Origin of the sequence: Butyrivibrio sp. LB2008 (genome assembly GCF_000621565.1) — a bacterium.
Lineage (GTDB): Bacteria > Bacillota > Clostridia > Lachnospirales > Lachnospiraceae > Butyrivibrio.
In genome coordinates, this window is sequence record NZ_KK211307.1 from 241,757 (window position 1) to 299,427 (window position 57,671).

46 protein-coding genes and 1 tRNA gene (2 of these 47 running past the window's edge) are annotated in these 57,671 nt (G+C 40.6%); 45 read left to right on the forward strand and 2 right to left on the reverse strand.

Going from position 1 to position 57,671, the window contains the following annotated elements:
- The 21 genes from T356_RS0115830 to T356_RS0115930 form a co-directional block, all read left to right on the forward strand.
- Positions 1 to 2,379, forward strand: partial view of a YfhO family protein gene (locus tag T356_RS0115830; protein WP_026515334.1) — the 3' portion only. 99 nt of this gene lie to the left of the window's left edge; the window shows 2,379 of its 2,478 coding nt (coding positions 100-2,478); the start codon falls outside the window, past its left edge; the stop codon is at positions 2,377 to 2,379.
- A gap of 90 nt (positions 2,380 to 2,469) precedes the next feature.
- A complete protein-coding gene (gene leuC / locus T356_RS0115835; RefSeq protein ID WP_026515335.1) occupies positions 2,470 to 3,741 on the forward strand; it encodes a 3-isopropylmalate dehydratase large subunit in 1,272 nt (423 codons plus the stop codon).
- Between the two features lie 12 nt (positions 3,742 to 3,753).
- Complete coding sequence (gene leuD / locus T356_RS0115840) at positions 3,754 to 4,251, forward strand: 3-isopropylmalate dehydratase small subunit (protein ID WP_026515336.1); 498 nt, start codon at positions 3,754 to 3,756, stop codon at positions 4,249 to 4,251.
- A complete protein-coding gene (locus T356_RS0115845) occupies positions 4,252 to 5,238 on the forward strand; it encodes a glycosyltransferase family 2 protein (RefSeq protein WP_026515337.1) in 987 nt (328 codons plus the stop codon). It abuts the gene before it with no gap.
- A 47-nt stretch (positions 5,239 to 5,285) separates the two neighbouring features.
- Positions 5,286 to 6,107, forward strand: a complete 822-nt coding sequence (locus T356_RS0115850; RefSeq protein WP_026515338.1) for an Mrp/NBP35 family ATP-binding protein — start codon at positions 5,286 to 5,288, stop codon at positions 6,105 to 6,107.
- Between the two features lie 25 nt (positions 6,108 to 6,132).
- Positions 6,133 to 7,527 (forward strand): AI-2E family transporter, encoded by a 1,395-nt coding sequence (locus T356_RS19820; RefSeq protein ID WP_051563497.1) that lies wholly within the window; start codon positions 6,133 to 6,135, stop codon positions 7,525 to 7,527.
- A gap of 99 nt (positions 7,528 to 7,626) precedes the next feature.
- Positions 7,627 to 8,658 carry a branched-chain amino acid aminotransferase gene (locus T356_RS0115860; RefSeq protein ID WP_026515339.1) on the forward strand — a complete coding sequence of 344 codons (1,032 nt, stop codon included), beginning with the start codon at positions 7,627 to 7,629 and terminating at the stop codon, positions 8,656 to 8,658.
- Positions 8,659 to 8,788: 130 nt separating this feature from the next.
- Entirely contained in the window at positions 8,789 to 9,757 is a 969-nt protein-coding gene (locus tag T356_RS0115865; RefSeq protein ID WP_026515340.1) for a hypothetical protein, read from the forward strand.
- Between the two features lie 26 nt (positions 9,758 to 9,783).
- A complete protein-coding gene (gene rlmH, locus T356_RS0115870; RefSeq protein ID WP_051563498.1) occupies positions 9,784 to 10,266 on the forward strand; it encodes a 23S rRNA (pseudouridine(1915)-N(3))-methyltransferase RlmH in 483 nt (160 codons plus the stop codon).
- Positions 10,263 to 11,312: a PhoH family protein gene (locus T356_RS0115875; protein ID WP_026515342.1), complete on the forward strand. Its 1,050-nt coding sequence runs from the start codon at positions 10,263 to 10,265 to the stop codon at positions 11,310 to 11,312. Before rlmH ends, T356_RS0115875 begins: the two co-directional genes overlap by 4 nt.
- Positions 11,299 to 12,510, forward strand: a complete 1,212-nt coding sequence (locus T356_RS0115880; RefSeq protein WP_026515343.1) for a hypothetical protein — start codon at positions 11,299 to 11,301, stop codon at positions 12,508 to 12,510. The genes T356_RS0115875 and T356_RS0115880 overlap by 14 nt, the downstream gene beginning before the upstream one ends.
- Positions 12,494 to 12,997 (forward strand): rRNA maturation RNase YbeY, encoded by a 504-nt coding sequence (gene ybeY, locus T356_RS0115885; RefSeq protein WP_026515344.1) that lies wholly within the window; start codon positions 12,494 to 12,496, stop codon positions 12,995 to 12,997. The genes T356_RS0115880 and ybeY overlap by 17 nt, the downstream gene beginning before the upstream one ends.
- Before the next feature lie 24 nt (positions 12,998 to 13,021).
- On the forward strand, positions 13,022 to 14,653 hold the full coding sequence (locus tag T356_RS0115890; RefSeq protein ID WP_026515345.1) for a hypothetical protein: 1,632 nt from the start codon (positions 13,022 to 13,024) through the stop codon (positions 14,651 to 14,653).
- Between the two features lie 11 nt (positions 14,654 to 14,664).
- Positions 14,665 to 15,903, forward strand: a complete 1,239-nt coding sequence (locus T356_RS0115895; protein WP_026515346.1) for an aminoacetone oxidase family FAD-binding enzyme — start codon at positions 14,665 to 14,667, stop codon at positions 15,901 to 15,903.
- 34 nt (positions 15,904 to 15,937) lie between these two features.
- Positions 15,938 to 17,650: an NAD(P)/FAD-dependent oxidoreductase gene (locus T356_RS0115900; protein WP_026515347.1), complete on the forward strand. Its 1,713-nt coding sequence runs from the start codon at positions 15,938 to 15,940 to the stop codon at positions 17,648 to 17,650.
- 23 nt (positions 17,651 to 17,673) lie between these two features.
- The gene (locus T356_RS0115905; protein WP_035781373.1) at positions 17,674 to 18,276 is read left to right on the forward strand and encodes a 5-formyltetrahydrofolate cyclo-ligase; all 603 of its coding nucleotides are present in this window, start codon (positions 17,674 to 17,676) and stop codon (positions 18,274 to 18,276) included.
- Between the two features lie 18 nt (positions 18,277 to 18,294).
- Entirely contained in the window at positions 18,295 to 19,536 is a 1,242-nt protein-coding gene (locus tag T356_RS0115910; RefSeq protein ID WP_026515349.1) for a glutamate-5-semialdehyde dehydrogenase, read from the forward strand.
- Positions 19,536 to 21,185 (forward strand): class II aldolase/adducin family protein, encoded by a 1,650-nt coding sequence (locus tag T356_RS0115915; RefSeq protein ID WP_026515350.1) that lies wholly within the window; start codon positions 19,536 to 19,538, stop codon positions 21,183 to 21,185. Before T356_RS0115910 ends, T356_RS0115915 begins: the two co-directional genes overlap by 1 nt.
- 8 nt (positions 21,186 to 21,193) lie before the next feature.
- Entirely contained in the window at positions 21,194 to 22,246 is a 1,053-nt protein-coding gene (locus T356_RS0115920) for a S66 family peptidase (protein ID WP_035781375.1), read from the forward strand.
- A 55-nt stretch (positions 22,247 to 22,301) separates the two neighbouring features.
- Entirely contained in the window at positions 22,302 to 23,036 is a 735-nt protein-coding gene (locus T356_RS0115925; protein WP_026515352.1) for a hypothetical protein, read from the forward strand.
- Between the two features lie 64 nt (positions 23,037 to 23,100).
- On the forward strand, positions 23,101 to 24,165 hold the full coding sequence (locus T356_RS0115930; protein ID WP_026515353.1) for a lactonase family protein: 1,065 nt from the start codon (positions 23,101 to 23,103) through the stop codon (positions 24,163 to 24,165).
- 342 nt (positions 24,166 to 24,507) lie between these two features.
- Here T356_RS0115930 and aroC read toward each other — a convergent pair whose 3' ends face one another.
- Positions 24,508 to 25,608: a chorismate synthase gene (gene aroC, locus T356_RS0115935; RefSeq protein WP_026515354.1), complete on the reverse strand. Its 1,101-nt coding sequence runs from the start codon at positions 25,606 to 25,608 to the stop codon at positions 24,508 to 24,510.
- 184 nt (positions 25,609 to 25,792) lie between these two features.
- On the opposite strand from aroC, the gene T356_RS20630 reads away from it, so the two are divergent.
- From T356_RS20630 to T356_RS0116050, 20 genes are all read left to right on the forward strand, one after another.
- Positions 25,793 to 26,911 (forward strand): M15 family metallopeptidase, encoded by a 1,119-nt coding sequence (locus T356_RS20630; RefSeq protein ID WP_051563499.1) that lies wholly within the window; start codon positions 25,793 to 25,795, stop codon positions 26,909 to 26,911.
- Positions 26,912 to 26,920: 9 nt separating this feature from the next.
- Positions 26,921 to 28,102, forward strand: coding sequence for a tRNA guanosine(34) transglycosylase Tgt (gene tgt, locus T356_RS0115945; RefSeq protein WP_026515355.1), 1,182 nt, complete (start codon positions 26,921 to 26,923; stop codon positions 28,100 to 28,102).
- Between the two features lie 101 nt (positions 28,103 to 28,203).
- Positions 28,204 to 28,578 (forward strand): preprotein translocase subunit YajC, encoded by a 375-nt coding sequence (gene yajC, locus T356_RS0115950; protein ID WP_035781377.1) that lies wholly within the window; start codon positions 28,204 to 28,206, stop codon positions 28,576 to 28,578.
- A 122-nt stretch (positions 28,579 to 28,700) separates the two neighbouring features.
- Positions 28,701 to 29,804: a 3-isopropylmalate dehydrogenase gene (leuB, locus tag T356_RS0115955; protein ID WP_026515357.1), complete on the forward strand. Its 1,104-nt coding sequence runs from the start codon at positions 28,701 to 28,703 to the stop codon at positions 29,802 to 29,804.
- Positions 29,782 to 31,479, forward strand: coding sequence for a glycosyltransferase family 39 protein (locus T356_RS0115960; protein WP_026515358.1), 1,698 nt, complete (start codon positions 29,782 to 29,784; stop codon positions 31,477 to 31,479). Before leuB ends, T356_RS0115960 begins: the two co-directional genes overlap by 23 nt.
- Positions 31,480 to 31,499: 20 nt before the next feature.
- On the forward strand, positions 31,500 to 33,176 hold the full coding sequence (gene ilvD, locus T356_RS0115965) for a dihydroxy-acid dehydratase (protein ID WP_026515359.1): 1,677 nt from the start codon (positions 31,500 to 31,502) through the stop codon (positions 33,174 to 33,176).
- Between the two features lie 26 nt (positions 33,177 to 33,202).
- A complete protein-coding gene (gene ilvB / locus T356_RS0115970; protein WP_026515360.1) occupies positions 33,203 to 34,879 on the forward strand; it encodes a biosynthetic-type acetolactate synthase large subunit in 1,677 nt (558 codons plus the stop codon).
- Between the two features lie 30 nt (positions 34,880 to 34,909).
- On the forward strand, positions 34,910 to 36,511 hold the full coding sequence (locus T356_RS0115975; RefSeq protein ID WP_026515361.1) for a L,D-transpeptidase: 1,602 nt from the start codon (positions 34,910 to 34,912) through the stop codon (positions 36,509 to 36,511).
- 103 nt (positions 36,512 to 36,614) lie between these two features.
- Positions 36,615 to 38,147 carry a L,D-transpeptidase gene (locus T356_RS0115980; protein WP_026515362.1) on the forward strand — a complete coding sequence of 511 codons (1,533 nt, stop codon included), beginning with the start codon at positions 36,615 to 36,617 and terminating at the stop codon, positions 38,145 to 38,147.
- Positions 38,148 to 38,352: 205 nt separating this feature from the next.
- Positions 38,353 to 38,655 (forward strand): hypothetical protein, encoded by a 303-nt coding sequence (locus T356_RS0115985; RefSeq protein ID WP_026515363.1) that lies wholly within the window; start codon positions 38,353 to 38,355, stop codon positions 38,653 to 38,655.
- Positions 38,656 to 38,657: 2 nt separating this feature from the next.
- A complete protein-coding gene (locus T356_RS0115990) occupies positions 38,658 to 39,038 on the forward strand; it encodes a hypothetical protein (RefSeq protein ID WP_026515364.1) in 381 nt (126 codons plus the stop codon).
- An 11-nt stretch (positions 39,039 to 39,049) separates the two neighbouring features.
- Positions 39,050 to 40,723 (forward strand): hypothetical protein, encoded by a 1,674-nt coding sequence (locus T356_RS0115995; RefSeq protein ID WP_026515365.1) that lies wholly within the window; start codon positions 39,050 to 39,052, stop codon positions 40,721 to 40,723.
- A 2-nt stretch (positions 40,724 to 40,725) separates the two neighbouring features.
- The gene (locus T356_RS0116000) at positions 40,726 to 41,145 is read left to right on the forward strand and encodes a hypothetical protein (RefSeq protein WP_026515366.1); all 420 of its coding nucleotides are present in this window, start codon (positions 40,726 to 40,728) and stop codon (positions 41,143 to 41,145) included.
- A 315-nt stretch (positions 41,146 to 41,460) separates the two neighbouring features.
- Positions 41,461 to 42,579: a hypothetical protein gene (locus tag T356_RS0116005; RefSeq protein ID WP_026515367.1), complete on the forward strand. Its 1,119-nt coding sequence runs from the start codon at positions 41,461 to 41,463 to the stop codon at positions 42,577 to 42,579.
- 519 nt (positions 42,580 to 43,098) lie between these two features.
- On the forward strand, positions 43,099 to 44,181 hold the full coding sequence (serC, locus tag T356_RS0116015; RefSeq protein WP_026515368.1) for a 3-phosphoserine/phosphohydroxythreonine transaminase: 1,083 nt from the start codon (positions 43,099 to 43,101) through the stop codon (positions 44,179 to 44,181).
- Between the two features lies 1 nt (position 44,182).
- Positions 44,183 to 45,352 (forward strand): phosphoglycerate dehydrogenase, encoded by a 1,170-nt coding sequence (locus T356_RS0116020; RefSeq protein ID WP_026515369.1) that lies wholly within the window; start codon positions 44,183 to 44,185, stop codon positions 45,350 to 45,352.
- A gap of 2 nt (positions 45,353 to 45,354) precedes the next feature.
- Positions 45,355 to 46,596 (forward strand): DUF1015 domain-containing protein, encoded by a 1,242-nt coding sequence (locus tag T356_RS0116025; RefSeq protein ID WP_026515370.1) that lies wholly within the window; start codon positions 45,355 to 45,357, stop codon positions 46,594 to 46,596.
- Between the two features lie 152 nt (positions 46,597 to 46,748).
- Positions 46,749 to 49,205, forward strand: a complete 2,457-nt coding sequence (gene glgB / locus T356_RS19830; RefSeq protein ID WP_035781380.1) for a 1,4-alpha-glucan branching protein GlgB — start codon at positions 46,749 to 46,751, stop codon at positions 49,203 to 49,205.
- Between the two features lie 813 nt (positions 49,206 to 50,018).
- Positions 50,019 to 51,095 (forward strand): hypothetical protein, encoded by a 1,077-nt coding sequence (locus T356_RS21360; protein ID WP_197020931.1) that lies wholly within the window; start codon positions 50,019 to 50,021, stop codon positions 51,093 to 51,095.
- Positions 51,096 to 51,206: 111 nt separating this feature from the next.
- Positions 51,207 to 52,289 (forward strand): transglutaminase-like domain-containing protein, encoded by a 1,083-nt coding sequence (locus T356_RS0116050; protein WP_026515373.1) that lies wholly within the window; start codon positions 51,207 to 51,209, stop codon positions 52,287 to 52,289.
- 124 nt (positions 52,290 to 52,413) lie between these two features.
- Here T356_RS0116050 and T356_RS0116055 read toward each other — a convergent pair.
- Positions 52,414 to 52,486 (reverse strand) — tRNA-Thr (locus T356_RS0116055).
- A gap of 472 nt (positions 52,487 to 52,958) precedes the next feature.
- On the opposite strand from T356_RS0116055, the gene T356_RS0116060 reads away from it, so the two are divergent.
- The 4 genes from T356_RS0116060 to hemZ all read left to right on the forward strand — a co-directional run.
- Complete coding sequence (locus tag T356_RS0116060) at positions 52,959 to 53,483, forward strand: adenine phosphoribosyltransferase (RefSeq protein WP_026515374.1); 525 nt, start codon at positions 52,959 to 52,961, stop codon at positions 53,481 to 53,483.
- A gap of 5 nt (positions 53,484 to 53,488) precedes the next feature.
- The gene (locus T356_RS0116065; RefSeq protein ID WP_035781384.1) at positions 53,489 to 55,774 is read left to right on the forward strand and encodes a RelA/SpoT family protein; all 2,286 of its coding nucleotides are present in this window, start codon (positions 53,489 to 53,491) and stop codon (positions 55,772 to 55,774) included.
- Positions 55,774 to 56,427, forward strand: a complete 654-nt coding sequence (locus T356_RS0116070) for an MBL fold metallo-hydrolase (protein WP_035781387.1) — start codon at positions 55,774 to 55,776, stop codon at positions 56,425 to 56,427. The genes T356_RS0116065 and T356_RS0116070 overlap by 1 nt, the downstream gene beginning before the upstream one ends.
- A gap of 105 nt (positions 56,428 to 56,532) precedes the next feature.
- Positions 56,533 to 57,671, forward strand: the 5' portion of a protein-coding gene (hemZ, locus tag T356_RS0116075; protein WP_026515377.1) for a coproporphyrinogen dehydrogenase HemZ. 262 nt of this gene lie beyond the right edge of the window; 1,139 of the gene's 1,401 nt are visible here — the first part of the coding sequence; the start codon lies at positions 56,533 to 56,535; the stop codon falls past the right edge of the window.

The following is a 57,671-nucleotide window of genomic DNA, read 5'->3' on the forward strand; positions in this document are numbered from 1 at the left end:
GTTCTGGCTCTTTTGCCTATTTTTATTAAGAGAGGATTGCCATTTTTCTATTACGGCGATTATAACGTACAGCAGGTGCCGTTTTATATGCTCGCTCACAGAGCGGTGAGAAGCGGTGAGTTTTTCTGGAACTGGAATGCCGATCTTGGCGGAACTATGTTTGGAGATTTTGCTTTTTATCTCTGGGGAAGCCCGTTCTTTTGGCTGACTGTTCCTTTTCCTGAGAGTGCGATTCCTTATATGATGCCTTTTTTAATGGCACTTAAATATGCTGTTTCTGCGACTTGCGCATATGTATATATCAGAAAGTATGTACATAAGTACACATATGCAATGATCGGCGGATATCTTTATGCATTTTCTGGATTCAACGCTTGTAATATTGTATTTAACCACTTTACCGATGCTGTGGCATTTTTCCCGCTGTTCATGCTGCTCTTTGACAAGCTTATGAATGCGCCGGTGAAGGTAGACGGTAAATTCAAGTTTTCCGGAAAGCCATTTATTGCATTTGCGTTGATTACGGCATTTATGTCTGTCATAAACTATTACTTTTTCTTTGGTCAGGTTATCTTTTTGATCATATACTTTGTCATCAGATATGTCGATCTCGAGGATAAAGAACTTGTGGCAGTCAGATTTGGCAGAGCACTGGCAGGTGGACTTGTCGGAGTCCTTTTTGCGGGCTTCTTCCTGATGCAGGCATTTGTTGGAGTACAGGGAAATACCAGACTTAATAATTATATAAACGGCTATGATATGCTCGTTTATCCGAGTGAGAAGCTTATTTTCGATATTGTAAAGAGCCTTTCTATGCTTCCTGATATTATCGGAAAGGGAACTCTTTTTTATACCGGAACGGTTAAGAATGCTTCACTTGCGGCTTACCTTCCTTTGTTCGGTATATCCGGCGTTGTTGCATTCTATCTGCAGAACAGAAAGAAAAAGAGCTGGCAGAAGACACTTATTACCGTATGTGCGGTTATGGCATTTATTCCTGTTTTAAATGCTGCATTTTCGCTGTTCAACAGTGCTTATTATGCAAGATGGTTCTATATGCCCATCCTTATAATGTGTCTTATGACTGCAATGGCTGCGGAGCGCGGGAAGTCGATTCACATGAAGAAGGGCGCGGTTACTGCGGTTATCATGTTCCTGTTCTTTGTTGCGGTATATCTTTTGCCCTCAAAGAATGATAAGGGCGATATTGTATTCATGAACATGACTGAGAATGTACAGATTTTCTTAAGAGACCTTATGGGATCTGCAATCCTGTCATTCATGCTTTTGGTTACTGTATTTGCTATCCCTAAGAAGTTTAAGTTTGAGAAGAGTTTTGAGGAGAAGAAGGTTAAGTCAAATATCAGCTACAGAGACAGAATTGTTCTCGGAATTGTTATCGCAAGCTGTATTGTATCTACCTTTATTCCTGTTTACAACGGAAGCTCTATCATTAGTGATAAAGGAAAACAGAAGTGGCAGGATCAGATGCTGTTTACTAAAGTTAATGTAGATCAGACAAGTTTCTGCAGAGGCGAAGTTGACAGTACGTCTACCAATTATGATATGGCTTGGGGAATCCCTTCGGTTCACTGCTTCTTAAGTACGGTTCCTTCTGAGATCTTTGATTTCCTTGAGGGTACTGCAGGTATAACAAGAACGGTTGAGACCAATCTTCCAATTAATAGAGCCGGTATCCGTGCGATATTGTCTTCAAGATATTACATGGAGAATGCAATAATCAGCAGAAACAGAGTATTTAACGACGGTGACGGAACAGAAGGATATTCATTCCGTGACAATCAGAACGGATTCGATATTTTTGAGAATGCAAATTACATTCCTATGGGATTTGCATATGATTACTATATAACTGAAGATGAGTGGAAAGATCTTGAAGCTTCCGACTATGACTACGAGCTTGCGAGAGTAGTGATCATTTCAACGGAAGATGCAGTTAAATACGGCGATAAGCTTGATATGGAAGAGATAAAGGCTGAGGAGCTTTCATCCGGTAGTCTTACATACAGCGGATTTAAGGGAGAGTGTGCGAAGAGAAAGAAGAGCGCATGCACTTCATTTGTTACAGATACATATGGATTTAGTGCAAAGACAACCAATCTTGACGGCGGAAAGCTTGTATTCTTCTCGGTTCCCGCTACGGAAGGCTTTAGTTGTACGGTAGACGGTGAGCCTACAGAGATTGTTAAAGCTGATTACGGCCTTATGGCAATCCCTGTATCTGCAGGTGTTCACGATATCAGAGTTACATATGAGCCTGAAGGATTAAAGGCCGGACTTGCTATGTCTATTGTTGGAGCACTTATATTGGTTATTTATTCGATGTATACATTAAAAATAATCAAGAAAAACGATTAAAATTGTCATGTTCTTTATGGCGAGGTGTTGTGTTATATTTAGTAGTATATTTTTGATTATAATTAATAGATGATTGAAGGAGATTACAAAATGAGCGGAATGACTATGAGCCAGAAGATATTGGCAGCCCATGCAGGACTTCCCGAAGTGAAGGCAGGACAGCTTATCGAGGCTAATCTGGATCTTGTTCTCGGAAATGATATTACAAGTCCGGTTGCAATTAACGAGATGTCAAAATTTACAAAGGACGGTGTATTCGATAAAGACAAGATTGCTCTTGTTCCCGATCACTTTACTCCGAATAAAGATATTAAATCTGCAGAAAACTGCAAGTGCGTAAGAGAGTTTGCAAGAAAGAACAATATCACAAACTACTTTGAAGTAGGACAGATGGGAATCGAGCATGCACTTCTTCCCGAGCAGGGACTTACTGTTCCGGGAGACCTTATCATCGGTGCAGATTCACATACATGTACTTACGGAGCTCTCGGAGCTTTCTCAACAGGTATCGGTTCAACCGATATGGCTGCGGGAATGGCTACAGGTAAGGCTTGGTTCAAGGTTCCGAGCGCCATCAAGTTCAATATTATCGGAAAGCCTTCAAAGTGGGTTAGCGGTAAGGATGTTATCCTTCATATCATCGGTATGATCGGTGTTGACGGAGCTCTTTATAAGTCAATGGAATTTGTCGGCGAAGGTATCAAGAATCTTACAATGGATGACAGACTTACAATTGCAAATATGGCTATTGAAGCAGGCGGAAAGAACGGTATTTTCCCTGTTGATGATATTGCAAAAGAGTATCTCAAGGAACATGCTCCGAATAAGGAGTATACTGTTTATGAAGCAGATCCCGATGCTGAATATGATGAGGAATATACAATCGACTTAAGTACACTTAAGCCTACCGTTGCTTTCCCTCATCTTCCCGAGAATACACATACATTTGATGAGATCGAAGAAACTAAGATCGATCAGGTTGTTATCGGTTCATGCACAAACGGAAGAATTGACGACCTTAGAACTGCTGCAGAGATCATAAAGGGAAGAAAGGTTGCACCCGGCATCAGATGTATCATTATCCCTGCAACTCAGAAGATCTTTCTTAAGGCTATGGAAGAAGGACTTATCAAGAGCTTTGTTGAAGCAGGTGCTATCGTTTCAACACCTACCTGCGGACCTTGCCTTGGCGGATATATGGGCGTTCTTGCTTCCAAAGAGAGATGCGTTTCTACAACAAACAGAAACTTCGTAGGCAGGATGGGGGCGATAGATTCCGAGATTTATCTTGCTTCACCGGCTGTAGCCGCTGCAAGTGCAATTACAGGAAAAATTTCACAACCCGCTGAACTTGGATTATAAGGAGAATAGAAAATGAAGGCTGCAAAAGGTACAGTTTTTAAATATGGTGATAATGTAGATACAGACGTAATCATACCCGCTCGTTATCTTAACAGTACTACAGGTGATGAACTTGCCAAGCACTGTATGGAAGATATAGATAAAGATTTTACAAAGAATGTAAAATCAGGAGATATTATCGTTGCCGAAAAGAATTTTGGCTGCGGATCTTCAAGAGAACATGCGCCTCTTTCAATTAAATGCGCAGGCGTAAGCTGTGTAATAGCTAAGAGTTTTGCGAGAATCTTTTACAGAAACAGTATTAACATCGGACTACCCATTATTGAGTGCGAGGAAGCCGCAGATGCTATTAAAAACGGAGATATTGTAAGTGTGGACTTTGATTCCGGTATCATCACAGATGAGACAACAGGTGAGAAGTTCCGCGGACAGGCTTTCCCGGAATTTATGCAAAAGATTATTGACTCAGAGGGGCTTATTAATTATATAAACTCATCGGAGGGAAAGTAAATGAACAGATTATTCTGCGTGATTCCTTGCTACAACGAACAGGAAGTATTGCCGGAGACGTCCAAAAGACTTAAGGAGAAGGTCAACAGCCTTATAGAGAGGAAAATGATTTCTTCCGACAGCAGGATCCTTTTGGTAAACGACGGTTCAAAGGATGATACATGGAATATAATAAAAAAATTACATGAGGATGACGAAGTATTTCAGGGAATAAATCTTTCCAGGAATATGGGACATCAGAATGCGCTTTTGGCAGGTCTTATGACTGCCAAGGATCTTTGTGATATGGCAATTTCGTTGGATGCCGATCTTCAGGATGACATCAATGCGATAGATGCCATGATCGAAAAGTTCAATAATGAAGGAAGCGAAGTGGTTTACGGAGTAAGATCAAAGAGAACCACAGATACTTTTTTCAAGAGATTTACCGCAGAGTCATATTACAAACTAATTGATGCTATGGGAGCGAAGACAGTCTATAATCATGCGGATTACAGACTTCTTAGCAGAAGAGCGCTTCAGGCTCTCTCTGAGTTTGGAGAGGTCAATCTCTTTCTCAGGGGAATCGTTCCCATGCTCGGATTTAAGTCTGATATTGTTTATTATGAGAGAGCTGAGAGATTCGCAGGAGAGAGTAAATATCCTCTCAAGAAGATGCTCAGTTTTGCGATTGAGGGAATCACAAGTCTTAGTACAAAACCTATAAAGATGATAACAGGACTTGGTTTCTTTATTTTCTTTGTAAGTATTGCGGTGTTTGTATATTCGCTTGTCAGATATTTTACAGGTCAGACTATTCCGGGATGGACAACTACAGTTTTGTCTGTTTGGGCAATAGGCGGACTTATCATGATTTCTCTCGGAGTTATAGGAGAGTATATCGGTAAGATTTATCTTGAGACCAAGAATCGTCCGAGATTTATTATTGAGTCTTACATAGGCGACAAAGAGGATGAGGAAGTCGCTGACTGCGTATATAAGCGCTGATTTTTCAGCTTATATTACTTGATCTTTTTATGAAACGGAGACGGAAAATGGCTAACGGACACGGTAAGAAGCCGGAGGACTTTAAGAAGCAGATGGAGGATAACTTTAAAGTTGCTCCCGGTGAACATACACATGTAAAAAAAGTTATCGGAATAGTAAGTGGTAAAGGCGGCGTAGGAAAGAGCCTTGTGACAGGCTTATCTGCCGTATATATGGCTAAAGAGGGATATAAGACGGCAATTCTTGATGCTGATATTACAGGACCTTCGATTCCTAAGATGTTTGGGATAGGACAGGCCAAGAATGCTGATGAGACAGGGCTTTTGCCTGCCGAGTCGGAAAAGGGAACAAAGGTAATGTCTCTTAACATGCTCATGGATAATGAGACAGATCCCGTTATCTGGAGAGGACCTGTTATTGCAGGTATCGTTAAGCAGTTTTGGTCAGATGTAAATTGGGGCGATGTTGACTTTATGTTTGTTGATATGCCTCCCGGAACAGGAGATGTTCCGCTTACGGTTTTCCAGTCTCTTCCCGTGGACGGTATTATCGTTGTCGCTACTCCTCAGGAACTTGTCGGCATGATCGTTGAAAAAGCGGTTAATATGGCTGAGATGATGAAAATCCCGGTACTTGGTATCGTGGAGAATATGAGCTATATGAATTGTCCTCATTGCGGCAAGCCGATCAATATATTCGGAGAGAGCAAGATTGAGAGCTATGCGGCATCAAAGGGAATAAATATACTTGGAAGAATTCCTTTGGATCCCGCTATTTCGGCGCTTTGTGATAAAGGAAAAATAGAAGATATAAATGATGATTATCTGGACAGCCTTAAGTACATTCTGAAAGAAATGAATGAACAGTAATGCCGGATAATTTGGGGGCATAACTATGAAAATGAAACCTGAGAAAAACCAGGTAACCTGGGCTATAACGATTTTCTTTTTAAGCATTGCGATAATGCTTGCTTATTATGTGATATTTAATGGAATTTCCGTGGTAAATACTTTTTCAAAAGTGATCGATTCTTTATCCGGAATAGTAATAGGTGTTATTATCGCTTTTATTCTCATCCCGCTTACGGATGGTATTGAAAGAAAAATCGTTTATCCTATTTATCGAAAGAGGGGCTATGACATCTCACGTTCGTCAGGTGCGAATGTGAAGAAAAGAAAACAGGCAAGAAAAATATCTGTAATGATCACGATGATCATATTCCTGATGGTCATCTACAGTTTGTTCAGGATCATTATTCCTGAACTTATCGAAAGTATAAGACAGATCGTCAGGAAGTTTCCTGAGTATAAAGATCAGATCGACACTCAGTCACAGATACTTTTTGAATCCAATTCACTTGAAGTTCAGAATTTTATCAATTCACAGCTTGATCGTTCTTATGTTTCACTCAGTGAATTCCTTCAGGAAAAACTTATGCCATTGGTGCCAAGCATGGATTCGTTCTTCAAGATGGCATCACAGGGTGTGTTCTCTATAATCAAGGTCATTTTTGATCTTGTTGTAGGACTTATCGTTGCTATATATGTTCTTAATTCAAAAGAAGTTTTTTCTACAAAGGGTAAGAAACTTGCTTATGCTTTGTTTAAAGAAGAATTTGCCAATGAGATCGTAGGCGGATTCAGATTTATCGGAGATATTTTTGAAGGCTTTGTCGGCGGCAAGCTGGTGGATTCCGTGATAATAGGAATAATATGCTATGTTGGATGTATCATTTTGAAACTCGATTATCCTTTGCTTATTTCCGTTATTGTCGGTGTTACCAATATTATTCCGTTCTTTGGTCCGTATATCGGTGGCGCAATTGGAGCGCTTCTTCTTGTGATTACACCTGTACAGGCACTTATATTCCTTGCGTTTATAATTGTTTTGCAGCAGTTTGACGGAAATATCCTTGGACCTACGATCCTTGGAAGTTCAACGGGATTATCGAGTTTCTGGGTTCTCTTTTCAATCACGTTCTTTGGCGGATTGTGGGGAATAGTCGGATGGCTTGTCGGAGTTCCTATTTTTGCCGTTATTTATGCTTTTGTTTCAAGAATCACGAACATACTTCTGTCTAAGAAGGGGCTTAGCACCGAGACGGAAGATTATGACGATCTTGCATATATAGAGAACAAAGAATACAAGACACTTACCGATGAACATAACGATAAGTATAATGCACACAAGGAAGTCGGTATGATGACTAAGCTCTATCACACAAGTCGTGACAGGGTGATAAAGCTTGCAGGTAAGTTTAAAAAGAAAGACAATTCTAACGATAAGTAATTATTCCAATTCATTACTTGACGTTCAAAAATAATGGACTATAATTTAACTATTAGCGCTTTGCCGCATTAAAGTTTGGAAAGGGGATGCAGTAGTATTATGAGTAAAAAAGATTTAGATTGGGCCAATATAGGCTTTAGCTACATGGTTGCTGACAAGAGATATGTTTCTAACTATAAAGACGGAAAATGGGATGATGGTGTCATTACAGGCGACAATATGATCATGCTCAGTGAGGATGCAGGTGTTCTTCATTATGCACAGGAGTGTTTCGAAGGACTTAAGGCATATGAGACCGAGGATGGCAAGGTTGTAACTTTCAGACCTGACTTAAATGCCAAGAGAATGGTAGATTCAGCTACAAGACTTGAAATGCCTGCTTTCCCTGAAGATAGATTTATCAAGGCTGTTGAGGAAGTTGTTAAGGCTAACCTTGACTGGGTTCCTCCTTACGGAAGTGGTGCAACACTTTATATCAGACCTGTTATGTTCGCTACAGGAAACGTTATCGGTGTTAAACCTGCTGACGAGTATCAGTTCAGAATTTTCGTAACACCGGTAGGTCCATACTTCAAGGGTGGTGCTAAGCCTATCGTTGTTAAGATAAGTGACTTTGACAGAGCGGCACCGCACGGAACGGGTAATATCAAAGCCGGACTTAACTATGCAATGAGCTTACATCCTATTGTAAAGGCTCATGAGGAAGGCTTTGCAGAGAATGTATATCTTGATGCAGAGAGCAGAACATATATCGAGGAGACAGGCGGAGCTAACATCATCTTCGTTACTAAAGAAGGCGGACTTGTAGTTCCTAAGTCACACACAGATTCAATTCTTCCTTCAATCACAAGAAGATCAATTGTTTATGTTGCAAAAGAGATCCTTGGACTTAATGTTGAAGAGAGACCTGTTAAGCTTTCAGAAGTTGAGAACTTTGTTGAGATGGGACTTTGCGGAACAGCAGCTGTTATCAGCCCTGTAGGCAAGATCAACGACCACGGCAAGGAAATCTGCTTCGCAAGCGGAATGGACGAGATGGGACCTGTTATGAAGAAGCTCTATGACACACTTACAGGAATCCAGATGGGACGCGTTGAAGCTCCTGAGGGATGGATTCACACAATCGGCTAATGTCGAATGGTTGAAAATACGGAACGGATGCAGAAATACTTTGCTTCCGTTCCTTTTTTTATTCCCTTTTTGCGCGATTTAATGGATAGAATGTGATATAATGAATGAGATTATGTAATGGAGAATACGTATGGACAGAGACACAAACGTTAAAGTTGCGATGACTGCAGGTATACTCTCGGTTATTCTTTTAATTCTTGCGGGATGTCTGTTGGTTTTCAATAATACAAACGATAAAGACGATGACAGTGAACTGGATAAGAATATCACGGAATATGCAGGCAGCTCACAGGAGAGCAGCGAGATAGATGTATCTGCGATGAGTCTGACGGCGGCTACGGTCAGTTCAACGGATTCTACCGTTTCCGGAAACAGCTTCTATATGACTAAGGGAGTCGTTTTTAAGGATATATATAAGGGCGTTGAATATAATTTGGAGACGCAGCTAAATGAGATGTATGTTTACTGGTCAGAGAACAATATGGCTGCGGTAAGCGATCTGGCTCATCTTGAGAGATATGAAGCCATGTCGTATTCGCTTAATTATATCAATGATTTCTATTACTATGGCGATACCGATTCTGAAGGGAAGCCAAATGGAAAAGGACTTGCCGTTTACAAAGATGGTTGCTACTATTTCGGAGACTGGGTAAACGGAGTAAGGCAGGGTACGGGAGCCTGGATAAATTTCTATCCTTCGTACAGTAACTATGTTGTTACAGAGCATTCGTATCTCGGAGCCTGGGAGAACGACCTTCCTACAGGCGAAGGCCAGGAACACTACGATTACAATCCGGAATATATGAACGAAGAAGATATATATTTGCAGAATGCCATCGGTATATTCAAGGATGGCAAGTATGACGGAGAGATGTATATTATCATCATCGATCCCGACGGATATACTACGGAATGGGTTGGGAACTGCAAAGAAGGCAAGTGGTCTTCTGTAGAAAATGCTTCCAATGACGAAGAAGGCAAAATTCCTGTGCTCAGTCGCAAGAGTGACAGTGATGAACATATTTACATGTCGGAAGAAGGCCTTTCCAATAACGGAATCGGAGGCATCGTGACGGGTGGAAAGCCTGTAGATAAGTGATTTAAAAAAGATGATTGGAGATTTTTTTGAGTAATATCAGTATCGTTTGCGTCGGCAAGATCAAAGAAAAGTACTGGAATGATGCAATCGCAGAATATTCCAAGAGGCTTTCGAGATATTGTAAGCTAAACATAATAGAAGTAGCCGATGAGAAAACTCCTGACAATGCTCCGCCTTCTGTCGAGGAGCAGATCAAGAAAAAAGAAGCGGAGAGAATTTTAAAGAATATTGATGAAAGAGCCCATGTCTGCGTGCTTGCAATAAAAGGTAAGAAGTATACATCGGAAGCTTTTTCTGAATATATAAGTTCACTGGGAGTTAACGGAACCAGTCACATACAATTTGTCATCGGCGGATCGCTGGGACTTCATGAGAGCGTTCTTAAGAGAGCGGATTCATCGATCAGCTTTTCGGACATGACATTTCCTCATCAGATGATGAGAGTAATTCTTTTGGAACAGATTTACAGAGGTTATAAAATTTCCTGCGGAGAACCATATCATAAATGAGTGAGATTACAGAACTTAGATTGGCGCTTACAGCTGAGGATGAGCGCAATATATTTGGCGGAAACGACAGTTATATACGCAAGATAGAAGACAGCCTTCACGTCGAGATCATCGACAGGAACGGCGAGCTTCGCATAATAGGTGAAAAAGAGGGAGCAAACAAGGCTTCAAGTATAATACGTGAGCTTGTTCAGCTTTCGAGAAGAGGCTCGCATATAGAAGAGCAGAGCGTCGATTATGCCATCTCGTTAAAAGAAGATGCTGCCAAAAACAAGGATGTCACGCAGAATGATAACGTCCTTGTTGATATAGACAGAGATATTATCTGTCATACCGTCTCGGGTAAGCCGATAAAGCCTAAAACTCTCGGACAGAAGAAGTATATTGATGCGATCAGAAACAAGATGATCGTTTTCGGTCTCGGACCAGCCGGAACGGGTAAGACTTATCTTGCAATGGCAATGGCGATAACTGCCTTCCAGAGGGAAGAAGTCAGCAGGATAATACTGACAAGACCTGCCATTGAAGCCGGAGAGAAGCTCGGATTTTTGCCCGGAGACCTCCAGAGCAAGGTCGATCCGTATCTCAGACCTTTATATGATGCTCTTTACCAGATAATGGGTACGGAGAATTTTATCAAAAATATGGAAAAAGGGCTTATTGAAGTTGCACCTCTTGCTTACATGAGAGGAAGAACTTTGGATAATGCCTTTATTATTCTCGATGAGGCACAGAATACAACACCTGCGCAGATGAAGATGTTCCTTACAAGAATCGGATTCGGTTCCAAGGTAATTATCACGGGTGATGCGACTCAGAAGGATCTTTCGGCTGATGTCAGATCCGGACTTGAGATTGCGGGAAATGTCCTTAAGGGAATAGATGATATAGCTTTTTGCACACTTACAAGCAGCGATGTTGTGAGACACCCTCTTGTTCAGAAAATTGTTAAGGCCTACGAAGATTACGAGAAGAAGGCCGAGAACAAAAAGAAAAAGAAGTCTATACAAAAATTGGAGAAGCGTTCAGACAATGGCAAACGATAAGATTTCGAGTGTGAAAGTCAAATTGTTATACGCGGCAATGCTCATTTTTACTGGAGTTATTGTCTTTGCTTTTTCTTTCTTTACGGATAAAAGCTATGAAGCTACTATGAGAAATACAATCGTCTCTGTCGCGATAGCGGGAACGATCATATTTATGCTTGTTGACGCCGTATCCGACGGTCAGAGCAGATTGTTATATGATAACAATGTGGTCAGAAACCGCTTCGTTGCGGGCTATTTTGTTGCGCTAATTTTTGCCTGCGTTTTTAGCCTTATACCTAACGTATTTTGGCCTTATATGTCACTTTTTGTCATGCTTGTGCTCTTTTCAAATGCTGAGATAGGTATGGTTGCGGGGATCGGAATGGTTTCAATCTCTGTTATGCTTGAAAAGAACGGAGGCTGCGGAGAACTGTTTATGTATGTTCTTGCAGGAGCGGTCGCTGTTGCGATGTTCAGAGATCTGGAAGAGGATACCGAGATAGGAATTCCGACATTTATTTCTCTTTTGATGCAGGCGGTATTTCTGGTTGCATATAATGTCCTGTTCCTTAACAGGACTTTTTCTGCGCTTTTGCTTCTTTCACCTGCTATCAATATTATGCTTAATCTTACCATCCTGCTTATATTCCTAAACATTTTCGGTGTTTATGTTATAAGACGGACGAATGATATGTATATGGTTATCAATGATGCGGATTTCCCGCTTCTTGTTACTCTCAAGGAAAAAAATAAAGATGAATATTTCAGGGCTATTCACACTGCATATATTGCAGAGAGAATGGCGCTCGGACTTAATATAAATGCCAGAGCCGTAAAGAACTGCTCGTATTATCACAGGATAGGAGTTCTTGAAGGAAAATCTGATTGGGATGATGTCAAACATATCTACGCCGATAACAGTTTCCCGACTGAGGCGATGGATTTTTTGCATGATTATATAGAACCCAAAAAGAATGAGCCGAAATCCAAAGAGGCGCTAGTTGTTCAACTTGGGGAACTGCTTATAGCATCCATAATGTATCTTCTTAAAAAGGACAAGGATGCGAAGATAGATTACGATAATCTTATTGATTCTATCATAGATAAAAAAGTTTCCGACGGAGAGCTTCGCGACTATGATGTTACGTTCAGGGAACTTGAGGTTATGAAGAAGATAATGAAAAAGGAGAAGCTTTATTATGACTTTTTACGTTGAGAATGAGACGGGAGCTCTCTTTGATTTTGATCCCGAAGAAGTTGCGACTGTAGTTGCAAAAGAGGTTTTAAGATCCGAGGGGTGCGACAAAGAGGTGGAGATAAGTCTCACGATCACCGATGATGACGGGATACAGGAACTTAACAGGCAGTTCAGGGAGATAGACAGGCCGACTGACGTTCTTTCTTTTCCAAATGTTTCGTATGATGAGCCCGGTGATTTCTCTGTTATGGACGGAGAGCAGAAAAACGACCTTCTGAATCCGGATACCGGAAATATCATGTTTGGCGATATCGTTGTCAATGAGAACAGGGTGAGAAGTCAGGCTGAAGAATACGGACACAGTACAAAGAGAGAATTTGCTTTTCTTATCGCTCACAGCATGCTTCATCTGTGCGGCTACGATCACATGGAAGAAGACGAAGCGGCAGTGATGGAAAAGAAACAAAGTGATGTTCTTAATTTGCTCGGAATTACAAGAGACTGATAAAAATACAATTGGAGATCGATCATGAAAAAGTACTATGAAGAAAAAAGAATAAGACCTGATGTGCTTACTGCAGCTGTTTATTGGGCAATTATAATTCTCATGTTATATGAGGTTGTTGCTATAAGAATTTACGGAGAGAAGGGTGCGGGATATTCTGCAGGGTCTCTCGCTATTTTCTTTGCCTTTTATTGTTCTTTTGTCCTTGCGGTGCAGAAGGCCGTATGGGTTATGGTTCGAGTAAGAGCAAGAAAATCCCAGTACAAAAACGCTGAGGAGAATATGAAGAAATCTATTAAGATATTCGCGTTTACAGGCGTTGTTGTCACGATTATCTTTACTCTTATCGGACTTTATTTTTCGGATCTTTTACTTGGTTCGGAGAAGGGAAGTTTCCAGTTCCTTATATCGACATTTTCCGTTCTGTTCCTGTGCATTCAGGGTGTTGTAAGAGGATATCTTCAGGGTGTCGGATATACTAAGCCCATCGTTATTTCAGATATTTTGATGGCATGCGCAGCGTTCCTTGTGGGAACTATTTTCTCGGCTGTTATGTTCAGATACGGACTTAAGGTTAACGCACTCATGCACATTGAGGACTTTAGTGCCGTATACGGTTCGACGGGAATGATGCTTGGTCTTTTCGTTGCTTCGATAGTTGGTCTTGTACATACTTCCGTAAGCTTTTACGTAAGAAGAAATGAGCTTGAAGAGATAGGAAAAAGAAGTGCTCCTAGATATGTCGACAGCAAAAATGACGTAATGTCGGGACTTAGACCGATATTATTTATGTATGCTTCACCGGGACTTGCACTTTTGATCGATCAGATTTTCTATATGGTTCACCACAGAGCTGTCGGAAGTAAGGCAGATCCTATATATAACTACGGTATTTATGCGGGAAGAACAATTCCGCTTGTAATAACATTTTCACTTCTTTGCTGCCTTCCGTTCCTCATTGAGTGGAACAGGATAAGAGCAAGATTTGAGAGAGACGAGCCCGATAATGCGGGAGATAAGCTTTCAAGGCTGGTAAAGCATTTTATTGAACTTACTGTTCCCGTTACCCTTTTTGTATTTACTTTGGCTCCATCAATCGATACAGTCGTTTACTGGAAGGGAAATGATTTCAGTGTTGAACTTTTAAGAGTCGCATGCTTTTTGATAATACTCGTGCCTTTTGCGATATTCTTTTCATGGATTCTTTTCCATGCGGGCAAGTCGATACTTATTGTTGTGGGACTGGGAATAACATGGCTTGTTCATTTTGTGATGTTGTTCTTCTGTGGAACTCTTGGAAATATCGGATTGTACGGAGTTTTGATACCTGTGCTTGTATCATTCCTTGTTTATGACGTGCTTTCGCTTGCTATATTTAAAAAGATGCTCAAAGCAAGATATGATCTTGCCATTAATTTCGGAAGAACACTTGCGGCATCTGCTGTTGCCGGATTTGCTATCTTTTTGATCGATATGGCATTCAGTAAGAAAATAGGAGAAATACTTACGCTCATTATATGCGTGCCTGTTTTCTATTTTGCATATCTGGCAATCATGGTTATTATCGGAGGAATCGATACGAGAGAACTTAAAGGTATTCCTTTTGCAAAGCATCTTTCGGTTTTACCGGTACTTTTTAAAAATGATGAAGTATAAGAGGATTTGATTTGGGCAAAAAAGTTTATGTTGCGGGAGGTGGCGCGGCCGGTATGTGCGCGGCTGTGTATGCGGCAAGAAACGGCGCCGACGTAACTATAATTGAGAAAAATACCAGACTTGGAAAAAAACTTTCCGTTACGGGAAACGGCAGGTGCAATCTTACAAATCTCGACATGAGACCTGAATATTACAACAAGGCCGCAGAGGGAAGGATGAAGACCTGGCTTTCGCTGTACGGCCCCGAGGAGACGATAAGATTTTTTAAGTCTATAGGAGTTATCGTAAAGAGTGAAGACGGATATATATATCCTGTTTCGGGACAGGCTTCTACGGTAGTGAGTGCTCTTGAAAATGAAATTAAGAGGCTCAAGGTGAAGGTTATCACGGAGAGTCAGGTTAAGGCTGTAAAAAGAGATGAAAGCGATGGTTCTTCGTACCTTCTTATCACGAATAAAGACAAGTATAGAGCAGACAGTGTTATTCTTGCACTTGGATCTCTTTCGGGAGCAAAGAGTACAATGTCTACGGGAGATGGATATTATATTTGTAAGCAGCTTGGAATGGGCTATAAGGATACTTATCCCGCTCTTGTCGGATTTAAATGTGAAGCAGGCGATGTGATGCCGGATGCGGGAGTAAGAGCCGGGGCTAGGATTTCTTTTTTTCTTGGTGACGAACTCATAACATCCGAGAGCGGAGAATTGCAGATTTCTAAGGATGGAATCTCAGGAATTCCCGTTATGCAGGCAAGCAGAGAGGTGATAAAGTTTGTCACGGAGAAGAAGCCTATAGTTGCTTCTGCGGATTTTTTCCCTGATTATGATGATTCGGATTTTGAAGCGCTTAAAAGTGATATGCTTAAGCTTCGTGATGACAGGACTCTTGAGGAGTTTTTGCTTGGATTTGCAAACAGCAATATAAATGATATGGTCCTTAAGAAGATGAAATTGTCGCCATCCATGCATATGAAGAATATTGCAGAGAGCATGGCATCATGTATACTTGATAGATACAGAGATATACGTTTTAATATAACTGACAGCTACGGATATTTGCAGTCGCAGGTTACTACGGGTGGTATGAGTCTTGGCGATATAGGCGATGATATGTCTGTTGCAGGTAACCCCGGAATATTCTGCGCCGGAGAACTTCTGGATGTAGACGGAAGATGCGGGGGATATAACCTTCAGTTTGCATGGACAAGCGGAAGTATTGCGGGAACAGCGGCTTCTTCCATGGCAGATTAGAATAACTAAAAACTGAAGTTATTATAGGAATTATATGATAAGAATTAATCAGATCAAACTTTTAAATGATGGTAAAAATGTACGTGAACACGATGAGCTTTGCGATGTCTTGAAGAAAAAGGCAGCAAAGCTTTTGCGTATAACGGAAAATGAGATATCTGAGTTTGTGATAATGCGGCATTCGATTGATGCTAGGAAGAAACCTCAGATTTATGATGTTTTCATGGTGGACCTTAGGTTGGCAAAGGCTAAGGATAAGAAAGCCGAGGAAAAGATTGTCTCTAAGATAAAAGACAAAGGAATCTCAGTTGTTTCACCTGTTTTTTATGATTTTATGGAAAAAGCCGGTGTCATTGGCGAACTTCCATCGGGTGCGACGGATAAAAGAATCGCAGTAATAGGTTCGGGACCTGCCGGACTTTTCTGTGCATATATGCTTGCGGAGGCCGGATTTAAGCCTGTAGTCTTTGAAAGAGGCGCTGATGTCGACAAGAGACAGGAAATTGTAGAAAAGTTCTGGGAGACAGGAGAGCTTGATACCCGCACCAATGTGCAATTCGGAGAAGGCGGAGCGGGAACTTTTTCTGACGGCAAGCTTAATACCATGGTAAAAGACAAGGACGGAAGAGGACGAAAAGCCCTTTCTTTGTTTACGACTTTCGGTGCGGATAGTAAGATAATGTATGATGCCAAGCCGCATATAGGAACCGATGTACTAAGAAATGTTGTCAAAAATATGAGACAGGAGATCATTTCTCTTGGCGGTGAATTTAGATTTGAGACGCAGGTGACGGATATTGTTACTGATGGAAGCGGAGCTTTAAAGGCCCTTGTTGCAGACGGAGAAGAAATTCCTTTTGATATGGCGGTACTTGCTATAGGGCACAGCGCGAGGGATACTTTTTCAATGCTTAAAGAAAGAGATGTATCTATGCAGAAGAAGCCGTTTGCGGTAGGATTCAGAGTTGAACATCCACAGAAGCTCATAAATCTATCGCAGTACGGAATTGAGGATCCGAAATCTCTTCCAGTTTCTTCATATAAGCTTGTAATGAATACCAAAGAGGGGCGCGGCGTTTACTCTTTTTGCATGTGTCCCGGAGGTTTTGTTGTAAATGCTTCTTCTGAAGAAGGGAGACTTGCAGTTAACGGAATGAGTTACAGCAAGAGAGATTCTGAAAATGCCAATTCCGCGATCATAATAACCGTTGATCCCAAAGATTTTGGTTCTGAGGATGTACTTGCAGGCGTCGAGTTTCAGAGAAGGCTTGAAGAAAAAGCTTATAAACTTGGAAACGGCAAGATACCCGTTGAGTATTATGAAGATTTTAAAAATGCCGTTGATAAAGACGGTGCATTTAATTCGGATTCGGATTTGGATTTGGATAAAGAAACTGTCAGGTTCAGGGATTCTTTTCACCCGAATACCAAAGGAGCATATTCTTTTACAAATGTTCATGAGATATTGCCGGATGACCTTAACAAGTCTTTTGTTGAAGGAATGGAAAAGTTCGGTACAATGATAAAAGGCTACAATTCGCCGGATGCACTTATAGCAGGTGTTGAGACGAGAACTTCATCTCCCGTGAGGATAAATCGAACGGAGAACGGTGAATCCGAAAATGTTAAAGGACTTTTCCCATGTGGTGAAGGAGCCGGATACGCAGGTGGAATCATGTCTGCGGCAATGGATGGCATCAAAATTGCAGAATTAATTGTGAAAAATATAGTAGAAAGTTTTGACTAATTCAAATACAATGGAAGGTACCGATGGATAAAGATTTTATACGAAAAGATATCTTGCAAAAAAGAGACGACCTTAGTGTATATAAGATTGAGATAAAAAGTCGCGAGATATTTGAAGAGCTTATTACAAGGCCTGAGTATATCGAGGCTTCAAATGTTCTTATCTATGCTTCCGTTCGAAGCGAGGTTAAAACGGATGAGATCATACTTGATGCACTTGCGCTTGGTAAGAGAGTTTTTTGTCCAAAGGTTACCGATAAGAAAAATGGCATAATGAAGTTTATCAGGATCTACGAACCCGAGAATCTTAAGGAGGGCTTTTATGGCCTTAGAGAACCTGAGATAACGGATGAGAGTGAGATATTCGATCCCGACTTATATGCGGATGAATTAAATGTTCGCCGGACAGATGGTGAGAACACCGGTAGGACGATAGTTATCGTTCCCGGAGTTGCTTTTGATGAGAAAGGCAACAGAATAGGTTACAAGGGTGGTTTCTATGACAGATTCCTTCCAAAAGTAAGCTATGCTGATACTGTGGCACTTTGCTACAAGATTCAGATTGTTGATGAGATAATACCAAGTGAATATGATATTCCGATAAAGAGTATCATTCACGAGAAATAAAGGAGCTGGAGAACATAGATGGAACTTATTGAGATTTGCAAAAAAGCGAAAAAGGTAAAATACGAGATTCAGTGTCTTACTTCCAAAGAGAAGAATGACGCTCTTATTGCTGTTGCCGATAAGCTTGTGGCTGAAGCTGACAGTATTATTGCGGCAAATGCAAAGGATTACGAGAGAGGCGTTTCAAACGGAATGCATAAAGGACTTCTGGACAGACTTCTTCTTGATAAAAAGAGAATTGAAGCAATGGCAGAGGGACTTAGGCAGGTTGCGGCTCTTCCCGATCCCATCGGAGAAGTTATTGAGACCTTCACAAGACCCAACGGACTTAATATCAAAAAAGTCAGAGTTCCGATGGGCGTTATAGGTATAATTTACGAGGCAAGACCTAATGTTACCGCAGATGCTTTTGCCCTTACTTTTAAAGCGGGCAATGCTGTTGTATTAAAAGGCGGAAGTGATGCAATAGACAGCAATATTCAGATTGCAAATGTTATGAGAGCTGCACTCGGGGAAAGCGGCATCAATCCCGATGCGATCCAGCTTATCGAAGATACGGACAGGGCTGTTACAACTAAGTTTATGCAGATGAATGATTACATTGACGTTCTTATTCCGAGAGGAAGTGCAAGACTTATTAATGCTGTTGTCGAGAATTCTACAATACCCGTTATCGAGACAGGAACGGGTAATTGCCATATATATGTTGATAAGGATGCCGATATTGACAAGGCAATCCCTATCATTATAAATGCCAAAACACAGAGGATCGGTGTATGCAATGCCGCAGAATCTCTGGTTGTCCACGAGGATATTAAGGACAGATTCCTTCCTCTTTTTGAGAAGGCTATGAATGAGCACAATGTTGAGATAAGAGGCGATGAAGAGAGCCGCAAGCTTATGACAAGTGCTGTTTCCGCAACGGAAGAGGATTTTGGAAAAGAGTTCCTTGATTATATTATTTCTGTAAAAACGGTTAAAAACGTCGATGAAGCTATCGAGCATATTAACAAGTACAATACAAGTCATTCTGACGCAATCATTACAGAGAATGAAGAGACTGCAAAAAGATTCCTTGACAGAGTCGACTCAGCTTGCGTATATGTAAATGCTTCAACAAGATTTACAGACGGATTTGAATTTGGTTTTGGAGCCGAAATTGGTATAAGCACACAGAAGCTTCATGCGCGAGGACCGATGGGGCTTAAAGAGCTTACATCATACAAGTATCAAATTACCGGAGAGGGGCAGATCAGATAATGAAAAAGAGAAGTGGCGATTCTGAATTGCTTGCGGCGAAACAACATGTGATCGATGTGGCTAAGGAGTTACACGCGAAAGGCTATTTACCCCGTACATGGGGAAATGTAAGTTGCAGGATCGATAAAGAAGTTTTTTTGATAACACCGAGTGGTATCAGATATGAGGATATGACACCTGATATGATATGTCTGGTCAATATGAAGAATCTGAGCTACAAGGGTGAATTCACTCCTTCTTATGAGAGAGGTGTTCATGCAGCTTGCTACAGAACAAGGAAAGATGTCGAATTTGTTGTTATCACACACCAGGTTTTTGCATCTTGCGCAGGTGTTCTGGGATTAAAGAGAATATATACTTATGTTGAGGATGAAGATGTTGTCATCCCCTGTATTCCTTACGGCTTTCCGGGAAGTACCAAACTTGCCGGCAATGTTGTTACGTCTCTTAAAAAGAACAGGGATTCAGACAGTTTTATTCTGTCCAACCACGGTGCATTGTTCGTTGGTGCAAATGCGGAAGATGTTATTGAGAATATTGAGAGAACAGAGGATGCCTGTGATAATTTCCTTATGGATGTCTGCAAGACCGATATGTATCATGGCGTAGAAGAGGGCTTTGGAAGTCATCTTGAGGGCGATGAGATTATTTATGATATCGAGGATACTCCGGAGAGAGTTAAGCACATTCACAGAGAAATCTATGACAGAAGACCTGATGTAAAATATATTGTTCATAATAAGTCCGATGCCGTTATGACTGTATCAAGGACTGCAACGCATCTAAGACCTCTTTTGTTTGACTTTGCGGAACTTGTCGGATACAGTGTTAAGATTCCAAGCAATGAGCATGGAAAAGACGGACACAGTTATCATAATATTAAGAAAAATTCTAACGCCGTATTTGCTTTGAATGACGGTGCTTATTGTATAGGTGAGACTTTGGAAGATGCGGTTGCAGCGTCAATTGTACTTGATAAGGGCTGCATTGCTTATCTTGCCGCGCTTCGTCACGGAGAAGGACATCCTATTTCTTATCTTGATTGCATCAAGATGAATAAGTATTATAAAAAGACTTATTCCAGAATTTCATCCGATTATCTTGAACAGGACGATGATGAGGAAGATGAGCCTGTAGATGTAAAGAGAAGAAATATCAGAAACGATTCAAGGAAGGTTCTTAGAGAAGAAGCTGAGGAAGAACCCGGAAGAACTGCCAGAAAAGAAGTTAGGAAAGAAGTCAGAAAAGAAGTCCGTAAAGAAACAAGAAGAGAATATATTGAGGATGAGGAAGATGAGATAGTAACAAGAAAATCTTCCGGAAGAAAATTTGTCGAGGAACCTCGCAAGAAATCCGTGAAAAGATATGAAGAAGAGTTTGATGACGATGATTTTGAGGATGATTTTGAAGACGATTTTCATGACGATTTTCACGATGATTTCGAGGATGATGATTATACGGATGCATTTGACGATGAGTTTGAAGATGCAGAAGAATATGAAGACGAATACGCAGATGATTACAAGGATGACTATGCGGATGACTTGAGAGAAGACTTCGAGGAAGAATTTATAGAAGAATTCGGAGAAGACTTCAGAAATTATTCAAGAAAGAAATCAAGCAAAAAGAATAATTTCAGAAGAAGATAGAGGTGAAGATGGTTAGAAAACCGAAAAGCATAAAAAAGGGTGACAGCATCGGTATTACGGCTCCTTCGTTTGGCGCAGCCATAGAGCCGTACAGTTTTCTGATTGATATAGCCGAGGATAAGATTAAAAGCAGAGGATATAATATTATCGAGGGCAAGACCGCGAGAATGGGTGACGGACTTGGGATAAGTACGGATCCGAAGGTTACCGCGGCAGAACTTACGGAGTTTTATAAAAGAGATGATATCGGTGCGATCATTTCCGCCGGTGGCGGAGAGCTTATGGTCGAGACCATCGGTAATATTGATTTTGATGTCATAAAAAACTCTGAGCCCAAGTGGTTTGTAGGTTATTCGGACAATACAAGCTTTTTGCTCCCGCTTGTCACGATTGCAAATACCTGCGGAATATACGGCCCTTGTATATCAGGATATGCGAAGGAGTGGGAAGGAACCGAAAATGATGCATTTGCTCTTTTAGAGGGTACAAAAAGCGTTTTTTGCGGATACGAAAAGTTCGTTAAACCCAAAGAGGAGAAGGAAGAAGTAGATTATTCCAAGCCGTTTTTTTACGACTGTGATGCCAAAAAGATTCTTACAAATTTTGACTGCTCTTCAAAGAAAGCTGAGAAGACGACGGAAAGAATCGGTATGGAGGGCATTCTTCTCGGAGGGTGTATTGACGTTATGGCCAATATGATCGGAACAAGATTTGATAAAGTTGCGGATTTTGCAAGAAACTGCGATGAGGGAATCTTGTGGGTTATGGAGAATTGTGAGCTTAGTCCGATGAGCTACAGAAGAGCAATCTGGAATATGAAAGAAGCCGGCTGGTTTGAAAATACAAAGGGCTTTATCATCGGAAGAGCGTTGGGCTGCTTTGAAGGCGACCTGATGGGAGTTAATAAATATAACGCTGTAACTGATCTTTTGCAAGAGTTTGGTGTTCCGATAATATTTGATGCAGATATAGGTCATATCGATCCGATGCTTCCGATAGTGATGGGAGCTAAGGCAAAAGTGTCTGCAGACAGTGATAATCTTGTGATTGAATATTTATAACGTTATAATATAAAAAAAGAGAGACTTTTGAGAAAAGACTATGGAGGAAATGCTGATGTTTAAAATGAAAAAAAATATTGTTGTTGCGCTTGCAGCTTTTATGGCGGCAGGTTCGATCATGACTGTGGATGCACATGCAGAGAGTGATCTTCCCATGTACTTTGATTTTGGAGATACCGTTCTTAATGTTGAGGCCGGAAGCACACAGAAAATGCATATGAGAGCATATTATGATTACACTTATCATATGGGACCTCATACAAGTGCAGGTACTTATCTTGAGTGTTCATTTAAGAGCGGAACTCAGGATGTTATCTTCCACATCGGTGCTGATGAGCAGGCAGGTAACGTTCCTTTTTATTTCTATGTAGATGATGAGAAGGTTATGTCTGATGCTACATATGATGATGTTCAGGTAAGAGTAAAGAATAACGGTGGTGCGACTGCAGCACAGGCTGCTACACAGGTTGCCGCTCAGAATACAGCAGTAGCAGAGTCTGTACAGGCTCCTATTGCAAATAAGAAAACAGGAACAGTGAAGAAGACTGATAATATTGCAATGCTTTATAATGATAAAGATGTTGCAATGGCTTCTTTTTCACTTACAAACGGAAACGGACAGATGGCTACACTTGGTTTAAAGGGAGTTGTTGCCGGTGAAGGAGCAAACTATTTTGATGTAGTTTCAGCAACAGATTCTACACCTGTTATTTCCGAGTCAGACAAGGCTGTAATGACAGCAAACGGATTTGCCGGAGTTTGTGTAAACGGCAAATATAAAAATTGGTAATTTATAGGTTTTTCCTATAATACATAAGAGGTTATTATAAATTATTCAGGAGGCATGTTGTAAAATGGCTGGAAAAGATAAGTATGTGGCGTATGTATCTAGCTACACTTCCGGACTTGGTTCCAAATATGGAATCAAAATTTATGACGTTGATATGAAAAACGGAAGATTTACGGAGAAGCAGAAAGTTGAGATAACGAATTCATCTTATATAGGAATTTCGCACAATAAAAAGACTCTGTATTCTATTACTGATGCGGGAGTTGAGGCGTATCACATTCTGCCTGACGGAAGTCTTGAGTTTTTGAACGAGGCGTCTATCAATGGAATGCGCGGATGTTATCTTAATATGGATCAGAAGGATAATTATCTTTTGACAGCCGGTTATCACGACGGCAAGATTACGATACTTAAGCTCAATAAAGACGGAAGTATCGGCGAGATCACAGATGAGAGATATCACAAAGGTCTCGGTACCGCTGCCGGAAGAAACCATGTGCCTCATGTTCAGTGCATAAAGGTATCTAAGGACAACAAGTATCTTCTTGCCGCAGATCTCGGAATGGACAGAGTAAATGTGTATACTCTTGATACTGAGTCAGGCAAGATAAAAGAAGTAGATGTGATCCACTGCGATCAGGAGTCTTCTCCGAGACATATGCAGTTTTCTAAGGATGGAAGATTCCTCTATGTATGTCTTGAGCAGAAGTGCGGTATAGAAGTATATGAGTACTTGGAGAAGGACGGAAATCCTGAATTTAACAAGATTCAGACTTTGTCTAACTCAGACGAAGCAGATTCTATCGGTGTTGCAAGCAGTGCGCTTACATTCTCCGAGGATTATACATATCTTGTAAGTTCAACTGCGGGTGAGAACAATGTTATCATCTACAAGGTTGACAAGGAGACGGGGCTTCTGACAAAGAAGATTCAGCTTCCTATCGCGGGTGAGTATCCTAAGGATGCTGCATTGTTCCCTGATAACAAGCATCTTGTATCACTTAACCACGAATCCGACTCAATGACTTTCTTTAAAGTTGATCCCGAGGCCGGCACTCTAGTTATGAACGGGCCAGAAATACCCGTAAAACGGCCTAACTGTATTGTGTTCCATAAACTGGAAGGCTGATGGCGTAGTGGGGCTCACACAGATGGTTCTTAGCGAATGCTTGTGTACGGCTGCGCAGTGATTTTCATGATTTCAAAAACCTGTAAATGCTTCCTTTCACGTTGTTCAGAGAAGTCAGCATTTACAGGTTTTTTCAATCTTGAAAATCATCTTGCTCGTCCGAAAACTGCGCATTCGCTAAGAACCATCTGTGTGAGCGGGTACTTCTGCGATGAGGACTTTCGGTTTGTGGAATACTTTCATTTAATTGGCTACGCGGTTATTTGCGTATATTTAAAGCCCTGGAAATGCTTCTTTTTCTGATTGATTTCAGAGAAGGTAGTATTTACAGGGCTTTTTTGATTATTTTTTATAAAAATTGATTATGTTTGAGGCCTTGGAGGAGATGTTGGAGATCAGGAGGTCGAGGAGGGTGAAGGCGCACATGGCTTCGACTACTACGACGGCTCTGGGGACTACAACGGGGTCGTGACGGCCTTTTATGTTTATATTTATGTTTTCGCCGGATTTGTTTACGGTGGATTGGTCACGGGCAATGCTGGGAGTTGGTTTTACGTAGGCTCTCAGGATGATCTCGGATCCGTCGGACATTCCGCCGAGGATTCCGCCGGCATTGTTTGTTTTCTTGGATATTTCATTGTTCTCGATAATGAATTCGTCGTTGTTTTCTGAACCGTAGAGGCGGGCGGCTTTGGTTCCGCAGCCTATCTCGACGGCTTTAACGGCGCCGATGCTCATTACGGCTCTTGCAAGAAGGGCGTCGAGTTTGTCAAAGACGGGTTCGCCGATTCCGGCGGGAACGCCTTTGATTCTGCACTCGATAACTCCGCCTACAGAGTCCATGTTTTCGCGGCATTTCATTATGAGGTCCATTGCTTTTTTGTCGGCATCCGCGTCTGGCATTGAAGTGGGAGTTGTATAGATTGTTTCTCTGTTGAAATTGTTGTCGTTTATCTCGACTTCGCCGATTGAGCGGGTGTAGGCAAATACGTCGATGCCCATTTCATTTAACAGTTTCTGGCAGAGTGCACCGGCTGCAACTCTTCCTATAGTTTCTCTTCCGGAAGAGCGTCCGCCGCCGCGGTAATCTCTGAAACCGTATTTTTCATCAAAGCAGTAGTCTGCGTGTCCGGGGCGGTAGTAGCTTGCAATCTCGCTGTAGTCGCCGGATCTCTGGGAAGTATTTTTTACCATCATGGAAATGGGGGTGCCGGTTGTCTTTCCCTCAAATATTCCCGAGAGTATGTGAACTTCATCGTCTTCTTTTCTGGATGTTGTTGCAGAGGAAGTTCCGGGCTTTCTTCTGTCCAGGAACTTCTGAATATCTTCCTTAGATAATTCCAGCCCTGCGGGGAAACCGTCTACGACAACTCCGAGAGCTTCGCCGTGAGATTCACCCCATGTTGATATTGTGATATTTTTTCCGAGTGTTGAACCTGACATAGGTATCCTTTCATGTTGTGAGATTTTATGAATATGCGTATATATCGGATTTTTGCGCATCAATTGGCGTAAAAAAGGTGAAATATACGTAAATATGTTATATAATGAAATATGTATATCATATCATATTATATGCGGTATCAGATTACAAGCCAAGTATCCGAAATGAGAGGGGATTTCCGATATGAACGCTAGCAGCTTGCAGATGAAGCTTTCATATAAAAATAAAGTTTTTTCCAAGGCTCAGAAATTCAACAGAAAACATAAAGCTTTGGCTTTTCTTGGCATCGCTTATGCTTTTATGGCAATAACACTTTACGATATTCTTTTTTATTTTTACAGAAGTGGGAAAAGATATATCTGTCTGGCGTGTATATTGCTGTTTTTTGTTTTTAGCAGCAGTTTTTCATATCCTGCGATGTCATTGAATATCAGTTTTGCTTCAGATGTCAGTATTGCCGGATATTCATCCGACACTGATGAAGCACTTTCGGGCGTGGAAGTTGCAGAGTCGGACGCTGAGCTTGCGGTTAGTCAGGATGTTGATTCTGAGCTTATCAAAGAGGCAATGGAGAGTGGCAATCCGGATGTTACCGAGGCCGATCATCTGGATCCAGATAAGCAGGTTTCTCTTTCGCAGATTCTTGAAGCAACTGACGGCGGCATTACGACAAACTGGACTGATGATAAAAGTAAGGTTGATCTGTCAGCTCTTGGTTTTACCCATTTTGACAGCAGTGACTGGAAGATCATGCTTGTTAATAAGCAGCATCCGATACCGGAAGACTATGATTTTCCTCTCGGAACTATAAGCGGATCAATGAAATGTGATGAGAGGATAATAGCTCCGCTTCTTGAGATGATGAGAGCAGCCAATGACAGCGGAGTCAATCTTATCATCTGTTCTCCTTACAGAGACAGGAGCAGACAGACAATGCTTTTTAATAACAAGATAGACAGATATATGGACGGCGGAATGAATTATATGGATGCATATAATCTGGCATCACAGGCTGTAACTGTTCCCGGATCATCCGAACATCAGGTAGGACTTGCGATTGATATTATTACAGACGGATATTCAAGTCTTGATGAGGGTTTTGGTAATACCGCTGCCGGAAAGTGGCTTGCGGACAACAGCTATAAATTTGGTTTTATCCTGAGATATCCTGCAGGAAAAGAGAATATTACAAGTATCGAATTCGAACCGTGGCATTTTAGATATGTAGGGGTTGACGCGGCGACCGTTATACATGAAAATGGTATCTGTCTGGAAGAATTCTGGAATACTTATGTAGATTAGAGGATATTTATGTACAAAGTAATAAATAAAGACGGAAACGCCAAGAGCGCTACTTTTTCTACCGTACACGGTGAGGTTCAGACTCCCGTATTTATGAATGTTGCTACGGTTGCAGCTATTAAAGGCGGCGTTTCCACAAGGGACCTTGAGGAAATAGATACTCAGGTTGTTCTTTCAAATACTTATCATTTGCACTTAAGACCGGGAGATGATCTGATTTACAGGATGGGCGGACTTCACAAATTTATGTCGTGCAATAAACCTATTCTTACAGATTCAGGCGGATTCCAGGTCTTTTCTCTTGCAAAGACGAGAAAGATAAAAGAGGAAGGCGTATATTTCCATTCCCATATTGACGGGCACAAGCTTTTCATGGGACCTGAGGAGAGTATGCGCATACAGTCTCATTTGGGATCGACTATCGCCATGGCATTTGACGAATGCCCGTCGGCCAAGGCTGAGCATGAATATGTTCAGATGTCGGTAGACAGAACGACCAGATGGCTTGAGCGATGCAAAAAAGAGATGGACAGGCTGAACAGCCTTAAGTACACGGTCAATCCGCATCAGATGCTTTTTGGAATCAATCAGGGAGCTATCTTCAATGATATCAGGATTGAGCATGCGAAGAGAATCAGGGAAATGAATCTCGACGGCTATGCGGTCGGAGGACTTGCCGTGGGAGAGAGTCACGAGGAGATGTATGATGTACTTGAGCACGTTGTGCCTTTCCTTCCGGAGGATAAGCCGACATATCTTATGGGAGTCGGAACACCGGCCAATATTCTTGAAGCGGTCGAGCGCGGAGTAGACTTTTTTGACTGCGTTTATCCCAGCAGAAACGGAAGACACGGACATCTCTATACAAAGAGAGGGCATATAAACATATTAAATGCTAGATATGAACTCGATGATACTCCTATTGAAGAGGGCTGCAATTGTCCCGCATGCCGAAGTTATTCCAAGGCGTATATAAGACATCTTCTGAAAGCCGGTGAGATGCTTGGAATGAGGCTTTGTGTTCTTCACAATCTGTACTTCTATAATAATCTGGTAAAAGAGATCAGAGAGGCTATCAGAAGCAACACGTTCCGGGAGTACAAAAAGAGAACGCTCGAGGGCATGATGGAGTTTGATTCGCCGAATGAAAATATGTCATATAACATTGCACGCAATTGGCGCAAAGGTTAAATTTGTAATGTGTCAGGGTGAATTTTGACTACTTGAATTTGCCGTTTCTTTCTAGTATTATTGTTTGGTATATAATAAAAACAAAAGTTTTGGAGGATATTATGTTATTATATTTTGCTGAAGCATCAACAGAAACAGTACCTGCAGGTGCCGGATTTGGTGTAACAATGCTTTTATATGCCGGAATTATGGTTGTTTTCTGGTTCCTTCTTGTTCGTCCCAACAGAAAAGAGCAGAAACAGAAAGCTCAGATTATAGCTTCTTTGGCTGTAGGTGATAGTGTCAGAACTACCGGTGGTTTCATCGGAACTGTTATTGATATCAATGATGATATGGTCATTGTAGAGTTCGGTAACAATAAGAATTGCCGTATTCCCATGATCAAGGATGCAATTGTTGAAGTTGAGAAGCCTGAGGATGCATTCGCTTCTTCAAGCGATAGCACCAAGGATTCAAAGAATTCAAAGAAAAAGTAATTAAGATTTTGATTCTGTTAAGCCTGATTGGTGCTGCCAATCGGGCTTTGTTGTATCATTAATTCTATTTACCGGTACAAAAGCAGATGATATAAAAAATAAACAGAAAAGAGAGATAGACTATGAAGCTTAATATTACTTGCATTCCGGGAGACGGAATAGGACCGGAGATTGTTACTGAAGCTAAGAAAGTACTTGATAAGGTTGCTTCGGAATTCGGACATTCCATTGAATATAAGGATATTCTGATGGGTGGTTGTTCAATCGATGTTCACGGTGTTCCTCTTACAGACGAGGCGATTGCCGATGCAAAGGCTGCCGATGCTGTTCTTATGGGATCAATAGGCGGAAATACATCAACATCACCCTGGTATAAACTTGAGCCTTCACTCAGACCTGAAGCCGGTCTTTTGAAGCTTAGAAAGGCACTTAATCTTTTTGCGAATTTAAGACCTGCATATCTGTATCCTCAGCTCAAGGATGCTTGTCCTTTAAAAGAGGCTGTTGCTGATAAAGGTTTTGATATGCTTATCATGAGAGAACTTACAGGCGGTCTTTACTTTGGTGACAGATGGACTAAGGAAGAAGACGGCGAGCAGGTTGCCACAGATACTCTTGTTTACAAAGAGAGTGAGATCAGAAGAATTGCAATCCGTGCTTTTGATGTTGCAAGAAAGCGCAGAAAGAGCGTTATCAGCGTAGATAAGGCTAACGTTCTTGATTCTTCAAGACTTTGGAGAAAAGTTGTAGAGGAAGTTAAGAAGGATTATCCTGATGTAACACTTGAGCATATGCTTGTAGATAACTGTGCTATGCAGCTTGTAAAAGAGCCTACACAGTTTGATGTTGTTCTTACAGAGAATATGTTCGGTGATATTCTTTCCGATGAAGCAAGTATGATCACAGGATCTATCGGAATGCTTCCGAGTGCTTCATTAAATGATACAAGTTTCGGTCTTTACGAGCCAAGTCACGGAAGTGCTCCCGACATCGCCGGCAAAGATATTGCAAATCCCATTGCTACAGTTCTTTCTGCTGCAATGATGCTCAGATATTCATTTAATCTTGATAAAGAAGCTGATGCTATAGAGAATGCTGTTCGCAAGGTTTTGGAAGACGGTTACAGAACAACGGATCTTTTGCCTAAGGGCCGGGAAGATAACTTTACACTTGTAGGTTGTCGCAAGATGGGAGACTTATTGGTTGAACGGATCAGCAATAGCTAAAACAGAAAAGAAAATAAATGAACTTCTTCCACACAGTCCGGAGGGAATGGCAGTCACTCTTTTTGTCATTGCGATGGCTGCATATTATCTGTGGAGAATGTTTGCGATAACGCCCAGCTATGACGAGCTGTATACCTATTACAATTTTATCAGCAGAGGGCCGTTGTATTCAGCGATTCATTGGCCGCTTGCCAATAACCATGTCGGGTATTCGGTTCTGTCTGCAGTGCTTGATCTTTTTGGCAATTCTTATATAGGGCTCAGAGGCGTATCATATATTGCTGCTATAACGAATCTTATCCTGGTTTACAGGATCTGCAGGAAGTATTATTCGCATGCGATTCCTTTCGGGGCGGTCGTATTATATGCTTCAATGCAGATCGTGAATGATTACAGTGTTCAGGGAAGAGGTTATACGCTTGCTACGACTTGCTTTCTGGCGGCAATATATTTTGTGGGACATATCTGCAGACTTGGTGAAGATAAGCAGACATATTATTATTTGTTTGGATTAACACTGGTTTTGGGAATCTATATTGTTCCGAGCAGTATATATTGGGTAGTTCCTGTATGGGCTTCCGGTGCGATCTTTCTTTTTATCAATGCACTTCGAAGCAGGGATATATACAGTACTTTCTCTGAGAATATTTATTATGGGAAACTTAAAAAGCTCATGATCACGGCAGCATATTCACTTATAGTTGATGTGTTGTTGTATTTGATGATCTGGTTTGCGGTAGGAGCTAATCTTCTTGTTAAATCAGAGAACTCGGATTTTTTTGAATATTCTCATTTTGGTGTTATTATGAGAGCACCGTTTAGATGTGTATGGACAGGAATAGAGTATATGTTTTCACATGCATATATTCAGACGCTTCCCACAGGGGTGTTCGGCAAAAGAGTTTGGTCATGGTTTATGAGCCTCTTAAATTCTTTTGTACCAAAGTTTAGTCTGCTGACATTGGTAATCCTGATCGCGAGCCTGGGATGCCTTATTTATGAATGCTTTAAGCATTTCGAGTACAGCAGGACGGTAATAAGTCTGGTTGTTATTGTCAACCTGATGTTTTTGGGAATTGCACTTTTTATACTTCGTACACTTCCATACCTCAGAGTTTTCGGTTATATTGCATTTGTTATAGTCCTTTGCGTCTGTACGGCGCTTGAGAGACTTATCAATTTGGGCATAAGATTGTATAATCGTAGAAAACTGCTTGCCAGAGGAGATGAAGCCGTTGAGTCTCATGAAGAGATAGAAACGGTGGAAAAAGGTGACAAATGGTACTCTGGCATAGGAATATATGTGCCTGTTATCGCAATAATGATCTTATTTGTTTTCAGGTTTTTTGACCCGGTATTTAGTTGTCAGATAGCTGAAAGAGAGAATAATGTATTCAATACGCTTTATGCCGCTGAAGTTGCGAAGCGGCAAAGTATCGCGGTAATTGATTGCGATCAGCAGTATCTTCTTAAGTTTGGCTGGGATATAGACTGCGATAAGACGAATATAAGAGGCGCGGACTGCGTTCTGCTCGACAAGAATATGTTTACACCCAAGTATACGGGAGAAGATTTTTGGAAATTTTATCAGACTTATGAAACAATCGATTGGGACTATCTGTCTACAATGACTGTAATTTATGAGAATGACAATTTTATTTTATATATTAAGTAAAAGGAGAAACGAATATGGCTATGAACAGTGACAGAGTTATGGAGGGCATTCAACAGGCACCTCACAGAAGTTTGTTTAATGCTCTTGGATTTACCGAAGAAGAGAGAAGGAAACCACTTATCGGAATCGTGAGCTCATATAATGAGATCGTTCCCGGACATATGAACCTTGATAAGATTACGGAAGCTGTTAAGCTTGCGGTTGCGGAAGCCGGCGGAATGCCTGTTGTTGTTCCTGCAATTGCGGTTTGTGACGGTATCGCAATGGGACATATCGGAATGAAGTATTCTCTTGTTACAAGAGATCTTATCGCAGACAGCACGGAGTGTCTTGCAAAGGCACATGCTTTTGACGGAATGGTCTGCATTCCCAACTGTGACAAGAACGTTCCGGGTCTTCTTATGGCTGCTGCAAGGGTAAATATCCCTACAGTTTTCGTATCAGGTGGCCCTATGATGGCAGGAAGAGTTGACGGACATAAGACTTCACTTTCTTCAATGTTTGAGGCTGTTGGAAGTGTATCTGCCGGAAAGATGACAAACGAGAAGCTCTGCGAGTACGAGGAGAAGGCTTGTCCTACCTGCGGTTCATGTTCAGGTATGTATACAGCCAACTCAATGAACTGTCTTACAGAGGCAATCGGAATGGGCCTTCCCGGAAACGGAACCATCCCCGCCGTATATTCTGCACGTATCAGACTTGCAAAGCATGCAGGTTATGCCGTAATGAATCTTATAGAGAAGAATATAAGACCCAGAGATATCATGACAAAAGAAGCATTCATGAATGCTATGGCCATGGATATGGCTCTCGGATGTTCTACAAATACAATGCTTCATCTTCCTGCGATCGCACATGAGGCAGGCGTTGAGCTTGATATGGAAATTGCAAATGAAGTATCCGGAAGAACACCGAATCTTTGCCATCTTGCTCCCGCAGGTCCCACATATATGGAAGACCTCAACGAAGCAGGCGGTGTACTTGCCGTTATGTCTGAGCTTGTAAAGAAGAATCTTATAAATACAGATCTTATCACCGCTACAGGAAAGACTATCAAGGAGAATCTTGAGGGTGTAAGAAATCTTAATCCTGAAGTTATCAGACCTATCGAAGATCCTTATATGCAGTCAGGCGGTATTGCCGTACTTAAAGGCAACATTGCTCCCGATACAGGTATTGTAAAGAAGTCTGCGGTTGTTCCTGAGATGATGGTTCACGAAGGACCTGCTCGTGTATTTGACTGCGAGGAGGATGCTATCGAGGCTATCCTTACAGGTAAGATTGTTGCCGGAGACGTAGTAGTTATCAGATATGAAGGACCTAAGGGCGGCCCGGGAATGAGAGAGATGCTCAATCCTACATCTGCTATCGCAGGAAGAGGACTTGGCTCATCTGTTGCTCTTATCACAGACGGAAGATTCTCCGGAGCAAGCAGAGGTGCTTCAATCGGACATGTTTCTCCCGAAGCTGCTGTCGGCGGACCTATTGCACTTATTGAAGAGGGCGATATCATCAGTATTGATATTCCAAATAACTCACTCAATGTTAAGGTTTCTGACGAAGAGCTTGCAAAGAGAAAAGAGAAATGGCAGCCCAGAGAACCCAAGGTTACAACAGGTTATCTTGCAAGATACAGAGAGCTTGTTACAAGCGGAAACAGAGGAGCAATCCTTGAGATTCCCGGTACTTCTAAATAATTGACAGATAGGATGGTATATATAAAATGCAGTTAAATGGTTCACAGATTGTTTTGGAGTGTCTCAAAGAGCAGGGAGTTGATACCATATTCGGTTATCCCGGCGGAAGTATTCTTAATATCTATGATGAACTTTACAAACAGAGTGATGACTTCTTGCATATAAGAACATCCCATGAACAGGGAGCGGCGCACGCAGCCGACGGATATGCAAGATCAACCGGCAAAGTCGGAGTGTGTTTTGCTACAAGCGGCCCCGGAGCAACTAATCTTGTAACGGGTATTGCTACGGCATACATGGATTCGGTTCCGATGGTAGCTATCACATGTAATGTAAATCTTCCTCTTTTGGGAAAAGATACTTTCCAGGAGGCTGATATAGCCGGTATCACAATGCCGATCACAAAGCACGGGTTTATTGTAAAAGATATAAAAGAACTTGCGGATACTTTGAGAAAAGCATTTAAGATTGCAAGTACAGGTCGTCCGGGACCGGTAATTGTCGATATTACAAAGGATGTTACTGCGAAAAGTTGCGAATTTAAGCCTTTGAAAAATGGCAAAGAAAAGCCGGAAAACAAGACGTACACTGAAGAAAATATAAATGCCGCGGTAAAAATGATCAAGGCATCAAAGCGACCTTTCATATATGTAGGAGGAGGTGCAATAATTTCGGGTGCATCTGACGAAATTATAGCATTTGCTGAGATACTTGACAGTCCTGTTTGTGATACACTAATGGGTAAAGGAGCTTTTGATGGAACGCACCCTCTGTACACCGGCATGATCGGTATGCATGGTACGAAAGCTTCTAATTTTGGCGTTAGCGAGTGTGATCTTCTTGTCACTTTAGGTGCGAGATTCTCTGACAGAGTTACGGGTAATACCAAGACATTTGCTTCAAAAGCAAAGATTCTGCAGATAGATATCGATCCTGCTGAGATCAACAAGAATATCAGAACGAGCTATTCCATTGTCGGAGATCTGAAAGAGGTTCTTGGTAAGATAAATGAGAAACTCGAGAAAATGGATCATTCCGAGTGGAAAGAGAAAATTGAAGGGTACAAAGGAAAATATCCTTTGAGCTATGAGACGGATAAGCTTACTTGTCCGTACATTATTGAGGAACTGTATAAACTTACCGAGGGCGATGCCATTATCTCGACTGATGTGGGACAGCACCAGATGTGGACAGCCCAGTATTATAAGTTCAGAAAACCCAGAACATTCCTTACATCCGGAGGACTTGGAACTATGGGCTACGGACTTGGCGCTTGCATAGGTGCTAAGGTTGGTAATCCCGATAAAGTCTGCGTTAATATAACGGGAGACGGATGCTTTAGAATGAACATGCAGGAGCTGGCAACGGCTTCGGGATATGGACTTCCTATTGTTGAGATTATCATAAACAATAGGGTTTTGGGGATGGTAAGACAGTGGCAGACGCTTTTCTATGAAAAGCATTATTCTCAGACGGTATTTGAGGATAAAGTTGATTATTGCATGGTAGCAAAGGGGCTAGGTTGTGAAGCTATCAGAATAACGAAGAAAGAGGAAGTAGAGCCTGCGCTCAAGAAAGCATTAAGCTCAAAGGTTCCGGTTGTCATTGATTGTGTTATAGAAGAAGATGATAAGGTATTTCCGATGGTACCTGCCGGAGCTTCAATAAGTGAAGCATTCGACGCAAGTGATCTTGCAAAATAAGAACTAAGATGTTTTGGGGAAAGAGAGTTAATGAATGCTAGGACAAAATTAATCGGGCGCATTGTGCTCCTGGTTATGGGTGCTATGGGGGTACTCTATTTGATCATCGGGTACTTCTTTAGCGAAGGTTTTTCTTGCCGTACAAAGATAAACGGGGTTAAATGTACGGGAAAAAGCGTAGCGGAGGTTAATACCGAACTATGTAAACAGATTGATTATAAAGGAATAAGTGTTAAGGATCTGAATGGGGCCGATCTGTTTATCAATGCTGAGGAACTTGGTTTCACTGTTGATTATACAGATGCACTTAAAGAATATATAAGCAATCAGGATGCATTATCTTGGGGAAAATATGCATTTAAAGGACAAACAGGTACTGTTGAACCTGTTATAACTTACGATAAGGATAAGCTTGATCAAAAGATAGCTGAATGGGATATATTTGTTCCCGATGACAGTCAGGATGTCTCCATAGCTAAGACCGAGGAAGGCTATTCACTGCAGAATACAATGCTCAGCACGCCTATAAAGGACAATATCGTTCAGGTTGTAGGAGAGGCTGCTGTGAAGATGGAAGGTGAGATCGATCTTTCCGCTGAACAATATGCAGATTGCTATGAGCCGGTTACGTTTACTGAAGAACAACAAGAGATTGTTGATTTTTGCAACAAGCTCCAGAATATATACAATTGCGGTCTTACTTATAAATTTGGAAGTAAGACAATTCCTCTGAAGGGAGAAGTTGCTGACAGTTTCATTCTGACCTACGATCAGATTTCTGGAGACCATTTTGATTATGAAAATCCGGGTAACGGACATTATATTGCCGGCAGTTCAGAGATAAGTAATATGGATGAGGTTCGAAATATTGAGGGCTTTGCCGCTTCTCCAAGTGGCGATCCGCTTATTTCCGAAGCCAGACTTTACGATTTCTTTTACCAGATGGCAAAAGATACGGATACTGCAGATCTCGTTAAGAGATATCAAAACGGCGAAGATGTCGAGATAATGATCAGAAAAGATCGTACGGGAATTACCAAGATATTCGATCACAATGAAGCGTATAAAGCCTTAAAAGCTTCATTTATGGATGGAACGTTTGTGCAGGAAGAAGAGAGGAATCTTACAGATCCCAAAAAGGTAGACTTCTTTAATGCCAAGAACGAACTTAAGGGAACATATATAGAACTTGATATATCCAACCAGCATTTGTATTATTATGTGAACGGAAAAGTCAGCATAGATACTGCGATTGTTTCGGGAACTATGGTCGGCGGACACGGAACGCCGGCAGGTCTTTTCCATGTTTATGATAAACAGAGAAATAAGGTTTTAGTAGGTGAAGATTATGAGTGTCCGGTAGAATACTGGATGCGACTGACCGATACCGGTGTTGGTATTCATGACGCCTGGTGGCAGGAAAGTTTTGGCGGTGAAGCATACCGCGATGCGGGATCTCACGGTTGTATAAATTGTCCACCCGATATCGCAAGACAGCTTTATGAAGCTGTTAAAGAGAAGACACCTGTAGTTGTTTACTATAGAAAGAATGTGTCGATAACACCCGATCCTGTACCGGAACCTGAGCCGGAGCCTACATTTGATCCTTTTTCATATTGGTATTCATATTAAGGATCTATGTAATATATGTAAAATCTTATGTCGGAGAAACTTTTGATAAAAGCGAATACTGTAGGAGTAAAAAGTTTTTTGGGGTAAAGCCATAGGAGAATAGATGAAAGTTAGAACTAAACTAATAGGACGCATAGTGCTCCTGGCTTTTTCAGCATTGATAATGCTGTATTTGATCATTGGATATTACTACAGCAAAGGCTTCCCATGCTGTACCTGGGTTAACGGTGTATATTGCACGGGTAAAAGTGTGGCTACGGTTAACTCCGAACTTTGTAAAAAGTTTAAATATGACGGAATAGAGATTAAAGACGCAACAGGCGCAACCCTTTTTATCAGCGCCGAAGATATTGATTTTGAGGTGGATTATACCGACGCACTAAATGAATTTATTTCCAGTCAGAGTGCCTTGTCTTGGGGAATATATATATTCAAAGGACTTACGGGATCCGTTGAGCCTGTTTTTAGTTCTGACAAGGAAAAACTTGCAAGTAAACTTTCTGATTGGGAAATATTTGTTCCAAAAGAAAATTTGGAAGTTGCAATCTTAAAGACGGATAAAGGTTATGAACTTAAGAATGATCTTATATCCGTTCCGAATCAGGAGAAGATCCTGGAAGCAGTTAGTCATGCGACACTTAACGCTGCTGAAGAGATCGATCTTTCATCCGAAGATTTTAAAGATTGCTATGAGGCGGTTACGCCTACTCCCGAGCAGCAGGAGATCATCGATCTTTATGCAAAGATCCAGCCTGTTATTAACTGCGGGATAACTTACGAGCTCGGAACAAGGAAGATTGCTCTTAAAGATGGAACGGGAACGAGCTTTCTGCTTACCTATGAAGAGTTCAGATCTTCTTCAGATGAAGAGTACGATTATGATAATCCCGGAAAAGGACGTTATTTAGCCGGTGTTTCGGAAGTAAACATTTCAACCGGTGCGGTGCGTAACCTTGAAGGATTTGTTGTTACTCAGAACGGTGATCCGCTCATTTCCGAATCGAGGATGTATGATTTCTTTTATAAGCTGGCTAAGGACAGTGATACGGCAACAGCACTCGAGAGATACAAAAACGGTGAAGATGTCGAGATACTTGTTTCTAAGTCACGTACGGGAAATCCGAGAATTTTCGATTATACCAATGAATATGAGCACCTAAAGAAAGTATTTTCTTCGGGGTCCGATAAGGTAACGGAAGAAGTGAGACAGCTTTCCGATCCCGATAAGGTTGATTGCTTTAATGCCAAAAATGATCTTGGCGGAACATATGTTGAGGTTGATATATCCAGACAGCATCTGTACTACTATACTAACGGTGAGATTGCCATGGAGACCGATATAGTTACCGGTGATATGCATAAAGGCCACGGCACGCCGAGTGGATTCTTCCATATTTATGACAAGCAAAAAGAAAAGATCCTCCACGGTGATGACTATGATACGCTTGTACATTTTTGGATGCGTCTTAACAACAACGGTATAGGTATTCATGATGCTTACTGGAAACATGAATTCGGAGGCGATATTTATATGTATAACGGATCGCACGGATGTGTGAACTGTCCCCCGGATGTTGCTGAATGGCTATGGAATAATGTCAAAAGTAAGACACCTGTAATTGTTTATTACAGATAATCGGTAAGTAATTAAGGATAAAATAAAGAGTATCGCATTGAATGAGATATTTTCATGTGCGATGCTCTTTTTTATTGCCTGTTTGAAGGTGCAAATCTACGGATAGGCTCCTTTTATTTTGCTTGTATGAGTATACCTTTATGTGATAATATGTTAAAGAAATGTTTATAATATTAACTAAATCACACAGTAAAGGATTATGATAATGGCAAATAAAGACGTATATATGGATACGCGTGTATTCACTGATATTGTTAATAGAATCGGCGGGGCATCATCTAAGTGTGTTCTATCTGCCAATCCGCTTAGTAAGGCTGATGTTTTTGAGGAAACAAGTGTCGGTAAAGAAATGAATGAAATTCTTAAACTTTACTATAAGTCCACTGAAGTATATAGAAATGAAACGTCCGATTCTTTACCCAGAGCACTTCTTAAGGTTCGTGACAGCATGATTGAACAGGATAAAATACTAAGTGAAGGGCTTACTGTAGAGAAAAATCGGAGGTAAAAATGGGACTTCATTCAAGAATAGAAGAAAAGAAAGCGGAAAAAAGAGGATACGAACGAGATCTTTCGTACTGCCAAGAAGTTTATGAATATTTGAGTAGACAGCTTAGTGAGTTGCGGGATGAAATTTATAATCCTGATAAAACGTATGATATGACAGTTTCCAGTGAATGGCTTGGTAAACTTGAACGAGATTCAGATGATCACAGAAACCTGAACTGTTCGAATATAGCAAACAAAATGAGTGAAATATCTACGTTTTTATCAAATCTTGACCGGACAATGGATAAGCTTCAAGAGCTTATAAGAGAATGTGAAGCGGAAATAGACGCACTTGAAGCGGAGCTTAGAGCAAGGGAAAGTAGCATTGAAACTAAAATTTGAGGTGTAACTAGATGGGGAAAAGTTGGGATACTAAGAAAGTAAATGATTTTATTGAATATTTGGAGCATGCCGCATACAATTATATGGATTGCTTATGCGATGTACATCAATGTTATGAAGATTATATAAACAATGAAACGTTTGTAGGACAGGCTGCCGATAGTACTAAAACCTTCATTACATTAAAACAGAAGAAATTTAATCAACAGCAGTATAATCTTTCGAAAGAAATGGTCAAAAGATACATTGATCTTGATGAGACGTTTAAGGCTATTGTTGATCCTGCTGCAGATGCAAAAATAAACACTGATGTTGTCAGTAACGTTAAAACGCATTTTATGAATCAGTATGATTATCTTGAACGTATAGGATGCGGAGTTCAACAAAAGACAATAGAAGCTGTTGATAGGTTGGGCAAGTATGGTTGTGGCTTGGAGGAAATTAATTTTAAAAATACATTAATGCAATATTATGATCATTGCGGAACCGGTGGCTTTCTCGATAATTGTATTAAGAAAGTGGAAGAATTTGATGATACGGCAAGTACTCGGGTATTTAATTCCGGTATTAAGAATGCCATTCAAGAGCATATAGAAGAAGTGACTGATACTTCCGCAGGACTTGATATGATACATACTCAGGCTGTTGACATTAACAAACAGACACTGAGTCTAATTTCTTTAAGTGCAGGGGATATTTTTAAAAAAGTTGATACTATAGATAGAACAAAGACACAAAAAATTACTTTTAAAAGTAAACTTGGAAACTTTGATGTTACATATTATCCGGCTGACATAAAAGATTTTTTTGAAGAGTATAATATTAACGTAAATAAGTTGGAAACGAATGATGGATTTTTTATGTATGATAAATCCTTAGCTGAGATATTAGAAGAAGCAGGTGTTGATCCGAATAGAATGGATTATAAAGATTATGATGATTGGTATATTTCAGGTATTGTTACACCGGATGGTAGAATAGTATATTCAATGGTTAAAGTTAGAGAACCTATGGATAGCAAAGGCAGGTGGGGAACTGCTGTAGTATTTAATTCAATGAGTGTTGATTCAATAGAAGAAATTATAGCTCATTCGGTAAATGGAGAAGAAATAGACGATACTACAATAGAAAATGCGAGAGGTCAGATGACTAAAATATCTGGAGCCGCAGCTTACCCAGATGATTATGATAAAGATTTACTAAAATATTTTAGAAATACGAATAGTGAAGCCAGCTATCTTATAGCAGACTTTACTGTTGATAAAGTTGTTCACAATGAAGCTTTTAAAGATGGCGTTTATGAATTACCGTATAAATATGAAGATTTTGATACTTTTGGTGGACAAGCGGCATTGGATCAATTAGAGGAAGCTGGAATATATAATAAGGAGAAAAATACAATAACAATTAAAAATCCTGACAGTTTAAGTCCGGATGAAAAAAAAGCAATATTGTTAATTGCTACTGGTGATCATGATGAATATGCGTATGCTGCTGAAAATGAATTTCATGCAGATACATATGGTGTGCCTTTTTATAAAGGACATGCGATAAGCTCAGGTGCCGGAGTTGGGGAAGGTAAAGAAAATGATGGCGCCGATTGGTATGAAAAATACTTTAAGAGTAGTAAAAAACGACTGATATCATGGTATAAACCACAATATGAAGCACATGGAGATCATTGATTATGAAACTATTGAAAAATGTTGCGGTAAGTATTTTTATAAGTACAATAAGCTTGATTGTTGCAACTTATTTAGAAGTTTTTTTTATAGCACACTGTGATAAAATCGAAATATTTGAGGCATATGGACATTGTATTATTTATCCTATAATACTATTTATGAGTTATTTAATATTACGACGTTTCATAAAAGCAGATGAGTTTTTAAATAATTTTATATGTATAATTGAAATTAATATATTTGATTATTTAATGCAATATTTTTGGTGCCTGTTTTTGTCTAAGGGCATGTTAAAAACAATGTTTGTAGTATATTTATTTTATGTCCTAATTTCTCATATTATATTATCTGTAATAATAGTTATTAACATAATATGGGTGAAGAGAAAAGCTATCAAAGAACGTATTTTTTCTTTTAAATAATACTTTAACTAATCAAAGGCTCTGCAGAAATGCAGGGTCTTTTTCTTTCTCAGCAAAAACGCAGATGTGTGAACTGTCCCCCGGATGTTGCTGAATGGCTATGGAATAATGTCAAAAGTAAGACACCTGTAATAGTTTATTACAGATAATCGGTAAGTAATTAAGGATAAAATAAAGAGTATCGCATTGAATGAGATATTTTCATGTGCGATGCTCTTTTTTATTGCCTGTTTGTAAGTGATAATCTATCATTCATATGTTGGGAATTTTTAGGGGGAATTCTCATGAAATATTTATGTTTTAGGAGTTTTTTTAATGAAAAAGAGTAAGTTAGGACTGGCAGTTGGTGTATTCATTGGTACAATGCTGATGTTTACGGGTTGTGGTGCGGAGAAGATCGACCTGAATGAGTTTGTTACTGTAGAAACTCAGGGTTATGACGGATACGGCACGGGAAAAGCTGAATTTGATTCCGGAAAATTAGAAGAAGCTTTAATGGCAAACGGAGTAGATGTGTCCGGAACATTGAATGTTATTATGGCTGTCAGTGGAGCTGCTGATAAGCTTGATAAGTTATCTAATGGCGATGAAATTGAGTACAAGTGGAATATTGACAAAACTGCAGTAAAGACTTTTAAGAAGAAATATAAGATTTTGCTTTGCTATAAAGATTTTTCAACAAAGGTAGAAGGACTTAAAGATCCTGCGGAGTTTAATCTTGGAGATTATCTCGATATCTCTGTGAATGGTGTTGCTCCGAAAGGAAGTTTATATGTTAAGACTTCTTTGAACGGATTTATTGTTGAAGCTGACAAAAAGGATGGTTTAAGCAATGGTGATGAGGTAACTATTACTGTTAAGCCGCAGATGCTTGATGCAAACGTAGAAGAGTTATGCGCACAAAATCAGATTCCAGTGTTTGACGGTACATATAAATATACTGTTGAAGGGCTTCATAATTATGTTACTTCTGTAAGCGAGATTCCTTCTGATGTTTTTGAGATTATGAAAAAGAAGAGCGAAGAAGCATTGGAAGAAGCAAAAGAGGATGGCTGCGGTCAATGCGATGGATTGTTTGGCAATGTATACAGGCATAGAAATTACGATTCATATAAACTTGTTTCGGTCGGAATATCTGATGCAGCCGGTGACGGACTTTATGATCTTAATTCAGTGATCATGGTTTATGAACTTAGTTTCAGTGTTCATGGTGATGTTAAGACATATGCATATACTGAATTCAAAGGTGTAGTGGATTCAAATGAAGGGCTCAGTGAGGATGATTTCAGAACATATCTTGATACATTTAGAACTTGTGAGATCAATGAAAAGTCATATGTGGGACTTCCCAGTATTGAAGAGATAAACGAGCACAATAAAAAAACTTCTTTGGGAAATGCAATTCCTGATTATAGATTTGAAGATATACAGTGATTTTTGAATTGAAGTTAGATTTTGAGATGGAGCTTATCTTCGGATATACTATCTATATGATTTTAAAATTCAAGAAGTGAAAAAATAATACTTATATTTTCTAAAGGCTCTGCAGGGTGCAGAGTCTTTTTCTTTGCAATAAAAATGCAGATTAAAGGTTAATGGAAATTAATACATGGGATTTTCAAATATTTAAGAGAGAAAAACAAAGATTTTAATATAATTTTTTTTGAAAAAACTCAAAATAATTTAAAAAAAACCAAGATTTTTTTGAGATTTTTTTACTGGGTGAAAATGTAAATACAAATTACAATTATCGGAATATCTAACCTAAAATGCGATAGTGGTGCATCTTTTGAGGATAAACGAGTATAAAAAACATTTTTGAAAATGTCTCAAAAAAATAAAATAACAAGCATTATGGAATAACATTATTGACATTTTTTGTATTGGGTATACAATGAAATTTAGTGTAGTAAACTATTAAAATGTTTTAATGTCTATAGGAGGACAAAAGAAATGTCTAGAGTTTATAATTTTTCTGCCGGCCCGGCAGTGCTTCCGGAAGAAGTACTTAAGAAAGCAGCTGAAGAGATGCTTGATTACCACGGATGTGGAATGTCTATCAATGAGATGAGCCACAGATCAAAAACTTTCGATGAAGTTATCCAGACTGCAGAGCAGGATATCAGGGATCTTATGAACATCCCCGACAATTACAAGGTTCTCTTTTTACAGGGTGGCGCAAGCCAGCAGTTCGCTGCAGTTCCTCTTAACCTTATGAAGAACGGCAAGGCTGCATATATCGTAACTGGTCAGTGGGCTAAGAAGGCTTATCAGGAAGCTCAGAAGTACGGAGAGGCTATCGAGGTTGCTTCAAGTGCAGATAAGACTTTCTCATATATTCCCGATTGCTCAGATCTTGATATCCCTGAAGATGCTGACTATGTATATATTTGTGAGAACAATACAATTTACGGAACAAAGTTCAAGACACTTCCCAACACAAAGGGACATATCCTTGTTTCAGACGTATCATCATGCTTCCTTTCTGAGCCTGTTGATGTAACAAAGTATGGCGTTATTTACGGTGGTGTCCAGAAGAATGTAGGGCCTGCAGGTCTTGTTATCGCTATTATCAGAGAAGATCTCATCACAGATGATGTTCCCGCTTACACACCCACAATGCTTAAGTGGAAGACTCAGGCTGACAACGGATCTCTTTACAACACACCTAACTGCTGGAGCATTTACATGTGCGGTCTTGTATTCAAGTGGCTCAAGGAGCAGGGCGGTCTTGAGGAGATGAAGAAGAGAAACGAAGCTAAGGCAAAGGTTCTTTATGATTATCTCGATCAGAGCAAGATGTTCAAGGGAACAGTAAGACCTGAGGACAGATCACTTATGAACGTTCCTTTCGTTACAGACAGCGAAGAGCTCAATGCTAAGTTTATCAAGGAAGCTACAGCTGCAGGATTCGTAAGTCTTAAGGGACACAGAACAGTTGGCGGTATGAGAGCCAGCATCTATAATGCAATGCCTATCGAGGGCGTTCAGAAACTCGTAGAATTCATGGCTAAGTTTGAAAAGGAGAACAGCTGATATGTACAAGTATAAATGCATGAACCCGATTGCAAAGATCGGTCTTAATAATTTTTCTGATGAGTATCAGACAGTAGACAATGTTGATGACGCAGAAGGCATTCTTGTAAGAAGTGCCAACATGCTTGAGATGGAGTTTTCAGATAACCTTCTTGCTATCGCAAGAGCAGGTGCCGGTGTAAACAATATTCCTCTCGACAGATGCGCTGAGAAGGGTATCGTTGTATTCAATACTCCCGGTGCTAATGCAAACGGTGTTAAGGAGATGGTTCTTGCTGCAATGCTTATCGCATCAAGAGATATCATCGGCGGAACAGAGTGGGTTAAGGCAAATGCAGGCGATCCTGACATTGCAAAGCTCACAGAGAAGTCAAAGAAGAAGTTTGCTGGAACTGAGATCTTCGGTAAGAAGCTTGGTATCATCGGACTTGGTGCTATCGGTGTAAGAGTTGCAAATGCCGCAAGACAGCTTGGTATGGATGTTTACGGATACGATCCTTATCTTTCAATCGATGCTGCATGGAGACTTTCATCTGATGTTAAGCACGTTACAAACGTAGATGACATCTATTCAAAGTGCGACATCATCACAGTTCATGTTCCTGCTCTTGATTCTACAAAGGGCATGATCAATGCAGATGCTATTGCAAAGATGAAGAAGGGTGTTATCCTTATCAACCTTGCAAGAGATATTCTTTGCAACGAAGTTGATGTTCTTGCAGGAATCAACTCAGGTAAGATCCGCAAGTATGTAACAGATTTCCCGAACCCTACAACAGCAGGTCACGACGGATGTATCGTAATCCCTCACCTTGGAGCATCAACAGAGGAATCTGAGGATAACTGTGCAGTTAAGGCTGTTCTTGAGCTTAAGGATTATCTTGAGAACGGTAACATCAATAACTCGGTCAACTATCCTGGATGTGATATGGGAATTGCCACAAAGCCCAGAATTGCTATTTTCCATAAGAACGTAGCAAATATGATCAGCCAGTTTACAACAGTACTCGGCGAGGCTGGTTATAACATTTCAGATATGACTAACAAGTCAAAGGGTGATTTTGCTTATACTCTTATTGACCTTGAGGACAAGATATCAGATACTCTTATTAAGAAGATGGAAAAGATTGACGGTGTTATCAGAGTCAGAGTTGTTAAGAAGGAAGCATAATTATGGCAGACATCAAACCTTTTAAAGCGTATAGACCAACAAAGGATAAAGTGGGAAGAGTTTCGGCTCTTCCCTATGATGTTTTTAGCAGGAAAGAAGCTTATGAAGAGGTGAAAAAGAATCCCGATTCATTTCTTGCTATAGACAGACCGGAAACTCAGTTCGCTGAGGACTATGATATGTATGCCCCGGAAGTATATCAGAAGGCACATGATATGCTCTGGGAGCAGATTGAGAGCGGAGTCTTTGAACAGGACGAGACCGATTGCTATTACATTTATGAGCAGACAATGAACGGCAGAACCCAGACAGGTATTGTTGCATGTGCATCTATTGATGACTATTTGAACAATGTCATCAAGAAGCATGAGAATACCAGAGCTGAGAAAGAGGAAGACAGGATTAAGCATGTTTATACATGCGAAGCGCAGACGGGTCCTATCTTTTTGTGCTACAGAAATAATAAGATGCTGAGCGACCTCGTTGCCAAGATCAAAGAAGTTGACGAGCCTGTATATGACTTTACATCAGATGATGGTGTGAAGAACAGAGTATGGATCATTTCAGATCTTGAAGAGACAGAGACTGTATGCAGAGTTTTTGCGACAATAGACAGTATTTATATTGCTGACGGGCATCATAGATGTGCTTCGGCTGTAAAGGTTGGGCTCAGAAAAAGAGAAGAGAATGCCGGAAAGGTAAAGGGAAAGCAGCAGTATGATTATTTTCTCTCAGTTCTTTTCCCTGACAATGAGCTTATGATCATGGACTACAACAGAGTTGTAAAAGATCTTAACGGTCTTACTGCTGATGAGTTCCTTGGTAAGCTTGGAGATATGTTTGATATTGAAAAGTCAGCAGATGCCGTTAAGCCTTCGTGTAAGGGAGAGTTTGGACTTTATCTTGAAGACAACTGGTACAAGCTTAATGCAAAAGAGCATATTAAGAAGAGTGATGCGGTTGAGGGACTTGATGTATCTATTCTTCAGAATGAGGTTCTTTCTCCTATTCTTGGAATCGGTGACCCAAGGACAGATAAGAGGATTGATTTCGTTGGCGGAATAAGAGGGCTCAAGGAGCTTGAAGACAGATGCCACAAGGATATGAAGCTTGCATTTTCGATGTATCCGACATCAATCGCGGAGCTTTTTGATGTTGCGGATGCGGAAAGGCTCATGCCTCCGAAGTCAACATGGTTTGAACCTAAGCTTCTCAGCGGATTATTTATCCATGCTTTGATATAAAATCAAAGTATATTCAACCAAGCCCATCGGCGTAGTTGATGGGCTTGGTTGATATATCATGTAAATTTGTCTGAGCAAATGATGCAATTAATGGTACAATTAACTAAATAAAGATAATACATAGATTGTATTTAATTTGGAGGGCATCGACAGTGAACGCTAAATTGTACAAGATGATGAACTGGCCGGAAATCGAAGAGATTATTTATTCAGACGGAGATAATCCTCACAGAATACTTGGGGCGCATAAGGTGGGTTCCAATTATCTTGTTCAGGCTTTTTTTCCCGACGCAGTGTCTGTAAGTGTTTATGTTGACAACCAGAAGAAGGCATACGAGATGGAGCTTGCAGATGAAGCCGGATTCTATGCGACTATCGTTCCTTATGTCGAAAAATTAAAATACAAATTTATCATTAAGGATGTGGGCGGTAATGAAACGACTGTCGTTGATCCTTATTCTTTCGGACCGCTTCTTGAGCGTGAGGATTTTATCAAGTTTGGAAGCGGTATTCACTATCATATCTATGAAAAACTCGGAGCTCATCCTATGAGGCGCGGAGGTGTGAACGGCACGCAGTTTGCAGTTTGGGCACCTTCTGCAGCCAGGGTGAGTGTTATCGGAGATTTTAATAATTGGGACGGACGTCTGTGCCAGATGCGCAGGCTTGATCCCATCGGTATCTTTGAGATATTTATTCCAGGTGCAAAAGAAAATGACGGATATCAGTTTGAGATAAAGACAAGGAGCGGGCTTGTATACAAGAGGCCGGATCCTTATGCTACGGAATCCAAGGGCGAGAACGGTATCATTTCGGTAATAAACAAGCCTAAATCCATAGTCTGGACCGATCAGAAGTGGATGACGCAGCGAAGGAAGTTTGATAAGGATACGAGTTCATTGTCAATCTGCGAGATTTCTATTGAAGCTTTTGCTGACAGACATAATGGCAAAACGGGATTTAAGGAGATCACGGCGGATATTTTGGAATATGTAAAAAATCATGGCTTTGATACCGTTGAGCTAATGCCGGTGATGAAGCATGTGCCTGAGCATTTTTATCATATTCTTAATTTCTATGCTCTTGATGAGTCTAACGGAACGGCTGAAGATTTCATGAATTTTGTTAATACGATGCACAGTGAAGGTATCAGGGTCATTCTCGACTGGGTTCCGACATTTTTTCCAAGGGCGTCATTTGGCCTTAGCGATTTTGACGGAAAGACATTGTATGAATATGAGGATCCAAGAGTCGGCATCCGCCCTAAGTCGGGAGATCTTATTTTTGATTATGGCAGAAAAGAGGTAACGAATTTCCTTATTTCAAATGCTCTTTTCTGGATTGAGAATTATCATGTTGATGGCCTTAGAACATCGGATATTTCAAGGATTCTTTATCTTGATTATGACAGAAAGCCGGGCGAGTGGATGCCGAATATTTACGGCGGAAATGAGAACCTGGAGGCTCTTGAGTTTCTCAAACAGCTTACGGAGAACGTGCACAAGAATAATCCGGGAGTTCTTTTGATCACAAAGGAAACTGCGTGCTGGCCACAGGTTACTGATTCTGTCGAGAACGGCGGGCTTGGATTTGATTATAAGTGGAATAACGGCTGGACAAGGGATTTCCTTGGTTATATGAGAAACGATCCGCTGTTCAGATCGGGACATCACGATGAGCTTACGTTTAGCATGATCTATTGTTATACTGAGCGCTTTGTTCTTGCTTTTACGCATGAGGAGCTTGAAAAGGGGCTTGAGGGCCTGTATTATATGATGCCCGGCGATTCGTATCAGAAGCTTGCAAACCTTCGTCTTGCGCTCAGTTATATGATGGTGCATCCCGGAAGAAAGCATATCTATATGGAACCTGATGCGCTTACGATAGATCAGGCAGTTTATATCGAGAATCTTTTGAGCAAACTTAATGAGATCTACAAGGATAGACCTGAGCTTCATGAAGCGGATGGTTCAAATGACGGCTTTGAGTGGATCAATAATATGGCGGCCGATGAGTGTATGGTTTCTTTTGTAAGGAAGAGTTCCGATGAAAAAGAGAATCTTATCATTGTTGCCAATATGGCCGGAATAGAAAGAGAAATCGAAGTCGGTGTTCCCGCTGATGGAAGATATACGGAAATATTTAACAGCGATGAAGTTAGCTACGGCGGAAGCGGTTTACTTAACGAAGGCAAGCTTGCGGCTACCAGAAAAGAGGTCGACGGAAGAGATTATTCCCTGAAGCTTAAGCTTGCGCCCGCTGCACTTGCGATATTCAGCTATGTTCCTTATTCCGAGCAGGAGAAGAGAATCCGCGCGATCAAAGAGGAAGAAGAGATCAAGAAGGAAGAGGAACGCAGGGAGAAACTCGAAGCTCTGAAGGAGAAGCAGAACGAGGAAGAACAAAGGCTTCTTAGTGAGCTTAAACTCAAGTATGAGAAAGAGCTTGCCGAGCAGGAAAAAGCCATCGAAGAAAAGTATGAGAAGATTGAGGAAGAGAGGATCTTTGATATTGTTTCGAAAGAAGCGATAAAGAGTATCTCGACATCTGCTAAGTCGAAGCCGAAAACTGCGAAAAAGACCGGGACGGCGAAGAAGAAAAAGAAGTAAATATTAGATATTTGTGGGAGAGCCTATCTGCGGATGGGCTCTTTTTGTTTGGTAGCTTCCTATCAAACAAAAAACGCTCCGCTATGGATGCGACCGATGCGCAGAAGTATTATGCAAGCTAAAGCTTGCGCGCATCGGCGCGCAAAGAGTTGCTTGGCAACTCTTTGTTAAATGAAAGAATAGGAAGTTGGGGAACGGTGTTGAGATTGTGGTTTGATGATGGCGGGATTTGATGGCGCAAGACCAGATAAGAATGCATAGAAAAAGACGAATTAGCTGTGATTTTGCTGTTTTCTTGCGAGTAAGGAAATGAAACCCAGATAAGAATAATAAATAGAAGCAGGTTATCTGTGTTTTTAGGAGATATTTGTGAGATAAGTGAAGAAATATCCAGATAAAAATTATATAGAAGGAGTTTTTTATCTGGGGGTTAAGGGATTGAATTGGAGAAAAAAGTTCAAAAACACAGATAAGATGGCAATAGAAAAGGCGATTTATCTGTGTTTGTAGTGAATATGTTGGAGAAAAAGGAATAAAAACACAGATAAAAAATGCATAGACGGTTTTCTTATCTGGGGAATAGAGAAAATAATAGGTTTTCATAGCTCAAAATCCCAGATAAATACTGTGATTAATTGTTGCTTATCTGGAAGATGCTACATGATTGAAATGGAAAAAAAGATATGATAATATGTTAATACTTTATTCAATAAATTAATTAGTAGATAACTATAATATCGTGAATTTATAATACTGTGTCTTATGTGAAACTATTTCCGAAGGCGAAGGTTTGTAGATAAAGGAAGGAAAGTTATGCCAAGCAATCATTCAAGTTCAAGTCATTGCGGTTCAAGCGGTGGCAGTTCATATTCAGGCGGAAGCTCATTCTCGGGTGGTGGATCACATTCGGGCGGAAGCTCATTCTCAGGTAGTGAATCACATTCAGGTGGAAGCTCATTCTCGAGTGGTGGTTCATATTCCGGAGGAAGGTCATATTCGCATAATCGCGATTATGACGATTATAGAGACTATAGAGATTATAGAGGAAGTAGTCGTCCGCCGGATGAAGATATGTATATGACTGTACGTAGGACTAATCCAAGGATAAAAGCAAGTAAACCTGCGAAGGGATATTATTCATTTCGTTGCATTTGTTGTAAAGACCATGATTACAGGCTTTTTGAATCGGATTGGAAAGATAAAAAAGGTGAATTACATAAAGCAGGTTGGTACGATGAATTCAATGACAGGTATGATGCTGCGGCTTTGGCGGGTTCTTTGGGGGCGACATGTATATGTGGAAATTGCGGTCAAAGTAGTACTTTGAGTTTGGAAGGTAATTATCAGTGCCCAAATTGCGGCGGCTTTTTAAATGTTGCGATTGATACAGAAGATAAAGTAAAGCAACTATCGTCTATAGGTAAAGATTATTTTTATTCTGATGGTTTAGGCGGTAAGCTAATTGGCGTTATTATTTTCTTACTATCAGCCATTATTCTGCTTGCATGTATGGGCGAAATTGAAATTCCTGATATTTCTGCCCAAAAAGAGATCACGCAAGAAGAAAACCAAGAATCTGAATTATGGTTGAAATATATAGGCAAAGGCCAGTATGAGCATTTGAGTACAAAAAAATATCATCCCGATAAGATACTTATATGGGACGGAGAAAACTATCATGACACAGAGCTGGATTACTATATCTGGTACAATGAAGATTATAGACAGTATCAATATTGGTATGAGCCTATATCGGGCGACTATGGCGACTATGGCTGGATGGAATATGATAAGAGGGATGGAAAATGGTACATCGAAATGGATAAAGATGATTGGAATCCTTTGCCAGACAGATGTGATACTTCAAAGCTGTACTATATTATAAATTAAAGGACACATTTTTTTCAGATATTTGTAATATTATAGGATAATAACTGTTTGACAGTATTCGTGAGGGGGAATGGACAGAAATAATTGAGAAAAGAGGAGTTTTGAAGTTTGATGAAAAAGAGAACGATTTTTGCAACCGCGTTGTGTTGTGCTTTTTTGACAGCTTGTACGAGTATTGCTCCGGGAGAGCAGGCTAATCTTGACGAGAGTGTTGATGACCTGGCTGTTATAGAAGAAAGTACGGCGGCCAACGCGGCTACGGAAGCTTCGACAGAGGAAACGCCGGAAGAGTATAATTTTACGTTTAATCCGCATGTATATCCAAAGAAGCTCTATGATGCTTATAGCCCGGACGAGTGGGAGACATTCACAAATTTATGCAATGCTCTTGAAGCGGGTGAAGATACTTTTAAGGCTGCGAGTCGCGAGACTTATGAATGGTGTTTTAGCGGTGGCCCGCTTGATGAGTATTTCCCGGTTGCGAGATTTGCTTTGGGTGTTGATTTCCTTGACGGATATTCGGATGGAGTCGGAAAAATCATATATGATATTCCCAAAGAAGAATTCAAGCAGAAACAAGAGGAGTTTGAAAAGCTGGTCGCTGATATTATAAAAGAGAATGTTCGCGAAGATTATACCGATTTCGAGAAATGTGTCGCTCTTTATGAATATATGGTCAAGAATTATACATATGACTGGGATGAATATAGTAATAATCAATCCGGAAAAATCAACGATGTGCCTAAGGGAACATACGGAACATACAGGACATTCATGGATAAAAAAGGTATTTGTGACGATCTTAGCTCGGTGTATAACTTTTTGCTGCTTCAGTGCGGAGTTGAAGCTGTGAAGTATGAAGGCGGAACGGGCGATAACGGACATGCATGGACATATGTTACCATTGACGGAGTCGGCTATTTTATCGATCCGACATGGGGACTTTCCATTGAAGGAGTACACGATCTTGATTACTTTATGATGACGGAAGCTGAGAGAGAGCCAGATTTTGGCGATACAATGCGCCCTGTTATGTTTTATTACGAACACAAGAACACCGATGTCGATTTCTCGGCAAATGACGAAAGATACGCTGAACTTCGCGGCGGTGATTTTGTATCAATGGACACAGAGAACAAAATATTACACTATACAGTTGACGGCGAGCCAAGAGAGCTACACTATGAACAGTGAATGAGCCGAATATTATAATTTTTATACGCGAAAAAAATTAAGTCTGCAAATATACAGTTGATAGAAAATATAAATACATAAAAAACAGCAATCATCTTGAAAATGGATGATTGCTGTTTTTTAGAGCTGGAAAAGGGACTTGAACCCTCGACCTACTGATTACGAATCAGTTGCGCTACCAACTGCGCTATTCCAGCACATGTGACTTTCATAAAATTCACACAAAAGAGATTATACATTCGTTAATCTCTTTTTGCAAGGCAAAAATACTTATCATGCAGTGCTTTTTGCGGTGGTTATAGAGCTCCCGAAGGTCAGGAAGATATTTATTTAAACATTGTGACAGAGCTTAGTTTTCATGAGGGCTCCGGAAATGTTACAAAAATTCTGCCCTGAGGCTCACTGTTTGACGGATGTCTTCGCAGAAGACATCCGGAGTTTTGAGCCGAAAGAATTTTTGTAACATTCCCGGACCCCCATGAAAACAAGCGAAGTCACAGTTTAAATAAATATCTTCCTGACCTTCGGGAGCCCCCATCCACTGCAAACAGCCTGCCGAGTATAAACATTATTCGCGGAAAGCCGCATTTTGTGTTATAATTTTATGTTGAAAAATTATTTTTTGTGTGAACACACGATTTGTGCATTGTTCAGAGAGGACTTTTTCGTATGAAAGAATTAAAAGATTATGTCAGAACCATTCCTAATTTTCCTGAAGAAGGTATCATGTTTAGAGATATCACATCTGTATTGCAGGATCCTGACGGATTTAAACTCGCAATCGATGAGATGAGTAATCTTGTTAAGGACCTTGATTTTGACGTCGTTTTGGGAGCTGAGTCAAGAGGTTTCATCTTCAGTGCACCTATTGCATATGCAAGAGGAAAGGGACTTGTTCCTGTTCGTAAGAAAGGAAAACTTCCTTGCGAGACTATCGAAGTTGAGTATGATCTTGAGTACGGTAAGGCAGTACTTGAGCTTCACAAGGATTCTATCAAGCCCGGACAGAAGGTGCTTTTGGTAGACGATCTTATGGCTACAGGCGGAACAATTGAAGCTATGATCAAGCTTGTTGAGAAGCTTGGCGGCGAAGTTGCCGGCATCCTTGTTCTTATGGAACTTAAAGGATTAAAGGGTAGAGAGAGGCTTAGTAAGTACAGACTTGATTCTGCAATAAGTTACGAAGGGAAGTAATTTGCATGCCACAGGACTTCGATGATGGAAAAATTGAAGCCATTGAAGAATTCCAATCGCCTGACAAACTGTACGACGGACTGATTGCGAGGGTAAGGAAATATCACCCGTCCGACGACATTACACTGATTGAGAAGGCGTATCAGGAAGCGGCTGAAGCGCATAAGGAGCAGCTTAGAAAATCGGGTGAACCTTATATAATTCACCCTCTTTGTGTTGCAATAATACTGGCTGATCTGGAAATGGACAAAGAGACCATTGCCGCCGGCTTATTGCATGATGTTGTTGAAGATACGATCCTTACAAAAGAACAGATAGAAGAGAGTTTCGGTGCCGATGTTGCCCTTTTGGTTGACGGTGTTACAAAGCTCGCTGCTTTGCAGCTCCATACCAATAATGATATGGTCAACAAGACTCAGGAGCAGATTGATATGCAGGCTCAGAACCTGCGTAAGATGTTCCTTGCCATGGCAAAGGATATCAGAGTAATTTTGATCAAGCTCGCAGACAGACTTCACAATATGCGTACGCTTGAACATATGCCTCCCGAGAAGCAGTCGAGGATCGCGCAGGAAACTCTTGATATTTATTCACCTATTGCCGGAAGACTAGGTATCAGCCGTATCAAGGTTGAACTTGACGATCTTTCGCTTAAATATCTTAAGCCCGACATTTACTACGATCTTGTTGAAAAGGTTGCTGTCAGAAAGAACGAGAGAGAAAAGTATGTCGAGGATATCTGTGAGAAAGTCAGAAGTGCCATCGCGGATGCCGGAATAAACGGAGACGTAAACGGAAGAGTAAAGCATTTCTTCAGTATTTATAAGAAGATGCGCAATCAGAATAAGACCCTGGATCAGATATACGATCTTTTTGCCATAAGAATTATTGTCGGAACGGTAAAAGATTGCTATGCTGCACTCGGTGTTATTCATGAGATGTACAAGCCTATTCCGGGCAGGTTTAAAGATTATATTGCCATGCCTAAGCCCAATATGTATCAGTCACTTCATACGACGCTTATCGGTCAGACGGGACAGCCCTTTGAGATCCAGATAAGAACTTATGATATGCACAGAGCTGCTGAATACGGTATCGCTGCACACTGGAAGTACAAAGAAGCATCGGATGGTAAAAAAGCCGAGAACGGTGAAGAGGAAAAGCTCACATGGCTTCGTCAGATCCTGGAATGGCAACAGGACATGTCTGATAACCAGGAGTTTATGAATCTGCTTAAGAGCGATCTTAATCTCTTTTCAGAGGATGTTTATTGCTTTACACCTACGGGAGAAGTTAAGAATCTTCCGGCAGGTTCCACACCTATTGACTTTGCATACAGCGTACATTCGGCTGTCGGCAACAAGATGATAGGTGCCAAAGTCAACGGAAAACTTGTGCCAATTGACTATAAGATTCAAAACGGTGACAGAGTTGAGGTCATTACCAGCCAGAATTCAAGAGGGCCCAGCAGAGACTGGCTCTCGATCGCAAAGGCTACTTCAACCAAGAATAAGATAAATCAGTGGTTCAGAAATGAACTGAAAGAAGAAAACATAGCTAAGGGTAGAGATCTTCTTATTGAGTATTGTAAGAGTAAAGGTATAGATCTTTTCTCTATCACTAAGCCAGAGTTTCAAAATATTGTAATCACAAAATACGGATTCCATGACTGGAATGCGGTACTTGCGGCTGTCGGACACGGCGGACTCAAGGAAGGCCAGATCATCAACAAGATGCTTGAGCTTGGTGAAAAAGAGCACAAGCGCAATATGACCGATGAAGAGGTTCTTGCTGCTGTTGCCGAGTCAAATATCACACCGCAGGTTTCAAGCTCTGACAATGCCATCATTGTTAAGGGTGTTCATGATGTCGCAGTAAGATTCTCCAAGTGCTGTAATCCTGTTCCCGGTGATGAAATATGCGGTTTTGTCACAAGAGGACGAGGAGTTTCGATTCACAGAAGAGACTGCGTCAATGTTATAAAGATGCAGGAAGAGGACAAGACAAGGCTTATCGAAGCCAGATGGCAGTCCGATTCTCACAGCGGCGGCAAATATGTTGCGACGATCAAGATATTTGCGAATAACAGAAACGGGCTTTTGGCCGATATATCAAGAGCTCTTACGGAAAAAGATATTGATATTATTTCAATGAACACAAGAACCAGCAAACAGGGGCTTGCGACTATGGAAATGTCCTTCAAGGTTTCTTCAAGAGGCCAGCTTAGGGGCATTGTAGATAAGATAAGAATGATCGAAAGCGTGATCGACATCGAAAGGACAACGGGCTGATGAGTAAGCACAACATACAAGTCGGAGTTTTGACGCTGGGAATGGTGGCAACAAACTGCTATTTCGTTTTTGATGCGGATAAAATCGACGAAAACGGCAAGAAACATGTTATTGTTTTTGATCCTGCGGATGCGGGTAAAAGAATATTTGATGAGCTTTCAAAAAATAATCTCGTCGTTGATCTTATCCTGTTGACTCACGGACATTTCGATCATATTATGGGAATCCCGGAGCTCAAGGAGCTTTCGGGAGCTAAGGTCGGTTGTTATGAGAAGGAAGCTGCTATATGCAGCGATCCTCATCTCAACCTGTCTGTTTCTTTTGGTACAAATTTTGGTATTAAGCCTGACATTACATATAAAGACGGCGATATTATCGAAGCTGCGGGATTGTCCTGCAAGCTTATCGCAACTCCCGGTCATACATCCGGTGGATGTTGCTATTATTTTGAAGATGATAATGTACTTATGAGCGGTGATACGCTTTTTGAGGAATCGGTCGGAAGAACTGATTTTCCTACAAGTTCTACGAGTGAGCTTGTAAGGTCTATAAGAGAGAAACTATTCGCTCTTTCGGATGAAACGATTGTTTATCCGGGGCACGGTGATATAACGACTATAGGACATGAAAAAGAGTACAATCCTTACGCATAAGGGGATTCTTCTTATATATGCAGTGTGCATGTTTATAGTAGTTAAGGTAAAGTTATTTATGGAAGAATGCGTTTTGCATTCTTTCTTTTTTGACAAGGTGTTTTTATGATCAAGATAATTACTTCGGAAGATAAATACGGTTATGATATTCATTCGCTTTTTAAGGCTTTTTTTCCTTCGGAAGATGTAAAGGTTATTGCTTCGGCTGATGGAACATATGAGGCGAATGAAGAAGATAAGATATACAATATTGATGTTTCTGTATCCAAAAACGATCTGAAAAAGAATATATACAGGCTTCTTAACCTTGAAACAAAAAGAGAGCTTCCGTGGGGCAATCTTACCGGAATACGGCCTACGAGAATAGTTATGAATCTCATCGAACAGAACATGAACGATGAGGATATTTTTAAGTACATGAAAGACAATTATTATACGAGTGATGAAAAGATCGCACTCAGTCTTTCAATCGCACACAGAGAAAAAGAGATTTTAAAGAATATAGATTATGACAACGGATACAGCCTTTATATAGGCATTCCGTTTTGTCCGACAACGTGCCTTTATTGTTCGTTTACTTCTTATCCTATATGTTCGTATGCGGGTATTGTCGACGATTATCTCGCATGCATCATGAAAGAGATTGATTATGTGGCTGAGAATTTTAAAGGTAAGACACTGGATACCATCTATGTTGGCGGTGGTACACCTACGACGCTTCTTCCCGATCAGATAGAAAGGCTTCTTGGCTATGTCTACGACAAACTCGATGTCTCCAATGTAAAAGAGCTTACGGTTGAGTCGGGACGACCTGATTCGATCACGAGAGAAAAACTTGTTTCCATGAAGAAGATGGGGGTTACGAGAATTTCTGTTAATCCTCAGACCATGAGAGATAAAACGCTTGAACTTATCGGAAGACGCCATACTGTGAGCCAGCTTGTCGATGCCTACAATATGGCAAGGGAAGAGGGCTTTGATAACATCAATATGGATATAATTCTGGGACTTCCCAATGAGACTGCGGATGATGTCAGATATACAATGTCTGAGATAAAAAAGCTTGATCCCGACGATCTTACGGTGCATTCTCTTGCGATAAAGAGAGGATCGAAGCTTGCCGAGGTCTTAAAGCTCAAAGAGCAGAAGGGTGAGTTTAAGGGCGATATCTTTTCATCTATAAATAATACGGAAGAGATGATGAGAATTGCTTCGGAAGGAGCTCTTTCCATGGGGCTTACACC

Excerpts from the sequence above, each read along its gene's own strand:
- leuC (WP_026515335.1), top strand. The coding sequence starts at position 2,470 with ATGAGCGGAATGACTATGAGCCAGAAGATATTGGCAGCCCATGCAGGA.
- leuD (WP_026515336.1), top strand. The coding sequence starts at position 3,754 with ATGAAGGCTGCAAAAGGTACAGTTTTTAAATATGGTGATAATGTAGAT.
- T356_RS0115845 (WP_026515337.1), top strand. The coding sequence starts at position 4,252 with ATGAACAGATTATTCTGCGTGATTCCTTGCTACAACGAACAGGAAGTA.
- T356_RS0115850 (WP_026515338.1), top strand. The coding sequence starts at position 5,286 with ATGGCTAACGGACACGGTAAGAAGCCGGAGGACTTTAAGAAGCAGATG.
- T356_RS19820 (WP_051563497.1), top strand. The coding sequence starts at position 6,133 with ATGAAAATGAAACCTGAGAAAAACCAGGTAACCTGGGCTATAACGATT.
- T356_RS0115860 (WP_026515339.1), top strand. The coding sequence starts at position 7,627 with ATGAGTAAAAAAGATTTAGATTGGGCCAATATAGGCTTTAGCTACATG.
- T356_RS0115865 (WP_026515340.1), top strand. The coding sequence starts at position 8,789 with ATGGACAGAGACACAAACGTTAAAGTTGCGATGACTGCAGGTATACTC.
- T356_RS0115875 (WP_026515342.1), top strand. The coding sequence starts at position 10,263 with ATGAGTGAGATTACAGAACTTAGATTGGCGCTTACAGCTGAGGATGAG.
- T356_RS0115880 (WP_026515343.1), top strand. The coding sequence starts at position 11,299 with ATGGCAAACGATAAGATTTCGAGTGTGAAAGTCAAATTGTTATACGCG.
- ybeY (WP_026515344.1), top strand. The coding sequence starts at position 12,494 with ATGACTTTTTACGTTGAGAATGAGACGGGAGCTCTCTTTGATTTTGAT.
- T356_RS0115890 (WP_026515345.1), top strand. The coding sequence starts at position 13,022 with ATGAAAAAGTACTATGAAGAAAAAAGAATAAGACCTGATGTGCTTACT.
- T356_RS0115900 (WP_026515347.1), top strand. The coding sequence starts at position 15,938 with ATGATAAGAATTAATCAGATCAAACTTTTAAATGATGGTAAAAATGTA.
- T356_RS0115905 (WP_035781373.1), top strand. The coding sequence starts at position 17,674 with ATGGATAAAGATTTTATACGAAAAGATATCTTGCAAAAAAGAGACGAC.
- T356_RS0115910 (WP_026515349.1), top strand. The coding sequence starts at position 18,295 with ATGGAACTTATTGAGATTTGCAAAAAAGCGAAAAAGGTAAAATACGAG.
- T356_RS0115915 (WP_026515350.1), top strand. The coding sequence starts at position 19,536 with ATGAAAAAGAGAAGTGGCGATTCTGAATTGCTTGCGGCGAAACAACAT.
- T356_RS0115920 (WP_035781375.1), top strand. The coding sequence starts at position 21,194 with ATGGTTAGAAAACCGAAAAGCATAAAAAAGGGTGACAGCATCGGTATT.
- T356_RS0115925 (WP_026515352.1), top strand. The coding sequence starts at position 22,302 with ATGTTTAAAATGAAAAAAAATATTGTTGTTGCGCTTGCAGCTTTTATG.
- T356_RS0115930 (WP_026515353.1), top strand. The coding sequence starts at position 23,101 with ATGGCTGGAAAAGATAAGTATGTGGCGTATGTATCTAGCTACACTTCC.
- aroC (WP_026515354.1), bottom strand. The coding sequence starts at position 25,608 with ATGTCAGGTTCAACACTCGGAAAAAATATCACAATATCAACATGGGGT.
- T356_RS20630 (WP_051563499.1), top strand. The coding sequence starts at position 25,793 with ATGAACGCTAGCAGCTTGCAGATGAAGCTTTCATATAAAAATAAAGTT.
- tgt (WP_026515355.1), top strand. The coding sequence starts at position 26,921 with ATGTACAAAGTAATAAATAAAGACGGAAACGCCAAGAGCGCTACTTTT.
- yajC (WP_035781377.1), top strand. The coding sequence starts at position 28,204 with ATGTTATTATATTTTGCTGAAGCATCAACAGAAACAGTACCTGCAGGT.
- leuB (WP_026515357.1), top strand. The coding sequence starts at position 28,701 with ATGAAGCTTAATATTACTTGCATTCCGGGAGACGGAATAGGACCGGAG.
- ilvD (WP_026515359.1), top strand. The coding sequence starts at position 31,500 with ATGAACAGTGACAGAGTTATGGAGGGCATTCAACAGGCACCTCACAGA.
- ilvB (WP_026515360.1), top strand. The coding sequence starts at position 33,203 with ATGCAGTTAAATGGTTCACAGATTGTTTTGGAGTGTCTCAAAGAGCAG.
- T356_RS0115975 (WP_026515361.1), top strand. The coding sequence starts at position 34,910 with ATGAATGCTAGGACAAAATTAATCGGGCGCATTGTGCTCCTGGTTATG.
- T356_RS0115980 (WP_026515362.1), top strand. The coding sequence starts at position 36,615 with ATGAAAGTTAGAACTAAACTAATAGGACGCATAGTGCTCCTGGCTTTT.
- T356_RS0115985 (WP_026515363.1), top strand. The coding sequence starts at position 38,353 with ATGGCAAATAAAGACGTATATATGGATACGCGTGTATTCACTGATATT.
- T356_RS0115990 (WP_026515364.1), top strand. The coding sequence starts at position 38,658 with ATGGGACTTCATTCAAGAATAGAAGAAAAGAAAGCGGAAAAAAGAGGA.
- T356_RS0115995 (WP_026515365.1), top strand. The coding sequence starts at position 39,050 with ATGGGGAAAAGTTGGGATACTAAGAAAGTAAATGATTTTATTGAATAT.
- T356_RS0116000 (WP_026515366.1), top strand. The coding sequence starts at position 40,726 with ATGAAACTATTGAAAAATGTTGCGGTAAGTATTTTTATAAGTACAATA.
- T356_RS0116005 (WP_026515367.1), top strand. The coding sequence starts at position 41,461 with ATGAAAAAGAGTAAGTTAGGACTGGCAGTTGGTGTATTCATTGGTACA.
- serC (WP_026515368.1), top strand. The coding sequence starts at position 43,099 with ATGTCTAGAGTTTATAATTTTTCTGCCGGCCCGGCAGTGCTTCCGGAA.
- T356_RS0116020 (WP_026515369.1), top strand. The coding sequence starts at position 44,183 with ATGTACAAGTATAAATGCATGAACCCGATTGCAAAGATCGGTCTTAAT.
- T356_RS0116025 (WP_026515370.1), top strand. The coding sequence starts at position 45,355 with ATGGCAGACATCAAACCTTTTAAAGCGTATAGACCAACAAAGGATAAA.
- T356_RS21360 (WP_197020931.1), top strand. The coding sequence starts at position 50,019 with ATGCCAAGCAATCATTCAAGTTCAAGTCATTGCGGTTCAAGCGGTGGC.
- T356_RS0116050 (WP_026515373.1), top strand. The coding sequence starts at position 51,207 with ATGAAAAAGAGAACGATTTTTGCAACCGCGTTGTGTTGTGCTTTTTTG.
- T356_RS0116060 (WP_026515374.1), top strand. The coding sequence starts at position 52,959 with ATGAAAGAATTAAAAGATTATGTCAGAACCATTCCTAATTTTCCTGAA.
- T356_RS0116065 (WP_035781384.1), top strand. The coding sequence starts at position 53,489 with ATGCCACAGGACTTCGATGATGGAAAAATTGAAGCCATTGAAGAATTC.
- T356_RS0116070 (WP_035781387.1), top strand. The coding sequence starts at position 55,774 with ATGAGTAAGCACAACATACAAGTCGGAGTTTTGACGCTGGGAATGGTG.